52 protein-coding genes, 1 other RNA gene and 1 pseudogene are annotated in these 55,882 nt (G+C 63.7%); 40 read left to right on the top strand and 14 right to left on the bottom strand.

Annotated features, from left to right (window positions below; all coding sequences use genetic code 11):
• The first annotated feature begins 20 nt into the window (after positions 1-20).
• Both tam and FJ428_RS17010 read left to right on the top strand, forming a co-directional pair.
• The gene (tam, locus tag FJ428_RS17005; RefSeq protein WP_224671090.1) at positions 21-803 is read left to right on the top strand and encodes a trans-aconitate 2-methyltransferase; all 783 of its coding nucleotides are present in this window, start codon (positions 21-23) and stop codon (positions 801-803) included.
• A gap of 221 nt (positions 804-1,024) precedes the next feature.
• The gene (locus FJ428_RS17010; RefSeq protein WP_140521227.1) at positions 1,025-2,146 is read left to right on the top strand and encodes a beta-ketoacyl-ACP synthase III; all 1,122 of its coding nucleotides are present in this window, start codon (positions 1,025-1,027) and stop codon (positions 2,144-2,146) included.
• Between the two features lie 15 nt (positions 2,147-2,161).
• On the opposite strand, the gene FJ428_RS17015 is transcribed toward FJ428_RS17010, so the two are convergent.
• A complete protein-coding gene (locus tag FJ428_RS17015; RefSeq protein ID WP_140495156.1) occupies positions 2,162-2,728 on the bottom strand; it encodes an isoprenylcysteine carboxylmethyltransferase family protein in 567 nt (188 codons plus the stop codon).
• Positions 2,729-2,908: 180 nt separating this feature from the next.
• Between FJ428_RS17015 and FJ428_RS17020 the strand changes: the two genes are divergently transcribed.
• Positions 2,909-3,535 (top strand): MOSC domain-containing protein, encoded by a 627-nt coding sequence (locus FJ428_RS17020; RefSeq protein WP_140559511.1) that lies wholly within the window; start codon positions 2,909-2,911, stop codon positions 3,533-3,535.
• 45 nt (positions 3,536-3,580) lie between these two features.
• Here FJ428_RS17020 and FJ428_RS17025 read toward each other — a convergent pair whose 3' ends face one another.
• The 4 genes from FJ428_RS17025 to tsaA all read right to left on the bottom strand — a co-directional run bounded on the left by FJ428_RS17025 (position 3,581) and on the right by tsaA (position 6,479).
• Positions 3,581-4,420 carry an SDR family oxidoreductase gene (locus FJ428_RS17025; protein WP_140879847.1) on the bottom strand — a complete coding sequence of 280 codons (840 nt, stop codon included), beginning with the start codon at positions 4,418-4,420 and terminating at the stop codon, positions 3,581-3,583.
• A 135-nt stretch (positions 4,421-4,555) separates the two neighbouring features.
• Complete coding sequence (locus FJ428_RS17030) at positions 4,556-5,512, bottom strand: aminotransferase class IV (RefSeq protein WP_140879848.1); 957 nt, start codon at positions 5,510-5,512, stop codon at positions 4,556-4,558.
• 131 nt (positions 5,513-5,643) lie between these two features.
• The gene (locus FJ428_RS17035; protein WP_140495859.1) at positions 5,644-5,958 is read right to left on the bottom strand and encodes a DUF2293 domain-containing protein; all 315 of its coding nucleotides are present in this window, start codon (positions 5,956-5,958) and stop codon (positions 5,644-5,646) included.
• Entirely contained in the window at positions 5,958-6,479 is a 522-nt protein-coding gene (gene tsaA, locus FJ428_RS17040) for a tRNA (N6-threonylcarbamoyladenosine(37)-N6)-methyltransferase TrmO (RefSeq protein ID WP_140516630.1), read from the bottom strand. Before tsaA ends, FJ428_RS17035 begins: the two co-directional genes overlap by 1 nt.
• Positions 6,480-6,658: 179 nt before the next feature.
• Here tsaA and FJ428_RS17045 point away from each other — a divergent pair, with 179 nt between their 5' ends.
• Positions 6,659-7,681, top strand: a complete 1,023-nt coding sequence (locus FJ428_RS17045; protein WP_140879849.1) for a metalloregulator ArsR/SmtB family transcription factor — start codon at positions 6,659-6,661, stop codon at positions 7,679-7,681.
• On the top strand, positions 7,681-8,598 hold the full coding sequence (gene metF, locus FJ428_RS17050; protein WP_140495168.1) for a methylenetetrahydrofolate reductase [NAD(P)H]: 918 nt from the start codon (positions 7,681-7,683) through the stop codon (positions 8,596-8,598). The genes FJ428_RS17045 and metF overlap by 1 nt, the downstream gene beginning before the upstream one ends.
• Before the next feature lie 372 nt (positions 8,599-8,970).
• Here the strand turns inward: metF and FJ428_RS17055 are convergent, their stop codons facing one another.
• On the bottom strand, positions 8,971-9,900 hold the full coding sequence (locus FJ428_RS17055) for a DMT family transporter (protein WP_140879850.1): 930 nt from the start codon (positions 9,898-9,900) through the stop codon (positions 8,971-8,973).
• A 207-nt stretch (positions 9,901-10,107) separates the two neighbouring features.
• On the opposite strand from FJ428_RS17055, the gene FJ428_RS17060 reads away from it, so the two are divergent.
• The gene (locus tag FJ428_RS17060; RefSeq protein ID WP_140879851.1) at positions 10,108-11,328 is read left to right on the top strand and encodes an alanine racemase; all 1,221 of its coding nucleotides are present in this window, start codon (positions 10,108-10,110) and stop codon (positions 11,326-11,328) included.
• A gap of 64 nt (positions 11,329-11,392) precedes the next feature.
• Here the strand turns inward: FJ428_RS17060 and FJ428_RS17065 are convergent, their stop codons facing one another.
• A complete protein-coding gene (locus FJ428_RS17065) occupies positions 11,393-12,571 on the bottom strand; it encodes a lytic murein transglycosylase (protein ID WP_140761227.1) in 1,179 nt (392 codons plus the stop codon).
• Positions 12,572-12,756: 185 nt separating this feature from the next.
• A complete protein-coding gene (locus FJ428_RS17070; protein ID WP_140516622.1) occupies positions 12,757-13,551 on the bottom strand; it encodes a GH25 family lysozyme in 795 nt (264 codons plus the stop codon).
• A gap of 316 nt (positions 13,552-13,867) precedes the next feature.
• On the opposite strand from FJ428_RS17070, the gene FJ428_RS17075 reads away from it, so the two are divergent.
• Positions 13,868-15,247 (top strand): serine hydrolase, encoded by a 1,380-nt coding sequence (locus FJ428_RS17075; protein ID WP_140521219.1) that lies wholly within the window; start codon positions 13,868-13,870, stop codon positions 15,245-15,247.
• 16 nt (positions 15,248-15,263) lie between these two features.
• Here FJ428_RS17075 and FJ428_RS17080 read toward each other — a convergent pair.
• Both FJ428_RS17080 and FJ428_RS17085 read right to left on the bottom strand, forming a co-directional pair.
• A pseudogene (locus FJ428_RS17080) lies at positions 15,264-15,917 on the bottom strand (class I SAM-dependent methyltransferase); the annotation flags it as partial.
• Positions 15,914-17,161, bottom strand: coding sequence for a DUF3419 family protein (locus FJ428_RS17085; protein WP_224518994.1), 1,248 nt, complete (start codon positions 17,159-17,161; stop codon positions 15,914-15,916). The gene FJ428_RS17085 and the pseudogene FJ428_RS17080, both read right to left, overlap by 4 nt.
• Before the next feature lie 235 nt (positions 17,162-17,396).
• Between FJ428_RS17085 and FJ428_RS17090 the strand changes: the two genes are divergently transcribed.
• The 7 genes from FJ428_RS17090 to FJ428_RS17120 all read left to right on the top strand — a co-directional run bounded on the left by FJ428_RS17090 (position 17,397) and on the right by FJ428_RS17120 (position 21,381).
• A complete protein-coding gene (locus FJ428_RS17090; protein ID WP_140495184.1) occupies positions 17,397-17,606 on the top strand; it encodes a hypothetical protein in 210 nt (69 codons plus the stop codon).
• A gap of 155 nt (positions 17,607-17,761) precedes the next feature.
• Entirely contained in the window at positions 17,762-18,481 is a 720-nt protein-coding gene (locus FJ428_RS17095; protein ID WP_140495186.1) for a DnaJ family molecular chaperone, read from the top strand.
• The gene (locus FJ428_RS17100; RefSeq protein WP_140516616.1) at positions 18,478-19,233 is read left to right on the top strand and encodes an N-acetylmuramoyl-L-alanine amidase; all 756 of its coding nucleotides are present in this window, start codon (positions 18,478-18,480) and stop codon (positions 19,231-19,233) included. The genes FJ428_RS17095 and FJ428_RS17100 overlap by 4 nt, the downstream gene beginning before the upstream one ends.
• A 210-nt stretch (positions 19,234-19,443) precedes the next feature.
• Positions 19,444-20,160: a transglycosylase SLT domain-containing protein gene (locus tag FJ428_RS17105; protein WP_140516614.1), complete on the top strand. Its 717-nt coding sequence runs from the start codon at positions 19,444-19,446 to the stop codon at positions 20,158-20,160.
• A gap of 65 nt (positions 20,161-20,225) precedes the next feature.
• Positions 20,226-20,635: RNase P RNA component class A (gene rnpB, locus FJ428_RS17110), an RNA gene on the top strand.
• 171 nt (positions 20,636-20,806) lie between these two features.
• Complete coding sequence (locus FJ428_RS17115; protein WP_140516612.1) at positions 20,807-21,082, top strand: type II toxin-antitoxin system ParD family antitoxin; 276 nt, start codon at positions 20,807-20,809, stop codon at positions 21,080-21,082.
• Complete coding sequence (locus tag FJ428_RS17120; protein ID WP_140516610.1) at positions 21,079-21,381, top strand: type II toxin-antitoxin system RelE/ParE family toxin; 303 nt, start codon at positions 21,079-21,081, stop codon at positions 21,379-21,381. Before FJ428_RS17115 ends, FJ428_RS17120 begins: the two co-directional genes overlap by 4 nt.
• An 8-nt stretch (positions 21,382-21,389) precedes the next feature.
• Here the strand turns inward: FJ428_RS17120 and FJ428_RS17125 are convergent, their stop codons facing one another.
• A complete protein-coding gene (locus FJ428_RS17125; protein ID WP_140516714.1) occupies positions 21,390-22,505 on the bottom strand; it encodes a cystathionine gamma-lyase in 1,116 nt (371 codons plus the stop codon).
• A 408-nt stretch (positions 22,506-22,913) separates the two neighbouring features.
• On the opposite strand from FJ428_RS17125, the gene mraZ reads away from it, so the two are divergent.
• From mraZ to FJ428_RS17240, 23 genes are all read left to right on the top strand, one after another.
• The gene (gene mraZ / locus FJ428_RS17130) at positions 22,914-23,372 is read left to right on the top strand and encodes a division/cell wall cluster transcriptional repressor MraZ (protein WP_140495198.1); all 459 of its coding nucleotides are present in this window, start codon (positions 22,914-22,916) and stop codon (positions 23,370-23,372) included.
• Positions 23,369-24,400 (top strand): 16S rRNA (cytosine(1402)-N(4))-methyltransferase RsmH, encoded by a 1,032-nt coding sequence (rsmH, locus tag FJ428_RS17135; RefSeq protein WP_140521216.1) that lies wholly within the window; start codon positions 23,369-23,371, stop codon positions 24,398-24,400. Before mraZ ends, rsmH begins: the two co-directional genes overlap by 4 nt.
• A gap of 4 nt (positions 24,401-24,404) precedes the next feature.
• On the top strand, positions 24,405-24,800 hold the full coding sequence (locus tag FJ428_RS17140) for a hypothetical protein (protein ID WP_140559520.1): 396 nt from the start codon (positions 24,405-24,407) through the stop codon (positions 24,798-24,800).
• Positions 24,797-26,506 (top strand): penicillin-binding protein 2, encoded by a 1,710-nt coding sequence (locus FJ428_RS17145; RefSeq protein WP_140495205.1) that lies wholly within the window; start codon positions 24,797-24,799, stop codon positions 26,504-26,506. Before FJ428_RS17140 ends, FJ428_RS17145 begins: the two co-directional genes overlap by 4 nt.
• A gap of 54 nt (positions 26,507-26,560) precedes the next feature.
• Complete coding sequence (locus tag FJ428_RS17150) at positions 26,561-28,015, top strand: UDP-N-acetylmuramoyl-L-alanyl-D-glutamate--2,6-diaminopimelate ligase (protein WP_140559521.1); 1,455 nt, start codon at positions 26,561-26,563, stop codon at positions 28,013-28,015.
• The gene (locus FJ428_RS17155) at positions 28,012-29,493 is read left to right on the top strand and encodes a UDP-N-acetylmuramoylalanyl-D-glutamyl-2,6-diaminopimelate--D-alanyl-D-alanine ligase (protein WP_140656801.1); all 1,482 of its coding nucleotides are present in this window, start codon (positions 28,012-28,014) and stop codon (positions 29,491-29,493) included. Before FJ428_RS17150 ends, FJ428_RS17155 begins: the two co-directional genes overlap by 4 nt.
• A gap of 24 nt (positions 29,494-29,517) precedes the next feature.
• A complete protein-coding gene (mraY, locus tag FJ428_RS17160; protein ID WP_140495211.1) occupies positions 29,518-30,600 on the top strand; it encodes a phospho-N-acetylmuramoyl-pentapeptide-transferase in 1,083 nt (360 codons plus the stop codon).
• A gap of 9 nt (positions 30,601-30,609) precedes the next feature.
• Positions 30,610-32,010, top strand: coding sequence for a UDP-N-acetylmuramoyl-L-alanine--D-glutamate ligase (murD, locus tag FJ428_RS17165; RefSeq protein ID WP_140879852.1), 1,401 nt, complete (start codon positions 30,610-30,612; stop codon positions 32,008-32,010).
• Positions 32,010-33,161 (top strand): putative lipid II flippase FtsW, encoded by a 1,152-nt coding sequence (gene ftsW / locus FJ428_RS17170; protein WP_140557536.1) that lies wholly within the window; start codon positions 32,010-32,012, stop codon positions 33,159-33,161. The genes murD and ftsW overlap by 1 nt, the downstream gene beginning before the upstream one ends.
• A 1-nt stretch (position 33,162) precedes the next feature.
• On the top strand, positions 33,163-34,290 hold the full coding sequence (gene murG / locus FJ428_RS17175) for an undecaprenyldiphospho-muramoylpentapeptide beta-N-acetylglucosaminyltransferase (RefSeq protein ID WP_140557537.1): 1,128 nt from the start codon (positions 33,163-33,165) through the stop codon (positions 34,288-34,290).
• Positions 34,287-35,687 (top strand): UDP-N-acetylmuramate--L-alanine ligase, encoded by a 1,401-nt coding sequence (murC, locus tag FJ428_RS17180; RefSeq protein WP_140495219.1) that lies wholly within the window; start codon positions 34,287-34,289, stop codon positions 35,685-35,687. Before murG ends, murC begins: the two co-directional genes overlap by 4 nt.
• The gene (murB, locus tag FJ428_RS17185) at positions 35,684-36,649 is read left to right on the top strand and encodes a UDP-N-acetylmuramate dehydrogenase (protein WP_140495221.1); all 966 of its coding nucleotides are present in this window, start codon (positions 35,684-35,686) and stop codon (positions 36,647-36,649) included. Before murC ends, murB begins: the two co-directional genes overlap by 4 nt.
• A gap of 301 nt (positions 36,650-36,950) precedes the next feature.
• Positions 36,951-37,877, top strand: coding sequence for a D-alanine--D-alanine ligase (locus FJ428_RS17190; protein ID WP_140495223.1), 927 nt, complete (start codon positions 36,951-36,953; stop codon positions 37,875-37,877).
• Entirely contained in the window at positions 37,865-38,806 is a 942-nt protein-coding gene (locus FJ428_RS17195) for a cell division protein FtsQ/DivIB (protein WP_140495225.1), read from the top strand. Before FJ428_RS17190 ends, FJ428_RS17195 begins: the two co-directional genes overlap by 13 nt.
• Entirely contained in the window at positions 38,803-40,110 is a 1,308-nt protein-coding gene (gene ftsA, locus FJ428_RS17200; protein WP_140495227.1) for a cell division protein FtsA, read from the top strand. Before FJ428_RS17195 ends, ftsA begins: the two co-directional genes overlap by 4 nt.
• Positions 40,111-40,176: 66 nt before the next feature.
• Positions 40,177-41,859: a cell division protein FtsZ gene (gene ftsZ, locus FJ428_RS17205; RefSeq protein WP_140495229.1), complete on the top strand. Its 1,683-nt coding sequence runs from the start codon at positions 40,177-40,179 to the stop codon at positions 41,857-41,859.
• Between the two features lie 282 nt (positions 41,860-42,141).
• Positions 42,142-43,092, top strand: a complete 951-nt coding sequence (lpxC, locus tag FJ428_RS17210) for a UDP-3-O-acyl-N-acetylglucosamine deacetylase (RefSeq protein ID WP_140495231.1) — start codon at positions 42,142-42,144, stop codon at positions 43,090-43,092.
• 262 nt (positions 43,093-43,354) lie between these two features.
• Complete coding sequence (locus FJ428_RS17215; RefSeq protein ID WP_140495233.1) at positions 43,355-44,224, top strand: outer membrane protein assembly factor BamD; 870 nt, start codon at positions 43,355-43,357, stop codon at positions 44,222-44,224.
• Between the two features lie 13 nt (positions 44,225-44,237).
• Entirely contained in the window at positions 44,238-45,911 is a 1,674-nt protein-coding gene (gene recN / locus FJ428_RS17220; protein WP_140495235.1) for a DNA repair protein RecN, read from the top strand.
• A 211-nt stretch (positions 45,912-46,122) separates the two neighbouring features.
• On the top strand, positions 46,123-48,327 hold the full coding sequence (gene ligA, locus FJ428_RS17225) for an NAD-dependent DNA ligase LigA (protein WP_140495237.1): 2,205 nt from the start codon (positions 46,123-46,125) through the stop codon (positions 48,325-48,327).
• On the top strand, positions 48,327-49,019 hold the full coding sequence (locus FJ428_RS17230) for a TIGR02453 family protein (protein WP_140495860.1): 693 nt from the start codon (positions 48,327-48,329) through the stop codon (positions 49,017-49,019). Before ligA ends, FJ428_RS17230 begins: the two co-directional genes overlap by 1 nt.
• Before the next feature lie 104 nt (positions 49,020-49,123).
• Positions 49,124-49,852 carry an AzlC family ABC transporter permease gene (locus FJ428_RS17235; protein ID WP_140495239.1) on the top strand — a complete coding sequence of 243 codons (729 nt, stop codon included), beginning with the start codon at positions 49,124-49,126 and terminating at the stop codon, positions 49,850-49,852.
• Complete coding sequence (locus FJ428_RS17240; RefSeq protein ID WP_140495242.1) at positions 49,849-50,145, top strand: AzlD family protein; 297 nt, start codon at positions 49,849-49,851, stop codon at positions 50,143-50,145. The genes FJ428_RS17235 and FJ428_RS17240 overlap by 4 nt, the downstream gene beginning before the upstream one ends.
• A gap of 46 nt (positions 50,146-50,191) precedes the next feature.
• Here the strand turns inward: FJ428_RS17240 and FJ428_RS17245 are convergent, their stop codons facing one another.
• The 3 genes from FJ428_RS17245 to FJ428_RS17255 all read right to left on the bottom strand — a co-directional run bounded on the left by FJ428_RS17245 (position 50,192) and on the right by FJ428_RS17255 (position 53,584).
• Positions 50,192-52,036: an aminopeptidase P family protein gene (locus tag FJ428_RS17245; protein WP_140495244.1), complete on the bottom strand. Its 1,845-nt coding sequence runs from the start codon at positions 52,034-52,036 to the stop codon at positions 50,192-50,194.
• Between the two features lie 86 nt (positions 52,037-52,122).
• On the bottom strand, positions 52,123-52,995 hold the full coding sequence (locus FJ428_RS17250; RefSeq protein WP_140557545.1) for a 50S ribosomal protein L11 methyltransferase: 873 nt from the start codon (positions 52,993-52,995) through the stop codon (positions 52,123-52,125).
• Positions 52,996-53,005: 10 nt separating this feature from the next.
• Positions 53,006-53,584, bottom strand: coding sequence for an SCO family protein (locus tag FJ428_RS17255; RefSeq protein WP_140495247.1), 579 nt, complete (start codon positions 53,582-53,584; stop codon positions 53,006-53,008).
• 220 nt (positions 53,585-53,804) lie between these two features.
• Between FJ428_RS17255 and FJ428_RS17260 the strand changes: the two genes are divergently transcribed.
• The 3 genes from FJ428_RS17260 to FJ428_RS17270 all read left to right on the top strand — a co-directional run bounded on the left by FJ428_RS17260 (position 53,805) and on the right by FJ428_RS17270 (position 55,803).
• On the top strand, positions 53,805-54,308 hold the full coding sequence (locus FJ428_RS17260) for a CreA family protein (protein WP_140630936.1): 504 nt from the start codon (positions 53,805-53,807) through the stop codon (positions 54,306-54,308).
• 79 nt (positions 54,309-54,387) lie between these two features.
• Positions 54,388-55,029, top strand: coding sequence for a DapH/DapD/GlmU-related protein (locus FJ428_RS17265; RefSeq protein WP_140559531.1), 642 nt, complete (start codon positions 54,388-54,390; stop codon positions 55,027-55,029).
• A gap of 333 nt (positions 55,030-55,362) precedes the next feature.
• A complete protein-coding gene (locus FJ428_RS17270; protein WP_181165307.1) occupies positions 55,363-55,803 on the top strand; it encodes a low affinity iron permease family protein in 441 nt (146 codons plus the stop codon).
• The last annotated feature ends 79 nt before the right edge of the window (positions 55,804-55,882 follow it).

Consider the following 55,882-nt stretch of genomic DNA (forward strand, 5'->3'; position numbering starts at 1 on the left):
ACCGCCGCGAGGTCTTACCGTTGAACAGCCCAGCAAAGCCCGATTGGTCCGCCGCCCAATATTTGAAGTTCGAGGACGAGCGCACGCGTCCTGCGCGCGACTTGGTGGCGCAGGTGCCGGTCGACTTCCCCCGCAGGGTTGTCGACATAGGCTGCGGGCCGGGCAATTCGACGGAGCTTCTGGTCGCGCGCTGGCCGGATGCACAGGTGAGCGGCTTCGACACGTCTCCCGACATGATCGAGAAGGCTAGGGCACGCCTGCCCAATGTCAGCTTCGACCTTGCCGATGCCTCGACATGGGCGCCGGCTCAACCGGTCGATGTGATCTTCGCCAATGCCGTGTTCCAGTGGCTGCCGGAACATCCTGATGTCTTCCAGCGGCTGATGGGTTTTCTTGCGCCCGGCGGCGCGCTCGCCGTGCAGATGCCAGACAATATGGGCGAGGATTCCCACAGGCTGATGCGCGAGACTGCCGCCGAAATGCCGTTCGCAGCCAAGCTGAAAGGGGCGGCGCGCGCGCCGCTGCCGCCGGTGTCGTTCTATTATGATCTGTTGTCGCCGCTCTCGGACCGGCTCGACATCTGGCACACGGTCTATAACCATCCGCTGGCCGACGCCGGGGCGATCGTGGAATGGGTGAAGTCGACGGGCTTGAAGCCTTTTGTCGACCCGCTCGATGCGGACGAGAAGATGCTGTTCCTCGAAAGCTACACGGCCAAGATCGCCAAGGCCTATAAGAAGACCGCAAATGGCAAGGTGCTGTTGCGTTTCCCGCGCATTTTCATTGTCGCCAAGCGGGCTTGAACGACCAACGTCGATGAGGAGCCGGGGCAGTTCATGTGCAGCCGCGACGACGGCGCATGCTGGAACAACTCACAGACTAACACCAAACTGTGCGCATGGTGAGGGGACGCGGGAACCGGTTTAAGCTGGCATAAACCGGCTCAATGCGACAAGGGTTGCGCCGGGCCTCCCTTACGCCCACATCAAAGCCCCTGAACGCCTGCGGATGGGACGGACTGGACATGCATCGCGTCATCATCAGCGGTATCGGCGTCGAAATCCCCGAGCCTGAGATCAGCAATGAGGAACTGGTCGCCAGTTTCAACAGCTGGGTCGACACGGAAAACGCGCGCCGGTCGGGCACGGACCAGCCGCTGCTGCAGAAATCGGACAGCGACTTCATCGTCCACGCCTCGGGCGTGCGCAGCCGTCATGTGATCGAGCGCGAAGGCATACTCGACCCGACCCGTATGGCACCGCGCATTCCGGCGCGGCCGGACGATGCGCTGTCGCTGGAGGCCGAGTTCGGCATAGCTTCGGCCCGCAAGGCCCTCGATCATGCCGGGCTGAAGCCGTCCGATATCGATTTGGTGATCTGCTCGGCCTCGCACCACCAGCGGCCCTATCCGGCGATCGCCATCGAGATGCAGCAGGCCCTGGGCACCAAGGGGGCGGGCTTCGACATGGGGCTCGGCTGCTCATCCGCCGCGGCGGCACTTCACATGGCGGTCAATCTCGTGCGTGCGGGCGCCCACAAGCGCATCCTGGTGACGACGCCCGAGATCATCACCGGCCATCTCAATTTCCGCGACCGGCAGACGCATTTCATCTTCGGCGACGCCTCGGTGTCGATGGTGGTCGAAGGGCTGGCACTCGGCGAGAAACGGCCGGGACGTTTCGAAGTGCTCGACACGCGCATCTGGACGCAGATGTCGAACAACATCCGCACCAATCTCGGCTACCACACCCGCACCGCACAGGACGATCCCTACAGGATCGATCTGGAGGGCAATCTGATCAAGCAGGTCGGCAACAAGGTGTTCAAGGAAGTCACCGTCGCCGGGCACAAATTCATCGTGGAGTTCCTGGCCGAGCACGGCCTGACGCCGCAGGCGGTGCGACGCTTCTGGCTGCACCAGGCCAATGCGCGCATGAACGCCATGATCCTGAAACTCTCATTCGGCCACGAGGTCGATCATGACCGCGCGCCCATGGTGCTGGAGCGTCTCGGCAACACGGCGGGCGCCGGCGCCATCGTCGCGCTGTCGGAGAACCATGCCGACATGAAGGCGGGCGACTTCGGGCTGATCTGCGCTTTTGGCGCGGGGTATTCGATCGGCGGCGCGCTGCTGCGGATGCTGTAGGACGCGCTTGCCGCTTCAGGCCGGCGAAAAGGGAACGAGCATCGGCACGCGGCGCGCGTAGTCGTCATAGGCGGGCCCAAGCTCGCCGCGCAGGAAACTTTCCTCCAGCCTCGCCTTGATGACGATCCCGACAAGCAGCAGGGCGGCGCCCGCGACGCCCCATACCGTGCCCTTGACGGCCACGGTGGCGAGGATCGAAAGCAGCAGGCCCGTATAGATCGGATGACGGACAAGCGCGTAAGGGCCGGTGTCGATGATGCGATGATCGGCCTTGGCCGTTACCGTGCTGGACCACAGCCGGCCGAGATGCAGGCGGGCCCACCATGCACAGGCGATGCCGATGGCGATCAGGGCGACGCAAATCCAGGCTTGGGTGAGCGTCGGTGTCCAGAGCCGAAGCCGACCCACATAGCCGTGCGCCGGAACGAACAGCAGGACGGTACCGGCGAGCCAGAGAACCCGATATCGCGCCTCCGCCCTGAAATCCGCCCGCTTGCGCACGGGATCGGCCCATGAAGCGGCAAGGATCCACGATACCAGCCAGAACAACCAGAGCGCGGCAACGGCGTGTCCCACCTGCATGACCCGAACCTCCTCCCGATCTGGCGCCATCGTCTATGCCGGCGGCGCGGCGGCAATGCGGCGCGCTGAGGACCGCAACGGCGTTTCCGGTAAGAAAGTCGTGATCGGCATCAAACGGCGTGATCGGATCATCAGCGCTTTCGACTGGACCGCATTGCGCAGGGCCTCTAGACGAGACTGATGCAGGAAACCAACTTCGAGCTTTTTCCGGCGGACCTGACGGTCGACATCGTGCCGGGCCGCAAGCTGGCGGCAAGGGCGGTGGCGCTCTATGCCGCTCCGTTCGACCATTTCGAAACCAAGGCGGTCGAGAAATTGCAGATGGGCTTCGACGGCATAGCCGGCGATTTTCATGCCGGGATAGCGCGACGCTCCGGCGGGCGCGAACCCTGGTATCCGCGCGGCACCGAGATGCGCAACGAGAGGCAGTTGTCGCTGGTGGCGGCGGACGAACTCGCGCTGGTCGCCGAACGCATGGGCCTAGAGGAGATCAAGCCCGAGTGGATCGGCGCCAATTTGCTGATCGAAGGGGTGCCGCATCTTTCGATGTTGCCATCCGGCTCGCTGCTGTTCTTCCAGGGCGGCGTGACGATCAAGATCGATGCCCAGAACAAACCATGCCGCGTCGCCGGGCAATCGATCGCCGAGCATGTCCGGGCGGCGGACCATGACGCCACCGCGCTGCTCTTTCCGAAAGTGGCCAAGCGGCTGCGGGGCCTTGTAGGCTGGGTCGAGAAGCCCGGAATCGTCAGGTCCGGCGAGGAAATCTCCGTGCGGGTGCCCGAGCAGTGGATTTATCGCGCCTGACGAGGTAGCCACGCCGCTCGAAACGGCGTGGCTGAGCGACCCGGACTAGGCCTTGCGGTTCTTGTTGGCGCCTTGCGCCATGACCGAAACATGGTCCCACTTTTCCCAGGTGGCGATGCGGTTGGCGTATTCCTGCTTGATCATCGGCAGCCCGCCGTCGCCGAAGAATACCCTGAGAGGTGGCTCGGCCGCGTCGACGATGGCCAGCATCGCCGGTCCGGTGGCCTCGGGATCGCCGGCCACGGCGCGGCTGCGGCGCTCCGCCATGGCAGCGCGGACGGGCGCATAGGCGTCCAGCGCTTTGGAGACCTTGGCCGACGGACCGGCCCAGTCGGTGGAGAAGCCGCCGGGCTCGACCAGCGTGACATGGATGCCGAACTCCGCGACCTCGAGGCTCAGCGACTGGCTGAAGGCTTCCAGCGCCCATTTCGAGGCGTGGTAGAGGCCAAGCGAGGCGAAGGCATTGACGCCGCCGATCGAAGAGATCTGGATGATGTGGCCGGAGCGCTGCGCCCGCATGATCGGCAAGGCGGCCTGGGTGACCCACAGCGCGCCGAACACATTGGTTTCGATCTGGTCGCGGGCTTCCTGCTCGCTGACCTCCTCGATGGCGCCGAAATGGCCATAGCCGGCATTGTTGATGACGACGTCGAGCCGGCCAAAGCGCTTGTGCGCCCCGGCGATTGCGGCATCGACGGCTTTCTTGTCGGTGACGTCGAGCTTTATCGCCGCGATGTTGTCGCCATACTTCTCGACGAGATCGGCGAGTGTGCCGGCATCGCGGGCGGTTGCCGCGACGCGGTCGCCGCGAGCGAGCGCGGCCTCGGCCCAGACCCGGCCAAAACCTTTCGACGATCCGGTGATGAACCAAACCTTGTTTGTCATGATGAAGTCCTTGCCCATGCAAGCTGGAATTTTTTCAGAGATAAGTGGAGGCCTCTCCGCTTTGTGCCATATACGGTGCGTCCCGCGACTTTCCAGAGGCGGTGGCGGAATTATTTGGACGGGAGCGGCGATCGGTCAGGGGTAGCGTACAGCGCTCGACCAGGCCGGATCCTTATGCTTGTCCCAATAGAGCGCCATCAGCCGGCAGGTAATTGCGCCGGGCCTGCCGTCCGCGACTGGGCTGCCGTCGATCATCGTGACCGGCATGATGCCGCCGGCGGTAGAGGTGATGAAGACCTCGTCGGCCTCGCGCAATGCCGCGACACTGACGTCCGCCGGGGTGGCGAAGAGGCCTTCCAGCGCACAGAGATCGAAGACAGTGCGGCGGGTTATGCCGGGTAGCACGCCGATCGCCGGCGTCGAGAGCTTGTTGTCCTTGACACAGAAGACGTTGAAGCCCGGACCTTCGGCGACATTGCCGTTGAAGTCGAGAATGAGCGCTGTCTCGGCGCCGCGGTCAAAGGCATCGTAAAGGCCGCGCACCAGGTCGAGCCAGTGGTAGTTCTTGATCGCCGGGTCGATCGAGGCCGGCGGAATGCGCACCTTGTCGCTGATGGCGACATTGAGGCCGCGCTGTAACTGCTCGGGATTGGCGACCGAGCCGAACGGCACGGCAAACGCCATGAAGCGGTTGATCGCCTGGCGCGGATCGCGGCTGAAAGTAGGGGAAGCGCCGCGCGTGCACAGCATTTCGACATAGGCGGCGCTGTGTCCCGACAGTGCCACGCAATTGTGCAGGATCTCCGTCACGCCATCGCGGTCGAACGGGATCGTCATGCGCAATTTCTCCAGTCCGCCGAAGAAGCGGTCGAGATGCAGGTCAAGCCGGAAGAAGCAGCCGTTCCAGACATGCACCGTGTCGTAAGTGGCATCGGAATGCAGGAATCCCCAATCCAGCACCGAGATCTTGGCCTGCGACATCGGCAGGTACTGGCCGTCGAGGAAGGCGATGCCGTCGGGATAAGCATGCGGGTCGACGTGGCGGTCGCTCACCACAGGCAGCGGCCGTGTATCCTGTGCGGTCTGGCTCATCGGCACCTCCTTGCATCACAGGCTATCGGTGTCAGGCAGAGGGCATAGAGCCAGTCATCCGGCGTCGTTCGTCCTCGAAGTGAAAAGCTGCCAGCCATGCTACCGAGCGCCGTGCCGGACCGGCAACAGCTTCAATCATCCTCGTCGTCGGCGTCGAGCAGGCGGGTGGCGCGCCAGCGGGTAAGTACGACATTGGTCTGCTCGATGACGAAGAAACGCGCCGAGTCGCGGTCATAACCTTCGGCGAGCAGCTTTTCGTAGTCGGTATGGGCGTGGCGGATATGGGCAACCGTCGCCAGCCACACGGCAATGGTCGGCGGCAAGGTCTTCATGTGGACGGAGCCGGCATCCGCTCGGATCTTCTCCATATCGGCATAGGGCGCCAGCGGCAGAAGCGCGGTCAACGCCTTGGCGACGGCGCGCCGACGGCCGGTCGGCGCCTTCATCATTCGTCGCGCCCTTCGATGGTCGCCTCGGCAAAGGCATCGGTCGATGCGAAATAGGGTTTTATGTCGACCACCGGGGTGCCGTCGAGCACGTCGATGGCGTCGATCTCGATGCGCCCGGTGGCGAGGTCGAGCGCAACCAGTTTCGCCACATGCAGGCCGATCGGGTTCGGTCGGGCAGGGGAGCGCAGGCCGAATACGCCTTTTGCTTCAGCCGCATGGCGCGGTTTCTGCACGATCAGAGTCCGCGGCGCGTGGTGGAGCCACGACAGGATGACGAGATGGCTGGTGCGCTCCAGCCCTTGCAGGCCGGCGCGGTAGGGCGGGTCGATCGTCAGTGCTGCCGGCTGCCCGGTCTCGCGCGCCGCGCGCATGTTCTTGGGGCAGGTTTCGCGCGTCGTCCATGGTGAGGCGATACGGCCGATGAAGACGACGCCGCCATCCGCCGGCATCAGCGCCGGATCGATCTCGAGCCTTTTTTCACCCTCCCGCACCTCAAACATCTCACGCCGCCCGGTCATTTTATCCATCTTTTTGTTGACGCATGTCTTGCCCTGAAACCGCTACACATTTTTAGGCGCGACATGCACCGAGAAATCACGCCTGCGGCATTTTCTTGTCCGGAAGCGACATAGCGCTTGCAAGGCTGTGAAAATCGACATAAACATATCTTTATATCTTTTTCAAAGAGAATACGCTGATGCATGTCGCGCTCGACACCATGGTGGACACATTGAAGGCGGCGGCCGAATCGAGCCGCTTGCGCATACTGGCGCTGCTGTCGCGCGGTGATCTCACCGTGTCCGATCTTACCGAGATTCTCGGCCAGTCGCAGCCGCGCGTGTCGCGGCACCTGAAGCTGCTCCTGGAGGCCGGGCTGATCGGCCGTTACCAGGAGGGGTCGTGGGCTTTCTTCCGGCTGTCGGATACGGATTCCGCGCGCGACTTCGTGCTGCGGCTGGTCGCCGGCATTCGCGGCGCCGATCCGCAGGTCGAGCGCGATCTCGAGCGGCTGGCCTCGGTCAAGCGCAAGCGGCAGGACCGCGCGGCGGAGTATTTTTCGCAGAACGCGGCAAGCTGGGACCATATCCGCTCCCTGCACGTGCCTGACCGTGCGGTCGAGGCAGCCCTCATGAAGCTCGTCGGCAAGCGGCCGTTCCAGTCGATGCTCGATCTCGGCACCGGCACCGGACGCCTCTTGGAGATATTCTCGCCGCTCTACCGGCGCGGCATCGGCATCGACATGTCGCGCGAGATGCTGACCGTCGCGCGCGCCAACCTCGACAAGGCCGGCGTCTCCAATGCTCAGGTGCGGCAGGGCGACGTCTTCTCGCCGCCGGTCGAGCGCGACGCCTTCGATCTCGTCACCATCCATCAGGTGCTGCATTATCTCGATGATCCTGCGCGCGCCATCCATGAGGCGGCGCGGCTGCTGCGCCCTTCCGGACGGCTGGTGATCGTCGATTTCGCGCCGCATACCCTGGAATTCCTGCGCGACGAGCACGCGCATATGCGCCTCGGCTTTTCCGACCGGCAGATCGGCGAGTGGTTCTCCGAAGCGGGCCTTGATCTCGAAGATGCCCAGGAGTTCGAGCCGCGCGGCGGCACCGAGGCCAGGCTCACGGTCAAGCTCTGGCTTGGCCGCGACCGGCGCCTGCTGATCGCCGATCCTGCCAATGACAGCCAGCAGACCAAAGTGAGTTCGATAGGGGAAATCGCCTGATGAACCAGTTCCGCTTTTCCCGCCGCCCCGACATTGGCGACAAGGTCAGGGTTTCCTTCGAATTCTTCCCGCCAAAGTCGGACGAGATGGAAGCGAGGCTGTGGGACACGGTCACCCGACTGGAACCGCTGAAGCCGAAATTCGTCTCGGTGACCTATGGCGCCGGCGGTTCGACTCGGGAGCGCACGGCACGCACCGTAGGCCGCATCCTGAAGGAGACCAGCCTGACGCCGGCAGCGCACATGACCTGCGTCGACGCCCCGCGCCCTCAGGTCGATGCGGTGATCCAGGAATTCGCCGACATGGGTGTGAAGCGGTTCGTCGCCCTGCGCGGTGATCCGGCCGCGGGCGTCGGCACCGCCTATCGTCCGCACCCGGACGGCTATGCCAATGGCGCCGAGCTGGTCGGTGCGCTGAAGAGCGCCGGCGATTTCGACATCTCGGTCTCGGCCTATCCGGAAAAGCATCCGGAAAGCCCCGACTTCGCCACCGACATCGACATGCTGAAGCGCAAGGTCGATAATGGCGCGACGCGGGCGATCACCCAGTTCTTCTTCGACAACGATCTCTACGAGCGCTATGTCGAGCGCGCGCGTCGAGCCGGCATCTACATTCCGATCGTGCCGGGCATCCTGCCGGTGCACAATTTCACCCAGGTCGCCAATTTCTCGGCACGTTGCGGCGCGCTGGTGCCGGCATGGCTGGCCGAACGTTTCGACGGCCTGCAGAATGATCCGCAGACGCATGCGTTGGTCGCGTCGGCGGTGGCGGCCGAGCAGGTGCTGGACCTGGTCGAGCGGGGCGTGGGCGATTTCCACTTCTATACGATGAACCGGGCCGACCTCGTCTTTGCCGTCTGCCACATGATCGGCATCCGCTCGCATGAGGCGGAAGTGGCTGGCTCCGCAGCCGCCTGAACCGGGCTTGAGTTGCAGAAAGGCCGGGTAAAAACCCGGCCTTTCAAACTGGTTGATTATTGGGTGCTGGTCTTCCCCGTTTTTGGCGGGTTCAGGGAAGAACGCCTATAATGAGGGCGCCGATGAATGCAAACGCAGCACAGATCATCAATGCGTTGATTGGCCTCGTAAGTCCCATGACATAGCCTCCTCTTAAAGAGCTATGGCCGGAGTCTAGGGTCATTTGTGCCACAGGCAAGCGGAAAATGTGCTGCATTGCGACGCGATTGTGGAGTTTGCGACCTCGTTTTCGCCGTTAGGCGTTGAAACTTCTAGGCAAAAACCAGATACGAACCTGTGAATAAATTATGGCGGCTTCGTGTCGTTGGCATGTCATGGCAGCGCTACCCTGCGGATGAACAGGCGCCCGTCTATGGTCACCAGGCCGAGACCGATCAGCATCATGCCGCCGATTTCGAACAATTCCAGCCGCTCGCCGAGGAACAGGAAACCGAGCAGCATGGCACTCACCGGCACGATCAGCGTCACCAGGGAGGCGTTGGTGGCGCCGGCCGAGGCGACGAGGTTGAAATAGAGGATATAGGCGAAGGCGGTGGACAGCAGCGCCAGCGCCAGCACCGCCGCCCAGACCGGCGGCGAGGCCGAGAACAGGCCCGCGGGACCGTGCGCAAGCAGCACCACCGGGATCATGATGATGGTCGAGGCGGTCAGCTGCCCGGTGGCAATGACCGGCGAGGGCACGCCCTTGAAGCGACGGGCGACCATCAGTGCGACGCCGTAGGACAACGATGCTCCGATCAGCGCGAATTTGGCCCAGACCGGGCCGCCGAGGCCGGCAACCAGGCCGGGGCCGATCATCACAGCCGTGCCGGCGACGCCAAGCGCAATGCCGGCCAGCTTGTTCCAGGAGAGCTTCTCGTCCGATGTCAGGGCGTTGGCGAGGATCAGCGTCCAGAACGGCGTGGTCGCATTGAGCACCGAGGCGACGCCGGCGCCAAGCCCAGTCTGGCCGGCGAAGATCAGCGAAAAAGGCACGACGTTGTTGGTGAAGGCCAGCAGGAAGAACAGTCCTGCATGAGGAAGGGCAAGGCGGAAGGATGGGCCGCGCAGGAAGAGATAGAGCTGTAAAGCGAGTGCCGCGATGGCGACGCGAAACAATACCAGCACCAGCGGGTGAAGCTCCGCCACGGCAATGCGGGCGAAGAAAAAGGAGCCGCCCCAGATCGCGCCGAGCAGCAGAAGCTGCGCCCAGTCCTTGAGCGCCATCGGTCCGCGCGGTGCTGATGTCGCGGCTATTGCCATGTGATGCGTCCTCCCCGGACGGCCGAATGCAGGCAGCCAGACAGAAGCCATATCGGGTTCGCAGGCAAGAACCACCCGAAACCTGCCCGATGGCCTGTCTCCCCTGACAAGCCTAGCGCCCTGCCGCCAGGCGCAAGAGACACAGAATTGTTTTCATTGGCCGCTAGCTTGGATTAATTGTGCGCAGGCTAGGTCAAGGATTCGTCCATGCAGCGATTCGAGAATGCCCGCGAGGCGGCACTGGCGCTTCGCCCGGACGATCCGGTCTACTGCTTCCGCCCGCAGGTGCTGAAGGCCGATGCCTTGCAGTTCATGGGCATGTTCCCCGGCAAGACGGCCTATGCGGTCAAGACCAATGGCGAGCAGATCGTGCTGAAGACGCTGGTCGAGGCCGGTGTCTCCGCCTTCGACGTGGCCTCGCCCGGCGAGTTCGCCGCCATGCGCGCGGTCTCGGCCGATGCCGAGATGCTCTACATGCATCCCGTCAAGGCGCAGTCGGACATCAAGCTGGCGCTGGAGAAATACGGCATCCGCGTCATTGCGCTCGACCACGAAGACGAGATCACCAAACTGACGCGGGTGGTCAGGGCACTCGACATTGACCCGGGCGCAATCAGCGTGTTCGTTCGAGTGCAGACCAAGGGCCATGCGGCCTACGAGCTGTCGAAGAAGTTCGGCGCCGGCCCGGCCTATGCGGTCGAGCTCGCCGAACGGCTGAACCGCACCGGCTACAAGGTCGGCCTGTGCTTCCATGTCGGCAGCCAGATCGAGGACCCCGACACCTACGAAAGGGCATTGGCTTCCGCCGACTGGGTGCGCAACCGGCTGACCTTCGACCTGGCCGGTCTCGATGTCGGCGGCGGTTTTCCGGCCGAATACGGGCATGATCCCAACCGCAAGCAAGTCGCGATGCCGTCGCTCGGCCAAATCATGTCGCGGCTTTCTGGAGACCTCAAGGAATACCAGTTCGACCAGATGCCGCTGGTGGCCGAGCCCGGCCGGGTGATCGTGGCGCGCTGCCTGTCGCTGATCGTGCGGGTGCTGTTGCGCAAGGGCAAGCGGCTCTACATCAATGACGGCATCTGGGCGTCGCTGTCGGATTCATGGACCGGCAAGATCACGCTGCCGGCACGCTTCATTCCCGATCCGGCGATCCGCACGCGTAATGGCGACGAGAAAACCATCGTGCCGTTCAAGGTCTGCGGCGCGACCTGCGATTCCGTCGACATATTGTCGCGGCCGTTCTGGCTGCCGGAAACTGTCGACACCGGCGACTGGATCGAGATCGGCCACATCGGCGCCTATTCGCTGTCGCTGAGAACCCGTTTCAACGGCTTCTATCCCGACACTTTCGTCGAGGTGGCGACGTCCTTCGACGAGGGCGATGCACCGGTGGGTTTGGCGAGTCTGGAGACGATGGCGGATTAAGTAGTGAGTGGTGAGTAGTGAAATGGGTCCGTCACTATTCCCTACTCACAGCTTCATTCCCTATTCACAGCTTCGCTAAAAGCTCCGGCGTCGGCCAGCCGTCCACGGGCAGTCCCAGCCGCGTCTGCTCCTTGCGGATTGCTTCGCGGGTGTTGGTGCCCAGGATCCCGTCGACCGTGCCAACATCGTAGCCCTTGGCTTCCAGCTTGGTCTGCAAAGCCTTCATCTGCTCGTTGTTGAGGCCTGGTTCAGGATTGCGCGGGTCGATCGGTGGCGCGCCGGCAAGCCGCGCGGCAAGATTGGCCGCGGTCAGCGCGTAGGTGAAGGACTGGTTCCATTCGAGATAGACGTCGAAATTGTCGTAGGTGAGGAAGGCCGGGCCCTTGCGGCCCATGGGCAGCGCCAGCCCGGCCTTCAGGCCCTTGTCGACCAGCGGCGAGCCGTCGGGATTGGTGACGCCCCACTGCGCCCATTGCGTCAGCGGCAATTTGTTGGTGCGGCCCGTCTGGTCCCAAGGCATCTCGTCGGGCACGCGCACTTCCTGGATCCAGGGCTCGTCGCGCTTCCAGCCGCGCGACAGCACCTTGTTGGCCGTGGTCATAATCACGTCCGGCACGCTGCCCCGCAGGTCGATCTTGCCGTCACCGTCGCCATCGACGCCGCGGGCAAGATAATCCGAAGGCAGGATCTGCGTCTGGCCGATCTCGCCAGCCCAGGCGCCGTTGACGTCGGCCGGCAGCACGCCATGGTCGATCAATTCCAGTAACGGCACCAGCTGCTGCCGGAACAGTTGCGGGCGGCGGCAATCATGGGAAAGCGTCACCAGCGCGCTGAGCGTATGGAAATCGCCCTGCACGGCGCCGAAATCGGTCTCCAGCGCCCAGAAAGCGGTGATGACCGGCGCCTGGACGCCGAACTGCTGGTCGGCGCGGGCGAAGATATCGGCATATTTCTTCATGTTCGCCGCGCCCTGCTTCAGCCGGTAGGCCGAGATCATCCGGTTGGAGAACTCGATGAAGGTCTGGGTGAAGACGCCCTGCGCACGGTCGCGCGCCAGGGCCCTCTCGTCGAAGCTGGCATCCTCGAGCGCTTCGAGGCCGACAGGGCCGACACCCGCCGCCTTGGCTTCCGCTGCCACGCCCTGCTTCCAGGTTTCGAAGTCGCCGCCACATTCCTGCGCCATCGCCGGCAAGGCCGTGGCGCACAGGAACAGCACCGCGAGGGCTTGGGGACGCAGTCGCATAGACTTCCTTTCGACATCAGGATTCCCGGGCGGCCTTGCTGTCCATCTGGATGCGCGTCGCCCCGGAATACCGGCGGTTGCACTCTTGGCCGCCGGCCGTGTCGAAAGCAGGCGGCAGGCCCGGTGTCAACGGGTGTTCTGCAGCAACCCTTCCTCCGGGCGGCTTGGCACCCGTTGACACGGTGTCAACGGGTGTTCTGCCTCAACCATTTGTCCCAGGCGGCTTGGCTGCCGTTGAAGACGTTTATATCGGACTTGCCGATCATGCCGGGAACGATGCCGGTTCCCGTATACTGCCAGAAGGTGAAGGGGTGGCTGCCATATTTCTGACGCGGGTGGCCGGCGACGGAGCGTAGCCAGTAGGGATAACCGCGGAAGGTCGACAGCTCGTTGTCTTCAAAGAAGTCTACCGACGTGTAGATGATCGGCTTCTTGCCGTAATGCCGCTCGACGATTTCGAGGAAGGTGGTCATCTCCGCGCGCACGGTGGCCGGGTCGGGGCGCAGCCTGCAGGTCGGCGATTTCGGGTTCCATTCCATGTCCAGCACCGGCGGCATGGCCGAACGGTCGACGGGGACGTTGCGGATGAACCAGCGCGCCTGTACCGCCGCCGGAGTGCAGAAATAGAAGAAATGATAGGCGGCACGAGGAACGCCGGCGGCTTTGGTGCGCGCCCAATGCTCGTTGAAATAATCATCGAAACGGTCGCCGCCCTCCGTCGCCTTGATGAAAGCGAAGGAAATACCGCTGGCCTTGGCGGTCGGCCAGTCGACCGAGGTCTGGTATTTTGAGACGTCGGTGCCGTGAACTGCGTAATTCCAGGGCGCGCCGCTGTCCCATTCATGCGGCTTGGAATCGGCGAAGCGGGGCGCGCGCACCGCAACCGAAGGGGTGCTGGATGGCGACAGTGGCGACAGATCCTCCACGGTCGAGCATGCGCCGAGCAGCGTCAGCATGAAAAGGGCCGCGAGACGGCGCATCACAACTCCCGAGCCGGTTGCAGCCGGTCGCTGATGGGTCTGTGCACTGATGGCCGGCGCTTGGTCTGGCCCCCGCCGGACGATCGCCCCACAGCATCGCCCGGTATATCGCCAAAACGCGCATTGTTTCGGCGCGCTTTGATTTTGTTTCCTGCCGTGATCCCAAAAACGCGGCGCGCTGTTGGGCGACATGCACCTGTGATCGCCGATCATGGTTGATATCTGGTTGACGACGCTCGACAAGGCCCATGATTTTGCGGAAGCAATGGCGGCAAATCGATGACATGGATCGAGCCTGGATTCGGGGGCGGGAAAGATGCGGATCATTGCCAAGATCGTCAAACGGCTGCTCGGCCTGGTGGTGCTGGCGGTCGTGGCGCTGTTTGGGTGGCTTTATTTCGCGCCGCCCGAACTGATCCGGGTCGGCTCGGGCTATTCGGCAAAGATCGTCTGCTCGAACGTTTTCGTCGCCGGGCGCGATGCCAACGAGGTGCTTGCCGTCGATGTGCAGGCGCCCGGTCATCCCTTGCTCAAGCTGATGCGGGTCTCGGTCGACAAGAACCGGGGCACAGTCTCCGCCGGCCTGCTTGGCTTCCTCGGCAAGAGCATCGCGGTTTTCCGCGACGGGCTGGGCTGCGCCTCGGTCCCGGATGGCGATGTCGGCAAGGCGCGGCGCACGGCGATCCATGTCGAACCCTCGGCGACAAGACAGGACGCGCTGTGGCCGGAAGGCGAGCGGGTCGAAGCCTCGCAGAACCCGGAGGTGGTGAAGATCGTCGACGATGCCGCCATGACCGGCGCCGGCATGCGCGCCGTGGTGGTGGTCAAGAACGGCCGCGTCGTGGCGGAACGCTATGGCGAGGGCTTTTCCGCCCGGACGCCGTTGCTCGGCTGGTCAATGACCAAGACGGTCAATGCCGCCATGGTCGGCACGCTGGTCAAGAACGGCAAGATGGCGATGACCAACCAGGGCCTTTTCGCGCCGTGGAAGGCCGATGGCCGCGCCGCGATCAGCCTTGCCGACATGATGGCGATGTCGAGCGGGCTGGAATTCAACGAAGACTATGGCGACGTCGCCGACGTGACGCGCATGCTCTATCTCGAACCCGACATGGCGGGCTTTGCCGAAGCCAAGCCGCTCACGGGCGAGGTGGGCAAGGTGTTCTCCTATTCGAGCGGAACGGCGGTGATGCTGTCGCGGCTCTGGCAGGATGCGGTCGGCGACAAGGCCAAGGCGTTGACGTGGCCGCGCACCGCGCTGTTCGAGCCGCTGGGCATGCACAGCGCCGTGCTCGAGACCGACGAACAGGGCACGTTCGTCGGCTCATCCTATCTCTACGCCACCGCCCATGACTGGGCCCGCTTCGGCCAGTTCCTGCTGCAGGGCGGGGTCTGGAACGGCAACCAGATACTGCCGGCCGGTTTCGTCGACTGGATGCGCGAACCTGCGTCGGCCTCGAAAGTCTACAGCAAGGGGCAATTGTGGATCGAGGCGCCGGGCGACGAGGAAAACCCCGGTGCCGGCGTGGCGGCGGGCCTGCCCAAGGACACCTATTGGATGGAGGGGCATGATGGGCAGACCGTCGCCATCATTCCATCCGAGCAATTAGTGGTGGTGCGGCTCGGCCTGACGCCGGCCAAGCTGGGCTACAGGCCGCAGACCATGGTCGGGGCATTGGTGAAGGCGCTGCGCTAGCCAACCAGCTGCTCGGCCGGACCACCGCCAGCCAGGCGTAGCCGCGATAAAGTGTGCGGAAACGGAAGGTTGCGCCGATTTTTCGCGATTCCGATTCCAGCACCTCGCGCAACATTTCACGGGGCGTGACGTGGAATTTTCTGAGCCAGCCGCGAAGCAGGGTCCGAAACCAGTCCGGCAGGCCTTCCTGCTGGCCGAAGTCGACGATGTGCAGGGAACCGCCCGGAGCGAGCGTTGCCAGCGCGGCGGAGACCGTCTTTTCCCAGCCTGCGATCATCGACAATGAATAGGACACGAAGACACGGTCGAAGCTGTCGCGGCCGAACAGCGCCTTTGCGTCGAACTCCGTGGCGTCGCCCCTTGCCAGCATGACGCGATCGGACAGGCCTTCGCGGGCAATCGCGGTGCCCGCGGTCTCCAGCATCTCTGCCGAAATGTCGAGGCCATAGAAGCGCGCGCCGGGAAAGCTGCGGGCGGCGAGGATGATGTTTCGCCCGGTGCCGCAGCCGAGCTCCAGCACCGTGCCGCCCGGCGGAACGTCCAGCCCTGATATCAGCCGGTCGCGGCCGAGCAGATAATATTTGCGGGTCAGGTCGTAGATGTGACGCTGCCAGCGGTAGACACCGTCCATCAGTTCGGCGTGATTGGCCGGCAGCTCGGTAGTGCTCATGAGGCGCGCTTCACGTACAGATGAAAGCCGCCATAGATTGCCGAGCGGTCGCGGGTGGAGAATTCGCGCGAGGCATCGCTCTCGTAGCTCCACTGGTCGAGCAGGGAAGCGGAGACGCGGCCCGGCAGCAGACTTGGCTCGGCCGCAGTGCGGAAGATGACACGCGCGCCGGCGGAGGCGGTGCGGGTGATTTCCGACCACAGCGCATTGAGCTGGTCGTCGGTCATCCAGTCCTGCGCGTCGAGCAGGATGAAACGGTCGACGGAACCCGCGTCCTTGCCTGCCAGGAATTCGATCAGATTGGCATGATGAATGGCGACGCGGTCTACATTGCCGCGAATGGCCTCATAGTTCTGCCTTTCAAGATAGGCGGGCAGGGCGGCTTCGCCGGGTTGGGGGTAGCGCCTGGCAAAGGCTTGCCAAGCGAAATAGTTGTTTTTCAATGGAAAATCGCAGGCGAGCTTTTCCAGCCGGGCTTTCAGCACACTGGCCATGGTGCCGTCGCCGGACGTGATGAGAGAGTCATATTGCGCCGGCGGGATGCCGAGGCCGAACAGCGAGGCCTTGCGCGAGGTCGCCCATTTCAAAAGCGGCTTTTCGAACACCGGGGCCAGCTCCTGGTGGAAGAAGCGGCGCTGCTCGCCAATGTTCCTGGCCTGCATGATGCCGGCGGGGTCGACGCCGAAGAATTTAGCCGTGCGGTGGCCCATGGCGATGAACAGGCCAAGCAGGCCGGTCTGGTAGAAATTGCGGTCGAAGACGGCGATGCGCCTGATGCCGCGCCAGTTGCGGCGCTCCCAATAGTGGCGGCTGACCGGATCGAGATGCGGCGCGATGAAGCGGTCGTAAGCCTGAGAATTGTGGTCGTTGCCGGCGGCACCGAAGAAGCGAAACAGGTCGCCCTGCGAAGGCAGGTGGCGCACCGCCTCCAGCTTCATGCGGTTCAGGGCTATGTGAGCGGCATTGAGATCGACGGCGTCGATCCTGGCCGGCGACCGGGTGAGATAGGCCAGGATATTGCAACCGCCGGAGGCAATAGTGACGACGCGGTGGCCTTCGCCAAGCTGCATTGCGTCCATGTCGACATCGGGATCTTCCCAGATCTGCGGATAGACCAGGCCCGAAAACAGGAAGGCGAACAGCCGTTCGGAAATTCCTGCCTTCGACAGGGGGCGGTTCTGGTAGACGGCTTTTCCAACTTCCTTGCCACGGCGAAAGATCAGATCTGCGGAAACGTCCGTCATGGCAAGGTGATTCCCCATTTGCTTTGCCGCAAGCGGGTAACGCCCGGCTATGACAGGTGGATGACAGCGATCCGCACAGGGGAGCGCAAAGCTGTTTCACCCCCGGGGAGGCGCAAGGCGAGGATGCGAGCGATGTTACATGCGGAAACGCATCGTTACGAAACCCATGGCTGAGTGATGCATTTCCTTCTCGACCGTTCACTGCAACGTGAGCGTGTGTTGAAGGAGAGATATCATGAAAAAACTCATTCTTGCGTCGGTGTCCGCGCTTGCGCTGCTCGGCGTCGCTGCATGCAGCGACAGCGGCACGGGGACGGATAACACCACCACCCAGAGCACCAATCCGCCGGCCGAGCAGCCAATGAAACCTGCGGCGCCCGCGGATAATTCGACCAAGCCTGCCGAGCCGGCTCCGGCAACGCCCGCTCCTGCGCCCGCGCAGTAGTCCATTAGTACCTGTGTTCTGGCGAAGGGCCGGCGTCTTGCCGGCCCTTCGCCCAGGCGGGTAGTGGTTCCGACACGAGATCGATTGTCGTCGGAGGTATGATGCCGGCCGTTATTGGCTTGATAGCGGGGACCGGTTGGCTCTAAGAAGCGGCCATGTCGATTTGGGACCGCCTCGGCGACTTCATCACGCGGATTTCGTCCTCAGCCTCGTCGGGCGTCGCCGACGTGGTCGAGGCTGTACGCACCGTTTTTTCCGGCGATGCGGATTTGCGCCGTCGCGTCGCTTTCTCGGTGGCGATGATTGCGCTCTCGGCCAAGATGGCCAAGGCCGACGGGGTCGTCACCCAGGATGAGATACGCGCCTTCCAGGAAATATTCGAGGTGCCGCCAAAGGAGACGCGCAACGTGGCGCGGCTCTATGATCTGGCCAAACGTGACGTTGCCGGCTTCGAGACCTATGCCGAGCGCATGGCGCAGCTTTGTGGCTCCGGCCATTCGAACTGCATGATGCTGGAGGATATACTCGATGGCCTGTTCCACATCGCCAAGGCCGACGGGCTGATCCATGAGCGTGAAGGCCAGTTCCTGCACCGCATCGCCGAAATCTTCCGCATAGACGAGGTGCACTACGAGGCGATCCTTGCCAGGCACGTCAATCTTGGTGCGGCCGACCCCTATGTCGTGCTCGGCATCGAGCGCGGCAAGCCGTTCGAGGAGGTCAGGAAACGCTACCGCAAGCTGGTTTCCGACAATCATCCGGACCGGCTGATCGCGCGTGGCCTGCCGCAGGAATTCATCAAGATCGCGACGACGAGGCTCGCGGCGATCAACACCGCCTATGAGATGATCGAGCGGGGCCTGCGGCACGCATGAGCGGCTTCCTGCCCGACGAGCCGAGCGCCGAGGTCAGGGTATCGCCGAATTTCGGGCCACGGCGCGAGACGCTGAAGCCCGACATGATCGTGCTGCACTATACCGGCATGCCGACAGGCGCCGGGGCCGAGGCGTGGCTGTGCGACCCGGCCAGCGAAGTCTCCTCGCACTATCTGGTGCATGAGAACGGCCATATCGTGCAGATGGTCCGGGAAAGCGACCGCGCCTGGCACGCTGGGAAGAGTTCGTGGTTCGGACGCACCGACATCAACTCCTGTTCCGTCGGCATCGAGATCGTCAACCCGGGGCATTCATTGGGTTATCCCGGTTTTCCCAAGCGACAGATCGATGCGGTGATCGGCTTGTGTGCCGGAATTGCCAGCCGGCATGCGATTGCCCCCCAGCGGGTGCTGGCGCACTCCGACGTGGCGCCGGGGCGCAAGATCGATCCGGGCGAGAAGTTTCCCTGGCGGGCCCTGTTCGAGGCCGGCGTCGGCCACTTGGTGGCGGCGGCACCGATCAGGCGCGGCGCCGTGCTGAAGACCGGCGACGCTGGCGCCGATGTCGAGGCGCTGCAATCGATGCTGGCGCTCTACGGCTATGGAGTCGAAATATCGGGTGTTTTCGACCAGCAGACGCGGGTCGTGGTCGAGGCTTTCCAGCGTCATTTCCGGCCACGCCGGATCGATGGAGTGGCGGATGGATCGACGATACGCACGCTTCAACGGCTGCTCGCTTCCCCCGGAACTTGACCTTAGGTCAGGATGCCGTCCAAGTAATGCTTTTCCGACATTAGGTTACAAACTGTCACTTAAAGTGAATTGCCCCGCCTTCATTGCGCGCAATTCGGGCCTCAAAGGGCAATCCGTACAGTTTGTCGGGCGTCTAACCCCCGGATGATCCGACATTAATCAAGCAATGCCGCGCGGAGATCTTCGCGCGTTCAGACAGAACAGGATCACATGCAGAAATTGACCGTTGTAACGGCAGCTCTTGCTGCCGGCGTAATGACTTTTGCCTTCGGGGCGGCGAGCGCCGCGCCGCTGAGCCCACGGGCCGATCAGGGGCTCGTCGCAGCGACCGCCAAGGGCAAGGCCATTTCGGCCAAAAGCAGCAAGGACGTGAAGGCGGCGAAGCGGTCTTCCGCGAAAGTGGAGAAGGCGAGCTGGACCAAGGCCAAGAAGCCGAGCACGAGACAGAAGACCAGACGAGGCCGCAAGGCCGTCGACAAAACGACGACGGCATCGATCGGGATCAAGGACGCAGCAGCCTCGACGGCAGCGGTGGCCAGTGGCGATCAGTATTCGGCCATCGTGGCGCGCTATGCCGCGAGCTATGGCGTGCCGGCGTCGCTCGCTCATGCCGTTATCAAGATCGAGAGCAACTATCGGCCGAACCTCGTCGGCGGCGCCGGCGAAATCGGCTTGATGCAGATCAAGCCGGCGACGGCGCGGATGATGGGCTATAGCGGCTCGGCCAATGGGCTTTTCAATCCGGACACCAACATCAAATACGGCATGAAGTATCTTGCCATGGCGCGGGATCTCGGCGGCGGCACGACGTGCGGCACGATCCTGAAATACAATGCCGGCCACGGCGCCACCCGAATGAACCCGGTTTCGGCCGCCTATTGCAGCAAGGTCAAGGTGCAACTGGCGGCTGTCGGATCGCCGGCGTGACAAGAACCGGTCGTAACCGGCTTTTTTGGTTGCGTTTTGTGGCGTGAACCCCTTTATACGCCTGGCCAGCTGGCCGGGCGGCCGCACCAGCAAAAGCCGAAAGGCCGCGGGTGAGGAAAGTCCGGGCTCCATGGAGACACGGTGCCGGCTAATGGCCGGCGGGGGCGACCCCAGGGAAAGTGCCACAGAAAGCAAACCGCCACGACTTGGCTTTGCCGGGTCGGGGCAAGGGTGAAAGGGTGGAGTAAGAGCCCACCGCGCGACTGGCAACAGGAGCGGCACGGTAAACCCCACCGGGAGCAAGACCGAATAGGGGCGGTGCGAGGGGAAACCCTCGAGGGCTGTTTCCGGCTCACCGTCCGGGTAGGTTGCGTGAGGCGCATGGCAATATGCGCCCAAGATGAATGGCCGCCACGTTCTCGCGCCGCAAGGGGCGAGGGCCATACAGAACCCGGCTTACAGGCCAGCTGGCAGTTTTTCTCCGCGATATCGGCCTTTGCGATCAGCAGGTTGCGCCCTGGGGCGCGCCTGTTGATTCAACGGCTTTTTTGTCGCCTGCCAATCTGCATCCACGGCCGCAGGGGACTTTCTTGAATTCGGTACGATTAAATCGTACCATGCTTCAGCAAGTGGACGAGGAGCGGTCATGGGACAGGTCGATAAACGCAGCATCACCCTCTCGCCGGAACTGGCGGCGGCGGTCGACGATGTGGTCGCCGCTGGTGAATACGCTTCGGCTAGCGAGGTAATCCGCGATGCACTCCGGCAATGGAAGGATCGGCGCGACCTCTTCGGCTATACGGTCGAGGAGTTGCGGAGGCTAGTTCAGGAAGGGATCGACAGCGGGCCGGGACGATTTGAATCGATGGAGGAAATTAAGGCCGAAGCGCGGAGACGCTTGCGATCTGACGGCGCCGCATGAATTTGCTCTCTATCGTCCGGAACGCGCGCGCTGAAGACGATCTGATCACGATTTGGCTGCATATTGCGCGCGACAGCGAGGCTGCAGCCGACCGGCTGCTCGACCGCATCGAGGCACGGTGGCAGCAAGTGACTACCTATCCTTTCTCAGGCGCGCCACGAGACGATATCGCACCGGGTGTTCGCCATCTAATAGTCGGCAATTATCTCACTCTGTATCGAGTTAGGGACGATGTGATCGAAATCCTTCGCGTGCTGCACGGCCATCGCAATGTCGAAGCCAATGACCTCGGTTCGTAATCGTCGGGTCAGTCGCCGATCCTGTCCAGCGACGCCTCGATCGCCGCCCAAAGCTCTTCAACTGGTTCGCAGCCGACCGAGAGGCGAACGAAGCCGGCTGGAACCGCATCGCCGCGCTTCGAACGCCGCTCGGCGGAGGTGTGGACGCCGCCGAAGGATGTCGCGGCCTGCATCAATTCGCAGTTGTTGATGAAATCCTCGGCCTTCTGCTCCGAAGCGAGTTCGAAGGAAACAAGGAAGCCGAAGCGTTCCATCTGGGCACGGGCAAGATTGTGCGAAGGATCGCCTTCCAGGCCGGGATAGCGCAGGCCCGTGATCGCCGGGTGACCTTGCAGGCGCCGCGCGATCACTTCCGCCGAGGAGCACATGCGGTCGAAGCGCACATCGAGCGTTTCGAGGCCACGATGCACAAGCCACGCTTCGAACGGCCCTGGAATGCCGCCGGACGTTTCGCGCCAATCCGTCACCGCGGCGATGATGTCGGCGTTGCGGCTCGCGACATGGCCGAACAGCACGTCGGAGTGGCCGTTGGGCGCCTTAGTGTCCGCGGCGATGACAATATCCGCGCCATGGTCGAGCGGGCGCTGGCCGAAAGGCGTCATGGTCGTATTATCAACGACAAGCAGTGCGCCCGCTTTGTGTGCGGCCGCGGCCACCGCCGCGATATCGCATATGTCCAGCCCCGGATTAGCGGGCGTCTCTACGAAAGCGAGACGATAGCCTTCGAAACCGCCATCGAGGAAGGTCGAGGTTGGCCTCACATCGTAGGCGATGCCGAGTGGTTTCAAGAAGCGTTCGGCCAGTGCCCTTGTCGTGTGATAGCCATCCGAAGGCAGAAGAATGCGGTCGCCGGTCTTGAGGACAGCGAAAAATGCCGCCGAAATCGCCGCCATTCCGGAAGGAAAAGCGACGCAGGGCGCGTCTTCCAGATGCGCCAGCATATGTTCTACCGCATCCCAGGTCGGATTGCTGAAACGGCCATACTGGTTGAAACCGGTGGCGTCGCCAGGCGCGTGAAAGATGGCAGCCATGGTGAGTGGCAGGGGGATGGAATCGCCGACGGCAAGTGCGTTGCGACGGAGGTGGGCAAGAGCCGCGGCGCGCGACCGTGCTGTTTCAGACATCGACATTCCAACCCTCTTGGTGACCCTGGACGTGTGGTGAGACGCTATGCCCGGCAACAGCTCGCGACAAGGCGCGTCCGGTTGGGCCAAGCGGCTCTAAACGCTTCGTTAGGCTTAATGATCCATAAAGACGAGACGTGTTTTCAAAGCCGCTTCCATCGGTCGCGACGGCATGTTGTGAAGCCTGTTCCCGTTGACGCCCATAACACCCCATGATATCCCATATCGATACCAAAGCCTTCGTTCCGCGTCAGAGTGAAGCGTACGCCAATCGGGCAGCCGCGGCGGCTGCGCGTTTGCCGGTTTTCGCCCCTGTCACGGAGGCGGGTTCAGGGCAGGGAACGCGTAGCGGTGGCGCGTGCAACACGACGAAGAGGGGTGCGGCGGCGCAAGCGGCCGTGACGTGTGATGGACCGGTTTCTGTCGAACACGGTGAGCAGGATCGATGCGAAGGGGCGGGTGTCCGTTCCTGCGCATTTTCGCGCCGTCGTTCAGAAACGCGGCTATTCGGATCTCTACGCGCTGCGTTGCCTGGATCTGCCGGCCATGGATGTCGGCGGGCCCGACCTGCTCGACCGCTACGAGCAGCGCATCGCGCTCGAGGATCCGTTCCAGCAGACGGCGGACGACATGTCGTTCTTTTGCCATGGCGACGGAACATTCCTGAAGCTGGACCAGGATGGTCGCATCACGATCAGCGACTTCATCCGCGAACATGCCGGCCTTTCGGCGGAAGTAGCCTTTGTCGGGCGCGGCAATTTCTTTCAGATCTGGGAGCCGGGACGGCTTGCGGCCTACGGAGCGCAGGCGCGGGCCCGGCTTTTGCAGCTTCGGCAGGGGACGAAGCCTGGGGAGCGACCGGAATGACGGTGGGCCACGGCGATGATATCAACGCCGTTGGCGGACCGGCCCGCCACATTCCGGTCCTCCTTGCCGAAGTGTTGCAGGCGCTCTCGCCAGCGGAAGGGGACGTCGTCGTCGACGGCACGTTCGGCGCCGGCGGCTACACCAAGGCCATCTTGGCGGCCGGCGCGTCCGTGGTTGCCATTGATCGCGATCCGGATGCCATAGCGGCTGGTCGCAATCTCGAAGCCCAATCAGGCGGCCGCCTGCGATTGGTGCAGGCGCCATTCTCGATGCTGGACCAGCATGTCGAAAGTGCCGACGGCGTCGTGCTCGACATCGGCGTTTCCTCGATGCAGCTCGACCAGGCGGAGCGCGGGTTTTCGTTCCGCGTCGATGGGCCTCTCGACATGCGCATGGCGCAGGCGGGCCTCAGCGCCGCAGATGTCGTCAACAACTTCAAGCCGGGCGATCTTGCCCGCATCTTCGGCTTCCTCGGGGAGGAGCGCCACGCCGGGCGCATCGCGCGCATGATCGAAGCGCGTCGCGAAAAGCGTCCGTTCGAGCGCACGCTGGAGCTTGCCGACGCCATCGAGACGCATATCGGCCGGGCGCCGAAGGACAAGATCCATCCCGCCACCCGCGTCTTTCAGGCGCTGCGCATCTTCGTCAATGACGAGCTCGGTGAGTTGGCCAAGGCGCTGTTCGCCGCCGAGCGGGCGCTGAAGCCGGGCGGACGACTTGCCGTGGTGACATTCCATTCGCTGGAGGACCGCATCGTCAAGCGCTTCATTGCCGATCGCTCCGACGCCGCGAGCGGCTCGCGCCACATGCCGGAGGCACGGGCACGCAGTGCCACCTTCAGCAAGTCCGGCGGCGGCGTGACGCCGGGTGATGCCGAGACTGCGGCCAACCCGCGCGCCCGCTCGGCAAGGCTGCGCGCCGCCATCCGCACCGATGCGCCGGCGCGTGCCGTCGATTTTTCGATTTTCGGCCTTCCAAAACTTCCCGGCCCAAAACTTCCCGGCATCGAGCGGCCGGGGGAGAGGTAAGCACGTGTTTCGTTCCAGCGACATCGTCCTCATCGCCGTCATGGTCTCGGCGGCGGCCCTGACCTACAAAACCAAGCGCGAGGCCGAGGACCAATTGGCTGCAGTGCAGAAAATCCATGCTGAGATACGCTACGAGGAGGACACGATCGACCTGCTCAAGGCCGACTGGAGCCTGCTCACCCAGCCATCGCGGCTACAGAAGCTCGCCGAGCTCTACAAGTCGCAGCTTGAACTGGAGCCGGTCAGCGCGCACCAGATCGTCGGCCTCGGCGACCTGCCAGCCAAAACCCTCGACATCCAGGACATCCTGAACGGGCACCAAGGCGGCATGGCAGACAATTCCGGCAACACACCCTCGGACGGCAAGGATCCCATCGTGACCGGAGGCATCGCCCAATGATCGGCAAACTGCTGAAACGTCGCCCCAGGGCCAGCGAAGACGGTTCAATCGTGGTCGATGGCGCCCGCAAGGCGACCGGAGGCAAGGGCAAGGCGCGCATCGTCATGACGATGGCGGTGTTCTTCGGTATCTTCTCGATCATTTCCGGGCGGCTTGTCTATCTCGGCTTCCAGACCCCCGACATGTCGGGCGGCCCGCAGAGCCGGGTGACGGCCTCGCGACCCGACATTGTCGACCGCAACGGCGAGGTGCTGGCGACGGACATCAAGACGGCATCGCTGTTTGCAGAGCCGCGCCGCATCGTCGACGCCGACGAGGCGATCGAAAAGCTGTCGACGGTGCTGCCGGAGATCGATTACGAGCAGACCTACCATAAGCTGAAGAGCGGCGCCGGCTTCGTCTGGCTGCAGCGGCAGCTGACGCCCAAGCAGCAGGCCGACATCATGCAGCTCGGCATTCCCGGTTTCGGCTTCCGCACCGAGAAGCGCCGTTTCTACCCCAGTGGTGAAACCTCGTCCTACATTGTCGGCCTGACCAATATCGACAATCAAGGCATCTCCGGCATGGAGAAATATATCGACGAGCAGGGCCTGAGCGATCTGCAGGCGTCGGGCCTGGCGGTGGCGAAGGATCTCAAGCCGGTGAAGCTCTCGATCGATCTGCGCGTCCAGCATGTGGTGCGCGACGAGATTGCCGCCGGCCTGGAGCGCTATCGCGCCATGGGCGCGGGCGCCGTCGTGCTCAACGTCAAGACCGGCGAAGTGGTGGCCATGGCCTCGGTGCCGGATTTTGATCCGAACAATCCCTACAATGCACAAGACAAGGACCGGCTGAACCGGATGTCGGCGGGGCTCTATGAGATGGGCTCGACCTTCAAGAGCTTCACATCAGCCATGGCGCTCGATTCCGGCAAGGCGACGATGGCGAGCCGCTTCGACGCTTCGCATCCAATCCGGGTCGGCCATCAGGCCATTCACGATTTCCACGGCAAGAACCGCGTGCTGTCGTTGCCGGAGGTGTTCCTCTATTCATCCAACATCGGGTCGGCCAGGGAGGCCGAACTGGTCGGCATCGAGGCGCACCGCGAATTCCTGCATCGTCTTGGCATCTTGGACAAGATGCAGACCGAACTGCCGGAAGTCGCCCGTCCGACTGAGCCGAAGGTCTGGAAACAGGTCAACTCGTTCACCATCGCCTTCGGTCATGGCGTGTCGACGACACCGTTGCAGGCGGCTGTCGGCTGCGCGGCGCTGATCAATGGCGGATATCTGATGGAGCCGACATTCCTGGTCCGCAGCCAGCAGGACGCGATGGCGGCGGCCAAGAAAGTGGTAGCCGACAAAACGGTCGAGGGCATGCGCTATCTCTACATGCTCAACGCCGAGAAGGGCTCGGCCAGAAATGCCAGGGTCCCCGGCTACCGCGTTGGCGGCAAGACCGGAACAGCCGAGAAGGTCATCAATGGCCGCTACTCGAAGGAGTTGAATTTCAATACGTTCGTCGCCGCATTCCCGATGGACGATCCGCAATATCTCGTGTTTACGATTGCCGATGCTCCGCACCCGGAAAAGCCGGGCATGACGGACGTCGCGGCCGCGAATGCCGGGGTCATGGCCGGCAATATCATCAGGCGTTCCGCGGCCATGCTTGGCGTGAAGCCAGATTTCAGCCATGAAAATGGTGCAACGCTGGTTTCCTATCAATGATTCTTAGGGCGCGCCGGCAACTGCGCGCTATTTTGTTGCGGTGAACGGAACTCGATGAAGCTCAAAAATCTAACCGGTATCCTGCCAGTCGAAGGAACAGCTTCCGCCGATCTGGAGGTTACCGGCATCTCTTCGGATTCCCGCCAGGTAAAACCCGGCGTCGTCTTTTTCGCGCTCGCTGGAAGCAAGGCGGATGGCGCCGCCTATGCCGCGGACGCCGCCGCACGAGGGGCTGCCGCGATCGTCGCGGGCAAGGACAGCGCCCTTGGCGGACTGCCAGTTCCAGTGTTGGCCGTCGATGACCCGCGCCTGGCGCTGGCCCTGAGCGCGGCCCGTTATTTCGGCAAACAGCCGCAGATGATGGTGGCCGTCACCGGCACCAGCGGCAAGACCTCGGTCGCCGCTTTCGTCAGGCAGATCTGGGAGCAAGCCGGCTTTGCCGCGGCCTCGATCGGCACCACCGGCGTGGTGGCGCCGGGCCGCAACGATTATGGCTCGCTGACGACGCCAGATCCCGTCGCCTTGCATCAGCTGTTGCTTGAACTGGCGGACGCCGGCGTCACCCATGCTTCCATGGAGGCCTCCAGCCATGGTCTCGACCAGCGCCGTCTCGACGGCGTCAGGCTGGCCGCCGGCGGCTTCACCAATCTCGGCCGCGACCACATGGACTACCATCCGACGGTCGAGGACTATCACCGGGCCAAGCTGCGTCTGTTTGATGCGCTGCTGCCGAAGGGCGCGCCGGCCGTGATCTTCGCCGACGATCCGTGGTCGGCGCCAACCATCCAGGCGGCGAAGGCCGCAAGGCTCGACGTGCTGACGGTCGGCCGCCACGGCGATTTCCTGACGCTGAAGCGGGTCGAGCATGAGCGCCACCGCCAGCGTGCCGAGGTCGAGGCCGACGGGATGCTCTACGAGATCGACCTGCCGCTGGCCGGCGATTTCCAGATAGCCAACGCGCTGGTTTCGGCCGGGCTTGCCATCTCCACGGGAACGCCAGTCGCCAAGGCCTTGAAGGCGTTGGAGAAACTCAAGGGCGCACCCGGCCGGCTCGACCTTGTCGGGACGACTGCAAACGGCGCGCCGGTCTATGTCGATTATGCGCATAAGCCGGACGCGCTGGAAAACGTGCTTGCCTCGGTGCGCCCGTTCACCACCGGCCGGGTCATCGTCGTGTTCGGCTGCGGCGGCGACCGCGATCGCGGTAAGCGGCCGATCATGGGCGAGATCGCGACGCGGCTCGCCGACGTCGTCATCGTCACCGACGACAATCCGCGCTCGGAAGTGCCGGAGACGATCCGGGCCGCGATCCTTGCCGCCGCTCCCGGCGCGATCGAGATCGGTGACCGGCGCGCGGCGATCCACGAGGCCGTTGCCATGTTGCATGCCGGGGACACGCTGATCGTGGCCGGCAAGGGTCATGAGGAAGGCCAGACGATCGGCACCGAGACCCTGCATTTCTCCGACCACGAAGAAGTCCGTGCCGCGCTGCTGGAGCGTGCCGCATGAATTTGCTGTGGACATCCGAGACGCTGGTCGCCGCCATGGACGGGCGACCGATCGGGCCGATGCCGGACGGCATATCGGGCATTTCGATCGACAGCCGCAGCCTTCAGCCGGGCGACGCTTTCTTCGCCATCAAGGGCGAGGCGATGGACGGCCATGATTTCGCGACCGCCGCCATCAAGGCCGGAGCCGGGGTGCTGGTCGTGGCCGAAGGCAAGCTGCCGTCGCTTGGCCGGCTGACGGCGCCGATGATCGTCGTCGAGGACGTGCTGGTGGCACTGGAAAAGCTCGGTGTCGCATCGCGCGACCGTTCCCAGGCCAGGATCATCGCGGTGACCGGTTCGGCGGGCAAAACGACCACCAAGGAAGCGCTGCGCCACGTGCTGTCGGCGGTCGGCAAGGTGCATGCCTCGGTGCAGTCGTTCAACAACCATTGGGGCGTGCCGCTCACCTTGGCGCGCATGCCGGCCGATTGCGACTATGCCGTGTTCGAGATCGGCATGAACCATCCCGACGAGATCAGGCCGCTGGTCAAGATGGTAAGGCCGCATGTCGCCATCGTCACCATGATCGCGGCCGCGCATCTCGGCTTCTTCCGAAATCTGGACGAGATCGCCAAGGCGAAGGCCGAGATTTTCGAAGGGCTGGAACCTGGCGGCGCGGCGATCCTCAACCGCGACGACGCGCGTTTCAAGCTTCTCGACAAGATGGCGCACGCCGCCGGCGTCGAGCATGTCTATGGGTTCGGCGAGAACGCGCGCTCAACCTTCAGACTGGTCAAATGCGAAGTCCATGCCGATCATTCCGACATTGCCGCCAGGATCGGCGGTCACGAGGTGACGGCTCGCATCGGCGCGCCCGGCCGCCACATGGTGCAGAACATTCTGGCAGTCCTCGGCGCGGCCCGTCTGGTCGGTGCCGATCTCGACAAGGTTGCCCTAGCGCTGGCCGATCTCTCGGCCGAGCGCGGCCGCGGCAAACGCTATGTGCTGCGTCATCCCGGTGGCTCGACTTCGAGCCATCCCGGTGGCCCGACTTCAAGCCACCCCGGTGGACCGATCACGCTGATCGACGAAAGCTACAACGCCAACCCCGCCTCGATGGCGGCCGCCATGGCGCTGCTCAACGCGACGCCGGTGACGGGCGAAGGCCGCCGCATCGCCGTGCTGGGCGATATGCTGGAGCTAGGCGAGTATTCGGCCAAGCTGCATGCTGCACTTGCCGGTCTCATCGTCGGCACCGGCACACAGACCGTCTTTCTCGGGGGGCCGGAGATGCGGGCGCTGGCGGAAGCGCTGCCGGGCGAGATCAGGACGGAATACCGCGCCGGCGCCGAAGAATTGAAGCCGGTGCTGCTTGCCGCGCTGAGGCCAGGCGACGTGGTGATGATCAAATCGTCGAAGGGCATCGGCTTTGCAAAGCTGGTCGATGCGTTGCTGGGCAAGTTCCCGGCTGAAACGACAATCGGCAAACAGACCTAGGGTCAAGTCGGGGACGAAAAGCGCATGTTCACACTGCTCGTCGATTTCGCGGACAAGATCTCGGTCTTCAATGTCTTCCGCTACATCACCTTCCGTACCGGCGGGGCGCTGATCACCTCGGCGCTGATCGTCTTCATCTTCGGGCCGACCATCATCAATTCGCTCAGGTTGCGCCAGGGCAAGGGCCAACCGATCCGCGCCGACGGGCCACAGACCCATTTCAAGAAGGCCGGCACGCCGACCATGGGCGGACTGATGATCCTGTCCGGCATCATCGGCTCATCGTTGCTGTGGGCGAACCTGTCGAGCATCTATGTCTGGGTGGTGCTGTTGGTGACGCTGGGCTTCGGCTCGATAGGTTTCTACGACGACTATCTGAAGGTGACGAAGCAGTCGCATCTCGGCTTTTCCGGCAAGGCGCGGCTGGCGCTCGAATTCGTCATCGCCGGCATCGCCGCCTGGGCGATCATGCATAATGGCCAGGCGCCGTTCTCCTCGTCGCTGACATTCCCCTTTGCCAAGGAATTCCTGATCAATCTCGGCTGGTTCTTCGTTCCGTTCTCCTGCTTCGTCATCGTGGGAGCGGGCAATGCGGTGAACCTCACCGACGGCCTGGATGGCCTGGCGATCGTGCCGATCATGATCGCGGCGGCGTCCTTCGGCGTCATTGCCTATCTCTCCGGCAATGCTGTGTTCGCCGAGTATCTGCAGATCCATTTCGTGCCCGGCACCGGCGAACTGGCTGTTGTGCTTGGTGCTGTCATCGGCGCCGGCCTCGGCTTTCTCTGGTTCAACGCGCCGCCGGCGGCGATCTTCATGGGCGACACCGGCTCGCTGGCCATGGGCGGGCTGATCGGCACCGTTGCGGTCGCCACCAAGCACGAGATCGTGCTGGTCATCGTCGGCGGTCTGTTCGTGGTCGAGATCCTGTCCGTCATCATCCAGGTCGGCTACTTCAAGATGACCGGCAAGCGTGTGTTCCTGATGGCGCCGATCCATCATCACTTCGAAAAGCTCGGCTGGACCGAAAGCCAGGTGGTGATCCGCTTCTGGATCATCGCCGTCATCCTGGCGCTGGTCGGCCTTTCCACCCTCAAGCTCAGATAGGCGCGCCCCGTGATTCCCGCCGCATCCTTTGCAGGCAAGCGTGTTTCGCTCTTCGGGCTCGGCGGCTCGGGGATCGCGACGGCACGCGCGTTGATCGAGGGCGGTGCAGAGGTGCTCGCCTGGGACGATAATCCAGGCAGTGTCGCCAAGGCGGCCGAAGCGGGTATTGCAACCGCCGACCTGCGTGGCGCCAACTGGGCCGGTTTCTCAGCTTTCGTGCTGTCGCCCGGCGTGCCGCTGACGCATCCCAAGCCGCACTGGACGGTGGAACTGGCGCGCGGTTCGGGTGTCGAGATCATCGGCGACGTCGAGCTTTTCTGCCGCGAGCGGACACTCGGCGCGCCAGCAGCCCCATTCATCGCCATCACCGGCACCAACGGCAAGTCGACGACCACGGCGCTGACGGCGCATATATTGAAGGCTTCCGGCCGCGACACGCAGATGGGCGGCAATATCGGCCGCGCCGTGATGACGCTCGATCCGCCGCAACCCGACCGGCACTATGTCGTCGAATGCTCGTCCTACCAGATCGACCTCGCACCATCGATCAATCCGACGGCCGGCATCCTGCTCAATTTGACGCCGGATCACCTCGACCGTCACGGCACCATGCAGCATTACGCTTCGATCAAGGAGCGGTTGGTTGCCGGCAGCGAGACCGCGATCGTCGGCATCGACGATTCCTGGTGTGCGCAGATTGCCGAACGGCTGGAGCGGGCGGGGCGGCACGTCATCCGCATTTCGAAGCGGCTGCCGCTGACCGACGGCTATTTCGCCGATGGCACCAATTTGATGGAAGCGGTGCATGGCCGCTACAGCCGGGTCGCCTTCCTCGAAGGCATCGGCTCGCTGCGCGGGCAGCACAATGCGCAAAACGCGCTTGCCGCGGTGGCCGCCTGCCTCAAGGTCGGGCTCGACCTCGGCGAGATCCAGTCCGGACTGGAAAGCTTTCCGGGCCTGGCGCATCGCATGGAGCAGGTCAGCCGCAAGGACCACGTGCTGTTCGTCAACGATTCCAAGGCGACCAACGCCGATGCGGCGGCACCCGCGCTGTCGAGCTTTTCACGCATCTACTGGATCGCCGGCGGCCTGCCCAAGGAAGGCGGCATCGAGCCGCTGCGCGGCTTCTTCCCGCGTATCGCCAAGGCCTATCTGATCGGCGAGGCGGCGCCGGCCTTTTCGGCGACGCTGGGCGAGGCGGTGCCGTATGAGATATCGGGCACGCTTGCAGCCGCGGTCGAGCATGCCGCGCATGATGCGGCCAAGGACGATGGCGGCGAGGCGGTGGTGCTGTTGTCGCCGGCCTGCGCCAGTTTCGACCAGTTCAAGAATTTCGAGGTCCGCGGCGAAGCCTTCAGGCAAGCTGCGAATGCTATCGAGGGCGTCAAACCCATCGGAGGGGCACGATAATGCAGAGCCGTCTCGACAAAAGCCCGGTTGCGACCTGGTGGTGGACCATCGATCGCTGGTTCCTGGCGGCGTTCCTATCGCTGATGGGGCTGGGCATAGTCTTGTCCTTCGCCGCAAGTCCCGCGGTCGCCGAACGCATCGGCCTCGACAGTTTTCACTTCGCGACCAGGCAGATCATCTTCACCGTGCCGGCGCTCGGCGTGATGCTGGCGGTGTCCTTCCTCGATTCCAGAGAGATCCGGCGCATGGCGCTGATCATGCTGTGCCTGATGCTGGTGCTGATGGTGGCGGTGCTCTACATCGGCGTTGAGGTGAAAGGCGCGCGGCGCTGGGTGTCGCTTGCCGGCCTGTCGATCCAGCCCTCGGAGTTTTTGAAACCCGCCTTTGTCATCATGTGCGCCTGGCTGTTCGCCGAACACAAGCGCCAGCCCGACATTCCGGGCAATCTCTTCGCCATGTTGCTCTTGGTGCTGGTCGTGTCGCTGCTGGTGGCGCAGCCGGACCTCGGCCAGACCATGCTGACGACCGGCACCTGGGGCATCATGTTCTTCATGGCGGGGCTGCCATGGCTGTGGATTGTCGTGCTCGGAGCGGCCGGCGTCGGTGGCGTCTTTGCCGCCTATACAGTGTTTCCGCACGTCGCCCTGCGTATCGACAAGTTCCTCACTGGCGAAGGCGACACGTTCCAGGTCGATATGGGCCGCGACGCATTGATCAATGGCGGCTGGTTCGGCGTCGGACCGGGCGAGGGCACCGTCAAGCGGGTCATCCCCGACAGCCATGCCGACTTCGTCTTTTCGGTCGCGGGCGAGGAATTCGGACTGATTATGTGTTTCTTCATCATGTCCATCTTCGCCTTCATCGTGCTGCGCGGCCTCAACACGGCGCTGAAGGAGCATGACGATTTCACCCGCTATGCGGTCGGCGGCCTCGTCACCGTGTTTGGCCTGCAGGCAGTCATCAACATGTGCGTCAACCTGCAACTGGTGCCTGCCAAGGGCATGACGCTGCCGTTCATCTCCTATGGCGGCTCTTCGCAGATTGCCATCGCCATCTCGATGGGAATGGTGCTGGCGCTGACGCGCAAGCGGCCGGAAAAGCGCAAGCAGGTGGGCTTTGCCTTGCCGCAGCGCGCCATGCCGGCGGGGTGACATGGCCAGAGGCGTTATCCTTCTCTCGGCGGGCGGAACCGGCGGACATCTGTTTCCGGCCGAGGCGCTGGCGCATGAGTTGAACGCGCGTGGCTGGACGGTGCATCTGGCGACCGACGACCGTGCTGAGCGCTTTGCCGGCCACTTCCCGGCCGCCGCCATCCACCCGATCCAGTCCGCGACGCTGGGCTCGAAAAATCCTGTTGCCCTGCTTGGCGCTTTCTGGAAAATCTGGCGCGGCGTGCGCCAGGCGTCCGCCATCATCGGCAGGATCAAGCCCGATACCGTGGTCGGCTTTGGCGGATATCCGACCTTGCCGCCGCTCTACGCCGCGACGCGGCGCAAGGTACCGACGCTGATCCACGAGCAGAACGCTGTGATGGGACGCGCCAACCGGGCGCTGGCCAGCCGCGTCGATGCGATTGCCGGTGGCTTCCTGCCGCAAGACGAAAGCGCCGTCGGCGCCAAGACGGTGACGACAGGCAATCCGGTCCGCCCACAGGTGCTCGAAGCCGCAAAGACCGCCTACGCCGCCTCGGCCGGGAACGATCCCTTCCGCCTGCTGGTGTTCGGCGGCAGCCAAGGCGCGCAGTTCTTCTCCGATGCGGTGCCGGCGGCCGTCGCCTTGCTCCCCGACGCCCTGCGCAAGCGGCTGGTGATCACGCAGCAGGCTCGGGCCGATGATGTCGGGCGGGTGAAGGCGGCCTATGCAGCGCTTGGCGTTGGTGTCGAGGTCTCGCCCTTCTTCAGCGATATGGCGGCGCGCATAGCGGCCGCGCAACTGGTGATGTCGCGCTCCGGCGCCTCGACCGTCTCGGAAATCGCCGTCATCGGCCGACCGGCGCTGCTGGTGCCGTACCCCTATGCGCTCGATCACGACCAGGCCGCGAACGCAGCCGCCCTTGCGGCCGCCGGCGGTGGCGAGGTGGAGCCGCAATCCTCACTTTCGCCCGAGCGCATCGCGGCGTTGATCGGCGCCCTGATGGCCGAGCCCGAACGGCTCACGGCAATGGCTGCCGCGGCGAAGTCGGTCGGCAAACCGGATGCCGCACGGTTGCTCGCCGATCTCACAGAGGCTATTGCGTCCCGCAAAACCGTTTCGGATTTTAAGAAGGGAACGCACGCATGAAGATGCCGCAGACCATAGGCCTCGTGCATTTCATCGGCATTGGCGGCATCGGCATGAGCGGCATCGCCGAAGTGCTGCACAATCTCGGCTACAAGGTGCAGGGGTCCGACCAGGCCGACAGCGCCAATGTGCAGCGGCTGCGCGACAAGGGGATCGAATGCTTTGTCGGCCACAGGGAAGAAAACCTCGGCGATGCCGAAGTGGTGGTTGTCTCGACGGCTATCAAGAAATCCAACCCCGAACTGAAGGCGGCACGGGAGAAATTGTTGCCGATCGTGCGCCGCGCCGAAATGCTGGCCGAACTGATGCGCTTCCGCCAGGCAGTGGCGATCGGCGGCACGCACGGCAAGACGACGACGACCTCGATGGTAGCGACGCTGCTCGAAGCCGGCGGGCTCGACCCGACCGTCATCAATGGCGGCATCATCAACGCCTATGGCACCAATGCGCGCATGGGGGACGGCGAGTGGATGGTGGTCGAAGCCGACGAGAGCGACGGGACCTTCCTCAAGCTGCCGGCCGATATCGCCGTCGTCACCAATATCGATCCCGAACATCTCGATCACTACGGCAGTTTCGAGAAGGTGCGCGAAGCCTTCCGCCAGTTCGTCGAGAACGTGCCGTTCTACGGCTTCGGCGTCATGTGCACCGACCACCCGGAGGTGCAGGCGCTGGTCGGCCGAATCGAGGATCGCCGCGTCATCACCTATGGCGAGAACGCGCAGGCCGACGTGCGCTTCACCAACCATCGCATGGCCGGCGCGACCTCGGAATTCGACGTGGTGATCCGCGACCGCAAGGGACGCGGCCAGACGACGATATCGGATCTGCGCCTGCCGATGCCCGGCCGCCACAACGTTTCCAATGCGACGGCGGCGATCGCGGTGGCGCATGAGCTCGGCCTGTCGGCCGAGGCGATCAAGAAAGGCCTGTCGTCCTTCGCCGGCGTCAAGCGTCGCTTCACCCAAACCGGCTCCTGGAATGGCGTCGAAGTGTTCGACGATTACGGCCACCATCCGGTCGAGATCGCTGCGGTGCTGAAAGCCGCGCGCAGCGCCACCAAGGGCCGCGTCATCGCCATTGCCCAGCCGCACCGTTTTACCCGGCTGCATGATCTGTTCAATGAGTTCTCCGCCTGCTTCAACGACGCCGACACGGTGATGGTGGCGCCGGTCTACGCCGCCGGCGAGGAGCCGATCGAAGGCGTGACCTCGGATGCGCTGGTGTCGCGCATCCGCGCCGGGGGCCATCGCGACGCGCGCTACATCGAGGGTCCGGAAGCAATAGCGCCTGTTGTCCGTGATCTGGCCAGGCCCGGCGACTTCGTCGTCTTCCTCGGCGCCGGCAACATCACGCAATGGGCCTATGCGCTGCCCAAGGAGCTGGCCGTCTCATGATGCAGGGCCAGGCGCTGATCGACAGACTTGGCGGGCGGCTTGCCGGCCTGCGCGGCCGCATCACGCCGAATGCCGAGATGGACAAGATCACCTGGTTCCGCGCCGGAGGACTGGCCGAGGCGCTCTTTCAGCCAGCGGACGAGGCGGATCTCGCTGCTTTCCTGAAAGCGGTTCCCGAAGAGATACCGCTGACCATAGTCGGCGTCGGCTCGAACTTGCTTGTGCGCGATGGGGGTATTCCGGGTTTCGTCATAAGGCTGTCGGCCAAGGGGTTCGGTGAAACCGAAATTGTTTCGCCGACATCGATCAAGGCTGGCGCGGCCACGCCCGACAAGCGCATCGCCGCGGTGGCGCTGGAAGCCGGCATCGGCGGCTTCCATTTCTACCACGGCATACCGGGCGCCATCGGCGGGGCGCTGAGGATGAACGCCGGCGCCAATGGCGTCGAGACGCGCGAGCGCGTCGTCGAGGTGCGTGCGCTCGACCGCAAAGGCAACGTCCAGACGCTGAGCAATGCCGATATGGGCTATGCCTACCGGCACTCGTCGGCACCGTCCGGGCTGATCTTCACCTCGGCGATTTTCGAGGGCTTTGCTGAGGACAAGGCAGTGATCAAGGCGGCGATGGACGCGGTGCAGAACCATCGCGAGACGGTGCAGCCGATCCGCGAGAAGACCGGTGGCTCGACCTTCAAGAATCCTGAAGGCACCTCAGCCTGGAAAGAGATCGACAAGGCCGGGTGCCGCGGCCTGCTGATCGGCGGCGCGCAGATGTCGCCCATGCACTGCAATTTCATGATCAACACCGGGACAGCGACCGGCTACGAACTCGAATATCTCGGCGAAACGGTGCGCACGCGGGTGCTCGAACATTCCGGCATCCGGCTGCACTGGGAGATCAAGCGCATCGGGGACTTCCGCCCCGGACACGCCGTCCAGGAGTTTCTTGGACAGCTGCTCTAGCCGCGGTTGAAGTTCATGTGACGCATGAACTTCAACCGGTCCGGAACGACCGCGCGACCGTTGCTCCAAAGACTCAACAGCACGGTTTTCGCATCCATTTTCTCAGAAAGTGAATCTCTCGGAATCATAAGCACTTGCCAGTGAATCAACTCTCTGATTCTCTGCTCCAAAGCGTTTCCTGATTTGAGTCGTTCGACGCGTTTCCCGCGTTTTCCGTCTGGGGGGCAACCTGCCGGGAGACTCGGACTCAATGTTGCGGAAATCTTGGTTTTTGATCCGCCGTGAGAGGGGATGACGGGGAATGAAAAACAAGCATGTGGCCGTCCTGCTGGGTGGTTTCTCGTCCGAGCGGCCCGTGTCCCTGTCTTCGGGGAAGGCCTGTGCCGATGTGCTTGAGACGGAAGGCTATCAAGTCACGCGCGTCGATGTCGGGCGCGACGTCGGCTCCGTGCTTGCCGATCTCAGGCCCGATGTCGCCTTCAATGCGCTGCATGGTCCTTTTGGCGAGGACGGCACCATTCAGGGCATTCTCGAATATCTCGGCATTCCCTACACCCATTCCGGCGTGCTCGCCTCGGCGCTTGCGATGAACAAGGAGCAGTCGAAGAAAGTCGTGAAATTGGCCGGTGTCCCCGTCGCCGAATCGAAGGTCGCCAATCGCTTCGCCATTCAGAACAACCATCCGATGAAGCCGCCTTATGTGGTGAAGCCGGTCAATGAGGGGTCGAGCTTCGGCGTCGTGATCGTGCATGAGGGGCAGTCGCATCCGCCGCAGGTCATCGGCTCGTCCGAGTGGAAATATGGCGATACCGTCATGGTCGAGCGTTACATCCATGGGCGCGAGCTGACCTGTGCCGTCATGGGCGACGTGGCGCTTGGCGTCTGCGAGATCATCCCGACGGGCCATTCGTTCTATGACTACGATTCAAAATATGTCGCGGGCGGATCAAAACACGAATGCCCCGCAAAAGTTTCACCGAATATTTACCAAAAAATACAGACACTGGCGCTCAAGGCTCACCAAGCTGTCGGCTGTCGGGGCGTTTCCCGGTCGGACTTCCGTTATGACGATCGTCACTCCGAAAATGGCGAGGTTGTATGGCTCGAGGTCAATACCCAGCCGGGCATGACGCCGACGTCTCTGGTGCCTGAAATCGCCGCCCAGGCAGGGCATTCGTTCGGCGATCTGTTGAGTTGGATGGTGGAGGACGCTTCGTGTCTGCGTTGAAATGGGGGCAGGGCAAGGGGAAGGGCGTGGCCGGGCCGGCGCTGTTCAGCCTGCCATTGTCGTTCGACCATTTCGTGCTGCCGCGCGTGCTTCGCCGCCCGGTGCGTATCCTGGCGCGCCTGGGCGAGGGCGAATTCCAGGCGCCGCGCTTCTCCGCCGCGATCATGTCGGCAGTGCTCATTGCCTCGAGCGGCGCCTATGGCGCCTATCTCGGCGGTCATGCCGACGGCATCGTCCAGAGCATCACTGCCCGGACCGGCTTTGCCGTCGACCAGGTCAAGGTGGTCGGCAATCGCCAGACGTCCGAGATCGATATTCTCGACAGGCTCGAGCTCGATGGCTGGACGTCGCTGATCGGCTTCGATGCCGAGGCGGCGCGGGAACGCATCGCCACCTTGCCCTGGATCGAGGTCGCCGCGGTGCGCAAGGTCTATCCGCACACGTTGGAGGTGCGCGTCGAGGAGCGTCAGGCGTTCGCACTTTGGCAGCAGGGCAGCGATCTCTCCGTCATCGAAAAAGACGGTGCCGTTATCGCACCGTTCTCGGGTGGCAAGCAGGTGCTGCTGCCATTGCTGATCGGAGCCGGCGCGCCGGCCAAGGCGCCGGAATTCCTGGCGAAGATCGAAAAATACCCGGATCTCGCGACCCGCATCAGGGGCTATGTCCGTGTCGGCGATCGGCGCTGGGACCTGAAGCTCGACAACGGCATCACTGTCAAGCTTCCCGAGGATGGCGAGGATCAGGCACTCGCCGAACTCGTCGGCATGGACCATGACAAGGGGCTGTTGTCGCGCGACATCGCCGCCGTCGACATGCGGCTGTCCGACCGGCTGGTCGTGCAACTGACGCCGGAGGCGGCGACCCAGCGCGAAGCCGCGCTCAACGAGAAGCCGAAAATGCTGAAGCGCAAGCCGGAGACGAAGATATGAGCTGGCTTGGCGGTTCAAGCGATGCCTCGTCGCGCCGCTCCGGCACCTTGACGGTGCTGGATGTCGGTTCGAACAAGGTCTGCTGCATGGTGGCGAAGCTGAAGCCATGCGATGACGGCAAGCTGCTGCGCGGACGCTCGCACCGCATCCAGGTGATCGGCATCGGACACCAGAAGTCGCAGGGCGTCAAATCGGGCGTCGTCATCGATCTCGATCGTGCCGAACATGCCATTCGTCTCTCCGTCGACGCCGCCGAGCGCATGGCCGGGCTGACGGTCGATTCGCTGATCGTGAACATGACCGCCGGCCGGCTGAAGAGCGAAGCTTTCTCGGCAACCATCAATCTCGGCGGCCATGAGGCCGACGAGGCCGACATCAAGCGGGTGCTCGGTGCCGGCGCCAAGCAGGCGCTGAAGACGGAGCGCGAGGTGGTCCATTCGCTCCCCGTCGGCTTCTCGCTCGACGCTGAGCGCGGCGTGCGCGATCCGCGCGGCATGGTCGGCGACACGCTTGGCGTCGACATGCATGTGCTGACCGGCGACGCCGCTCCGATGCGCAACCTGGAGCTCTCCATCAACCGCTCGCATCTTTCGGTCGAGCGCATGGTGGCGACGCCCTATGCCAGCGGGCTGGCGGCATTGGTCGACGACGAACTGGAACTGGGCGCCGCCTGCATCGATATGGGCGGCGGCACGACGACGATCTCGGTGTTTTCGGAAGGCAAGTTCGTCCATGGCGACGCCATCGCCATCGGCGGCAACCACGTCACGCTGGACATGGCCAAGGGACTGTCCACCTCGCTCGATGCCGCCGAACGGCTGAAGGTGATGCACGGTTCGGCGTTGCCCGGCAGCGCCGATGACCGCGACCTGGTCTCGATCCAGCCGATCGGCGACGAGGGCGAAGTGCCGCTCCAGATTCCGCGCTCCGTCATGACGCGCATCGTGCGTGCCCGCATCGACGAGACGCTCGAGCTTTTGCGCGACCGGCTGAACAAGTCCGGCTACGGCAATGCGGTGGGCAAGCGCGTGGTGCTGACCGGCGGCGCCAGCCAGCTTGCCGGCCTGCCGGAAGCGGCGCGCCGCATCCTGGGGCGCAATGTGCGCATCGGCCGCCCGCTCGGCGTGGCGGGCCTGCCCGAAGCGGCGAAGGGGCCGGCCTTCTCGGCGGCCGTCGGCTTGTTGATCTATCCGCAGATGGCGAGCTTCGAGAGCCATCCGGCGAAAGGAATTTCCGGTCTCAGGATGACCGGAACGGGCGGAAAACTGCATCGCATGAGTCAGTGGTTGAGAGACAGTTTCTAATTGACGGGGACAGCCCCATAAGTGGCCGCGGCGGCGAAGCGGCAGGAAAGGCAAAGGACGGAGACAATGACCATCAATCTGCAAAAGCCGGACATCACCGAGCTTAAGCCACGCATCACCGTGTTCGGCGTCGGCGGCGGCGGCGGCAACGCCGTCAACAACATGATCACCGCCGGTCTGCGCGGCGTCGAGTTCGTTGTCGCCAACACCGACGCGCAGGCGCTGACCATGTCGAAAGCCGACCGGCTGATCCAGCTCGGCGCGCATGTCACCGAGGGGCTGGGCGCCGGATCCCAGCCTGAAGTGGGCCGCGCGGCAGCGGAAGAATGCATCGACGAGATCATCGATCACCTGTCCAACACCCATATGTGCTTCGTCACCGCGGGCATGGGCGGCGGCACGGGCACGGGAGCGGCGCCGGTCGTGGCGCGCGCCGCCCGCGAGAAGGGCATCCTCACTGTCGGCGTCGTCACCAAGCCGTTCCATTTCGAAGGCCAGCGCCGCATGAAGACGGCGGATTTCGGCATCGAGGAGCTGCAGAAATGCGTCGACACGCTGATCGTCATCCCTAACCAGAACCTGTTCCGGCTGGCCAATGACAAGACCACCTTCGCCGACGCGTTCGCCATGGCTGACCAGGTTCTCTATTCGGGTGTAGCCTGCATCACCGACCTGATGGTCAAGGAAGGCCTGATCAATCTCGACTTCGCCGACGTTCGTTCGGTGATGCGCGAGATGGGCAAGGCGATGATGGGCACCGGCGAGGCATCGGGCGAGGGCCGCGCGATGGCGGCCGCGGAAGCCGCGATCGCCAACCCGCTGCTCGACGAGACCTCGATGAAGGGCGCCAAGGGCCTGCTGATCTCGATCACCGGCGGCCGCGACCTGACGCTGTTCGAAGTCGACGAAGCGGCGACCCGCATCCGCGAGGAGGTCGACCAGGACGCCAACATCATCCTGGGCGCCACTTTCGACGAGGAGCTCGAAGGCGTCATCCGCGTCTCGGTTGTCGCCACCGGCATCGACAAGTCGGCGGCCGAAATCGCCGCCGCGCCGATCTCGATCCGCACCGCGCCGCAGAAGCCGGCCGCCCGCCCGGCCGTTGCCGCGGCGGAAAGCCGCCCCGCGCCGGTCCAGCAGGCTGCGTTCGAGCCGCGCGCCGCCGATCCGGTCGCGGAAGCGATCCAACTGGCCGAAGCAAACGCCGCGGCGATGGCACAAGCCCGTCCGGCGCCAATTGCCCATGCGGATGATTTCCGTCCGCAGAGCAAGATCTTCCAGGCTCCGCCGGCGCAGCCGCAACCGATGGTGCAGCCCGTGGTCCAGCAGATGCAGCCGGCGCCTCAGCCGCGCGAGATCCTGCGCGAAGTCCAGCAGCCGGTCGCGATGGCTCCCCAGCGCATGCCGCGCGTCGAGGACTTTCCGCCTGTCGTGAAGGCCGAGGTCGACGCCAAGAGCCGCCCGGCCGACCATGAGAACAGCGGACCGATGGGGCTCTTGAAGCGTCTGACCAACGGCCTGACGCGCCGCGAGGAAGAGCCTGCACGCCTGCAGCCGGCGCAGCCGCGCGAGCCCAAGCTGCGTCAGGCCGCACCGGAAGTGCGCCGTCTGGCAAGCCAGGACGCGCAGCTCTACGCGCCTCGTCGCGGCCAGCTCGACGACCAAGGCCGCCTGACGCCGCAGGCCAGGGCGACTCAGGAGGACGACCAGCTGGAAATTCCGGCGTTCCTGCGTCGCCAGGCCAACTGAGCGGTTAACGGGCTGTAACAATTGTTAACAGGCAAGCAAGGAATTGCTTGCCTGTTAACGTTTAAAAGAATGGAAATTCAAGCACTTAAGAGGCTATCCATACGTCGGTTGCGGTTACAAAGAGTAAGAAACCGTGATTTGGACTATCCCTGACGGGACATTATCTTCATTGCCTACCGTCGTCGGTTTGCCGGGATTTCGGGGGAAGTGACCTGGCCTGCCGATTTTTACAAGAGAGCCGCGCCCTCGGGCTGGAGAAGCGGACCTAGGCATTTCGGGCTTATGGGGATTGTCTTGCACGACTATCAGACGACAGTGAAGACGCGCGCGTCGCTTACGGGCACCGGCGTTCACAGCGGCAAGGAAGTTTCCATCAGCTTTCTCCCGGCAGATGCCGACACCGGCATCGTTTTCCAGCTTTTTAGTGAGAACGGGCAAGGTCGCGAGTTCCGCGCCCTGTTTTCCGAGATCGGCGCAACCGATCTGTGCACCATGCTCGGTGACCCCTCTGGCGAGCACATCGCCACGGTCGAGCACATCATGGCGGCGCTGTTCGGGCTCGGCATCGACAATGTCATCATCGAGATCGACGGCCATGAGGTCCCTATCCTCGACGGCAGCGCCATGGCGTTCGTCGAGGCCATAGACCAGGCCGGCATCGAAACGCTGTCGGTCAAGCGGCGCTACATCCGGATCGTCAAGCCGGTCCGCATCGAGAACGGCGCCTCCTGGGCTGAGTTCAGGCCCTATGACGGCACCCGCTTCGAGGTCGAGATCGATTTCGAAAGCCCGGCGATCGGCCGGCAGCTGTTCGCGTCCGACATCAATGCGGACATTTTCCGCCGCGACATCGCGCGCGCCCGCACCTTCGGCTTCATGAAGGACGTCGAGCGGCTGTGGGCCGCCGGCTATGCGCTGGGATCCTCGCTTGAGAATTCGCTGGTCATCGGTGACGACAACCGCGTCATCAACATGGGCGGCTTGCGCTACCCCAACGAGTTCGTACGCCATAAGACGCTGGACGCCATGGGCGACCTGGCACTGGCCGGGGCCCGCTTCATCGGCTGCTTCCGCTCCTATCGTGGCGGCCATAGGCTGAATGCGGCCGCCTTGCGGCGCGTGCTGTCGGACCGTACCGCGTTCGAGATCGTCGAAACGACCCGCCGCGAGCGCGGCCGTGCGGCCGAGATGAGCGCCGTCAACGCGCCTCTCTATGCGCCCTGGATGATCTGAGTCGCCGCCACTTTCCGGATACCATCGCAGCTCGCTGGTGTTGCATGAATGCATCATTTGCCGGCGAAATCGCAGGGATGCTCCGGCGCGGCCCGGCCGCCACAAAAATGTTCGATTGCCTAGACATAGCGTTGCCGGGCAAGGCGGTTATGGTTTATGGCTGCTGCCGTCGATAGTGCATGTCGCCTGGAAGTGGGGACCAGTTTTGGGGAAACGATATGCAACAGGCACTGAAATAACGCCGAAAGGGCGCAATCCAATCATGTTCTTCAAGCGAGTCGGTCAATTGAAAGCGCCGCAGCGGTCCGTTTTCCTGGCGCTTTCGGTGGTTGTTCCATCGCTCTTCCTGTCTGCTTGCATGTCGTCGGAAAAAGATATCGACCTGTCGACCTATGTCGATCAGACCGAGCCGGCCGACGTTCTCTACAACCAAGGGCTCGCCAATCTGAATGCCGGACGCCTCGACGAGGCGAGCAAGAAGTTCGACGCGGTCGACCGCCAGCATCCTTATTCGGAGTGGGCCCGCAAATCGATGGTGATGGGCGCGTTCGCCGACTATCGCAAGGGCAGCTACGACGAAGCGATCTCGTCGGCCAAGCGTTATCTGACGCTGTATCCGTCAACGGATGACGCGGCTTATGCGCAGTACATCATCGGCCTTAGCTACTACCGCCAGATCAAGGACGTGACGCAGGATCAGAAGGAAGCGCGCCAGACCGTGCAGACCATGCAGGATCTCGTGACGCGCTGGCCTAATTCAGAATATGTCGATGACGCCAAGGAAAAGATCCGCTTCGCCAACGACCAACTCGCCGGCAAGGAGATGCAGATCGGCCGCTATTATCTCGAACGCCGCGAATACATCGCCGCGGTCAAGCGCTTTCGCAATGTGGTCGAGAATTATTCCAACACCCGGCATGTCGAGGAGGCGCTGGCGCGCCTGACCGAGAGCTATTATGCGATGGGCCTGACTTCGGAGGCGCAGACCGCTGCCGCCGTTCTCGGCACCAATTATCCCGACAGCCCATGGTACAAGGATTCCTACAAGCTCCTGCAGAGCAACGGGCTTGCGCCGCGCGAGAATGCCGGCTCGTGGATATCCAAGGCCGGGAAACTGATCACCGGCGCCTGATGCAGGCGTAACGATGCTTTCCAGGCTGTCGATCCGCGATATCGTCCTGATCGAGAAGCTGGATATCGACTTCCAGCCCGGTCTCTCGGTGCTGACGGGCGAGACCGGCGCCGGAAAATCCATCCTGCTCGACGCTCTGTCCTTGGCGCTTGGGGCTCGCGGTGACGCTTCCCTGGTGCGCCACGGCGCGGCACAGGGCCAGGTGATTGCCGTGTTCGACGTGCCGCGCAACCATCCGGTGCGCGCGTTGCTTGCCGAGAATGCCATCGAGGACGACGGCGACATCATCCTGCGCCGCTTGCAGACTGTGGACGGCCGCACCCGCGTCTTCGTCAACGATCAGCCGTCCAGCGTGACGCTGATGCGCGACGTCGGCCGCGCGCTGGTCGAGATCCACGGCCAGCATGACGAACGCGCCCTTGTCGATCCCGGCGCGCATCGCGACGTGCTCGACGCCTTCGGCGGCCATCTCGGCGCCGTCCGGTCGGCGGCCGAGGCCTGGCGGCACTGGCGCGCCTGCGAGCAGGAGCTCTCGCGCCATCGTGCCAAGGTGGCGGCGGCGGCGCGCGAAGCGGACTACCTGCGCGCAGCGGTCACGGAGCTGACCAAGCTCGATCCGCAGCCGGGTGAGGAGACTGAGCTTGCCGACTTGCGCGCCCACATGATGCGGGCCGAGAAGATCGCCTCCGAAATCCACGACGCGCAGGACGTGCTTTCGGGTCCATCCTCGCCCTTGCCGCAACTGGCCAGCCTGCTCAGGCGGTTGCAGCGCAAGGCCGGCGAGGCCCCCGGGCTGCTCGACGAAGTGGTCAAGTCGCTGGATGAGGCGATGCTGTCGCTCGACGCGGCGCAGTCGGGTGTCGAGGCGGCTTTGCGCGCCACCGAATATGATCCACAGCGGCTGGAAAAGGCGGAAGAGCGATTGTTTTCGCTGCGCGCGGCATCGCGCAAGCACAGCGTTGCCGTCGATGATTTGGCGCAATTGCGCGACACGATGGTTGCCGATCTTGCCGATCTCGATGCCGGCGAGGAGCGCCTTCATGGGCTGGAAAAGCAGGCGGCCGCAGCGCGCGAAGCCTATGATATCGCCGCCGCGCAGTTGTCCTCGCTTCGCCATGCCGCGGCGGTCGGGCTGACCAAGGCGGTGATGGCCGAACTGCCGGCGCTTAAGCTCGAACGCGCCGCCTTCATCGTCGAGATGAAGAGCGAGGCCGAGAGCCGCATGGAAGAGGGCATCGACCAGATCGAGTTCTGGGTGCGCACCAATCCCGGCACGCGACCCGGGCCGATGATGAAGGTTGCTTCCGGCGGCGAGCTTTCGCGCTTCCTACTGGCGCTGAAGGTGGCGCTGGCCGACCGGGGCTCGGCGCCAACGCTGGTCTTCGATGAAATCGACACAGGGGTGGGCGGCGCCGTCGCGGATGCCATCGGCCAGCGGCTGGCAAGATTGTCCAGGCGCGTGCAGGTGCTCTCGGTCACCCATGCGCCGCAGGTGGCGGCCCGCGCGGCGACGCACTTCCTGATCTCCAAGTCCGGCAGCACCGACAAGGTCGCGACCGGCATCGCCGAAATGGACCGGGCGGCGCGCCAGGAAGAGATCGCGCGCATGCTGGCCGGCGCCACCATCACCGACGAAGCGCGCGCGGCCGCCGAGAGATTGCTGCGGGAGAATACGGCGGCTGCCTGAAAGCTCGTTTCCCGTGAAGGCGAGTCAGGATATGGCTGCATCCTGCTGTTCAGGAATGATTTTTTCGCAGGCCGGCTCCCTCCTGCCAAATCCTGATTTATAGTGGCGCCCAACCAAAGTGCGCTGCGCCTTGGTTATTGTTTTGTGCATGTCGTTGCCCCAAAATCGCACCATATTTTGGGCGGCGTGCATTGGTCAGGGAAGCCGTGCGATGTCTGAAAGACCAGTCGATTCACTCAGTGAGAGCGAAGCCGAAGCGGAGCTGAAGCGCCTGGCGCAGGAGATCGCGGAGCACGACCGCCGCTACCATACCGAGGACGCGCCTGTTATCACCGACGCCGCCTATGATGCGCTGACCCGGCGCAACTTCGCCATCGAGCAGCGCTTTCCCGCCCTGGTGCGCGAGGATTCGCCATCGCGCAGGGTCGGTGCCGCGCCGGCGGAAGGCTTTGCCAAGGTGCGCCATGCCGTGCCCATGCTCAGCCTCGCCAAGGCCTATACCGACGAGGACGTCGCAGATTTCATCGAACGCGGCCGGCGCTTCTTCGACCGCGACAAGGATCTCGACATCGCCTTCACGGCCGAACCGAAGATCGACGGCCTGTCGGCCTCGCTGCGTTACGAGAACGGCGTGTTCGTGCAGGGCGCAACGCGCGGCGATGGCGCTGTCGGCGAAGACATCACCGCCAATCTGAGGACCATCGCCGATATTCCCGGCAGGCTGAAAGGCTCGGGCTGGCCCGAAATCATCGAGATACGCGGCGAGGTCTACATGACCTATGCGGAATTCGAGGCGCTGAAGCAACGCTCGGCGGCCGCCGGCGGCCAGGACTATGTCAATCCGCGCAATACGGCGGCTGGGTCGCTGCGCCAGAAGGATCCATCGGTCACCGCCAGCCGGAACCTCAAATTCCTTGCCTATGCCTGGGGCTACACGACAGCCGACCCCGCTCCGACACAATACGATTCGGTGCAGAAATTCGCGGAATGGGGCTTCAAAGTCAGCCCGCTGATGGTGCGGGCGAGGTCGGTCGGCGAGCTGATCGCGCATTATCACCGCATCGAGGAACAGCGTTCTTCCTTGGGCTACGACATCGACGGCGTCGTCTACAAGGTCGACCAACTGGAGTTGCAGCGCCGGTGGGGCTTCGTCACCGGCGAACCGCGCTGGGCCATCGCGCACAAATTTCCGGCCGAACAGGCGATGACGACCGTGCAGAAGATCGATATCCAGGTCGGGCGCACCGGCACGCTGGCGCCGGTAGCGAGGCTTGCGCCCGTGACAGTCGGGGGCGTCGTGGTCGAGAACGTCACGCTGCACAACGAAGACTATATCAAGGGTTTCGACAGCAACGGCCAGCCGATCCGCGACGGCATCGACGTGCGCATCGGCGACACCGTGGTGATCCAGCGGGCAGGGGATGTCATCCCGCAGATCGTCAGTGTCGTCGTCGACAAGCGTCCGCCGGATGCCGTGCCTTACGAATTCCCACATACTTGCCCGATCTGCGGCTCGCCGGCGACGCGCGAAATCAACGAGAAGACCGGCAAGGAGGATTCCCGCAGGCGTTGCACGGGCGAACTGATCTGCCCCGCGCAAGCCGTGGAAGGGCTGCGCCACTTCGTGTCGCGCGGGGCCATGGATATCGAGGGACTAGGCGCGGAAAACATCGACCTGTTCTTCAATGCGGGCCTGGTCAAGACGGCCGCCGACATCTTCACGCTCAGGGATCGGCGTCCCGCCGTCACCAAGGCGCTGGCCGAGCGGCGCGAGGAGCAGGCGAGGCAGCGCGAGGCGGCGTCGGGCAAGACGCGCAAGAACGTGCGCAGCGTCGAGGACCGCAACTATGAAGGGTTGGACAAGCTCTTTGCGGCGATCGATTCGCGCCGCGAACCCGAGCTCGACCGCTTCATCTTTGCGCTTGGGATCCGCCATATCGGCGAAACGACGGCGGCCGTGCTTGCCCGGACGTTTTCGACAATCGAGGAACTGATCCGCGTCGGCAAGGAGACCGCGGCGGCTGACGATCCGCATAGTGTCTTCCCGTCGATCAACGGCATCGGCGATACGGTGATCAACGCGCTGGCCGATTTCTTCGGCAATGAGCGCAATGACGACGTGCTTGAGGCGTTGCTTAAACAGGTCAGGCCGAAGCCGTATGTCGTCACCGTCTCGGCCGACAGCGTGGTCGCGGGCAAGACCGTCGTGTTCACGGGCTCGCTGGAAAAGATGACGCGTTCCGAAGCCAAGGCGATGGCCGAACGGCTGGGCGCGAAGGTGGCGGGCTCGGTTTCGGCCAAGACCGATCTGGTGGTGGCGGGGCCCGGCGCCGGCTCGAAACTCAAGCTTGCCAGTGAACTCGGCATCGAGGTCATAGACGAGGACGCGTGGCTGCAGCGGATCGGCAAGGCATGATGTCAGGCGAATTCAAGGGGTTCGGCCAGAAGGCTATTCCGTTCCTGAAGGCACTTGATTTCCACCAGAGTCGCGAGTGGTTCGTAGAGAATCGCGACCTGTTCGAACAGGAATTGCGCGATCCGCTGGGCGATCTGGTGGAGACGCTCACACGCCGTTTCGGCGAGGCCGGGCTCGGCCTCAAGGGCGACCGCAAGAAATCACTGTTCCGGATCAACCGGGACGTGCGCTTCGCCAAGGACAAGCGGCCTTACAACCGGCATCTGTCGGCGATCCTGTCGCCCGACGGCACCAAGATGGAGCAGGGCGTGTTCTATGTCCACGTCGGGCTGGAACGCTGCTTCGCCGACATTGCCTGGTGGCAGCCCGCCCCGGAACTGTTGCTCGCCATGCGCAAGGCCATCGCGGCAAGGCCCGACAGGTTCCGCGCCCTGGTGGCCGCCTTGAAGAAGAATGGTCTTGAGTTCGAGACGGAGGGCCGCATGAAGCGCACGCCGCGGGGCTTCGAGCATGTCGGTGATTCCGATCTGGCCGAGGCCATCCGCAACCGTCATTTCTACGTCCAGCATGTCATCGATCCGGCGGGGATCCACACGGCGGCGCTGGTCGACGAGCTGGTCGATTTCACCATGCGCGCCAAGCCGCTGCTCGATTGGGGGAGGGCGATCGAGGGCAAGGTGGCGCAGGGCTAGGATTGGTCCTGGCAATCATTTCCGCTGATTGTTGGGCTCAACCGAATTCGTGTGACAAGGCGGGCCACGCTACCTAGATCAGGCCATTCTCCTGGGAGTTATCCATGGTGTCGGATGCAATTTCCGAGAACGGCGCAAAGAGCGATTTCTGGCAAGGCGTGCGGCTTTCCATGCCGGTCGTTGTGGCGTCGGCGCCGTTCGGGGTGCTGTTCGGGGCGCTGGCCGTCGACAATGGCTTCTCGGTGTTCGAAGCCTTCCTGATGAGTGCGATGATTTTCGGCGGCGCCAGCCAGATGGTCGGCATCGAGCTGTTCGGCCAGCATGTCGCGCCGTGGCTGATCGTGCTGTCAATCTTCGCCGTCAATTTTCGCCACGTGCTCTATTCGGCCGGTATCGGCCGGCGCATAGCGCACTGGCCTGTGGTCAGCCAAGCGCTCGGCTTCTTCATCCTCACCGATCCGCAATTCGCCGTCGCCGAGGCGAGGGCGCAATCCGGCGAGACGGTCGGCTTCGCCTGGTATCTCGGGCTCGGCCTGCCGGTCTATGTATTCTGGGTGATCGAAAGCGCGCTCGGCGCGGTGTTCGGCAAGCTCATCCCCGACACGCATGCGCTGGGCATCGATTTCCTGCTGCCGATCTATTTCCTTGGCCTGGTGATGGGCTTCCGCAAGCGGCCGTTGTGGCTGCCGGTGGTCGTCGCCAGTGCTTGCGCCTCGATCGTCGCCTACAAGACGGTAGGTTCGCCCTGGCACGTCTCGATCGGCGCCATCGCCGGCATGCTGCTGGCCGTCATCCTGCCGCCCCACCACTCAGGCGTGAAGGCACGGCCATGAGCACGACGTTCTGGATCATCATCGCCGGCGCGATCGCCACTTATCTTACGCGCATCGGCGGACATCTGGTCATCTCGCGCTTCGACAATATCCATCCGCGCGTCGAGGCCGGCCTCAACGCGGTGCCGGCGGCGGTGCTGACGACATTGGTGGCGCCGGAACTGTTGAATGCCGGACCGGCGGAATGGGCGGCGTTGGTTGTCACCGCTGTGGTTTCGCTGCGCGGCGGGCTGATGGCGATGTTTTTGGCTGGTGCGGCGATGCTGATCCTGGCGCGGCAGTTCGTGGGGTAGAGTTCCGGGCGCGATCGTTCGAACGCTGGCGCCGCCTTAGACGTACTCAAATCTTAGCGCCATGCGGTAACGGCGCCGTTGCCTTTTCCAGCCAGGCCAGCGTCTCGCCGTCGAGCATCGGCCCGATCTCGGCCAGCACGCGGGCGTGGTAGGTGTCGAGCCAATGCAGCTCGTCGCGGGTCAACAAATCCGAGCGCACCAGCCTGACGTCGATCGGCGCCAGGGTCAGCGTCTCGAAACCGTGCATGGCGATGTCGCCGCCGTCGATCTGCTCGGCCGGCGTCACCAGGATGAGGTTCTCGATGCGGATGCCGTAAGAACCTTCCTTGTAATAGCCCGGCTCGTTGGACAGCATCATGCCTTCGAGCAGCTTTTCGGTGCCCGTGCGGGCGATGCGTTGCGGGCCTTCGTGCACCGCCAGATAAGAGCCGACGCCATGGCCGGTGCCGTGGGCGAAGTCGCAGCCGTGCTTCCACAGCGCCATGCGGGCGACGGCGTCGATTTCCGAGCCGCGCGTGCCGGCGGGGAAACGCAGCGTGGAAATGCCGATCATGCCTTTCAGCACGAGCGTGAAGCGTTCGCGCATTTCCTCGGTCGGCTGGCCGATCGGCACGGTGCGGGTGATGTCGGTGGTGCCGTCCTGATATTGGGCGCCGGAATCGAGCAGGAACAGCTCGCCGGCCTGGAGCTTGCGGCTGGTGGCGCGTGAGACGCGGTAGTGCATGATGGCGCCATTCGGGCCGGCGCCCGAAATGGTGTCGAAGGAGACGTCGCGCAGCGGCATTTGCGTTTCCTCGCCGGTCTGCCGGCGCGTCTCTTCCAGCCGGGTGACGACCGCGATCTCGTCGAGCGAGCCGGGCTTCTGGCGGTCGAGCCAGCACAAAAGCTTCGCCACCGCCGCGCCATCGCGCCGATGCGCGGCGCGCGAGCCGTTGATCTCGGCCTGGTTCTTGGTGGCGCGCGGGATGCGGGCCGGGTCGGGAGCGGCAATCACCTCGCCGCCATTGTCCTCGACCAGCATGCGCAGCCTGTCGGCGGCCAAAACGGGGTCTAGCGCGATTTTCGCGCCGCTCTTGGCCAGCGCCACGACCGCTGCCTCGAATTCACCGGGCTCATGGGGCTCGGCAAGCTGGGTGAGATACGCCGCAACCTGGCGCGAGAATTTTCGGCTGTCCATGAATAGCCGGTGCCGTCCGTCGGCAGCGAGGACAGCAAAGCCGAGCGCCAGCGGCGTGTGCGGTACGTCGCCGCCACGGATGTTGAAGGCCCAGGCGATCGAGGAGGGATCCGTCAGCACCGCATGGGTGGCGCCCTCCTGGCCGATCGCCGCCGCCAGCCGCGCCAGCTTGTCCTTGGCGAGCTCGCCGGCAAAACCGATGGGATGGAGTTCGACAGGAGCGACCGGTGCATCCGGCTGATCCTTCCAGATTATGTCGATCGGGTTCGCCTCGAGCGGCACCAGCACGGCGCCGGTCTTTTCGGCCGAGGCCCGCAGCGCCTTGACCTCGCCGATCGTGTGCAGCCAGGGGTCGAAGCCGAGCCGCGCGCCCTTGCCGAGGTTATCCTTGAGCCAATTTGCAGGCGGATTGTCGACCAGGCTCTCGATCGAGAAGATACCGAGATCAACCTCGCCGCGCACCTGCAGCGTGTAGCGTCCGTCGACGAAGATGAAGGCGCGGTCGCGCAGGATGATGGCAACGCCGGCGGAGCCGCTGAAGCCGGTCAGCCATTTTAGCCGCGCCGAGCGGTCGGCGACATATTCGCCCTGATGCTCGTCGGCGCGGGGAACGACAAATCCATCCAGGCCGTTTTCCGCCAGCCATTGGCGCAGCAGCGCCACGCGCGGTCTGCCGACGGCCGGATTGCCAGCGGAATCAAAGGTCTGGAACATGGTGGCGTCTCCCTCGGATAGTGCCCGACCGTAGCGCATGGAGCTGGAAACCGGAATCGATTTCAGCAGGGCCAGACGGGGCTGCGTCACCGTTTGAGATGGATCGTCACCCAGCCTTCGCGGTGCAGCGTTCTGACATGGCGAAAGCTCTGGCCGACATAGGCGGAGATCACCGCATCGCGCTGCCGGTCGAGGATGCCTGACAGCACCAGCGAGCCGCCGAGGCTGATGTGTCGCGCCATTTCCGGAGCAAGCCGCATCAGCGGCCGCGCCAATATGTTGGCGATGATCAGGTCGAAAGGCGCACGCCTGGCAAAGATCGGATGGTGGAATCCGGGTGCGGTCACTGTTTCCACCAGCGCCTTGACGTGGTTGAGCCGCGCATTGGCGGCGGCAACGCTTACCGCCACCGGATCGATGTCGGTCGCCAGCACGGGAATATGGAAGAGCTTGGCCACAGCGATGGCCAGCACCGCGCTGCCGGTGCCGAGATCGAGCGCGTTGCGCGGCCGCTCGCGCCGCGTCACCTTTTCCAGCATTTCCAGGCATCCGGCGGTGGTGCCGTGGTGGCCGGTGCCGAAGGCCAGCCCCGCTTCGATCTCGATGGCAAGCTCGCCACTGTGGCGTTTGCGGCGATCATGCGCGCCATGCACGAAGAAACGGCCGGCACGCACCGGTTTCAGCCCTTCCAGCGAGCGCGCCACCCAGTCGATATCGGGCAAGGTCTCGCGCTCGACCGGCCTGGACAGGGCTAGCCCTGCCAGAATGTCCTTCACCCGCGCCTCGACCGCATCCACATCGCCGTCGGCATAGAGAGAGACTTCATGAATGTCCGCGTCCTCATCGACCTCCAGCACGGCTATCGGCAAGCCTTCGTCCTCAAAGGCGGCATCGAGGGCGGCGAAAATTCTGGTGGATTCGATCTTGCCGGCGGTGAAATGGAGCCGCGTCTGGGTCATGGATTTCGCATCAGCCCTTGGCCGCGAGGCGTTTGAGCTTTTCCACCGCGGTGTCGGCGCTTTCGCCATAGGCGATCGTGCCGGCGAAATCGCCCTTGCCGTTGAGCAGCAGCACCGAGGCGGTATGGTCCATCGTGTAGTCGCCGTCGCCGGTGTCGACTTTCTTCCAGTAGATGCCGAAGGACTTCGCCATGGCGTGGACCTTGTCCGGGTCGCCCGATATGCCGGTGATGCGGTCAGAGAAATTGCTGACATAGGCGTTCATGACCGCGGGGGTGTCGCGCTCCGGATCGACCGAGACGAAGTAGGCATGCAGGTTCTTGCCATCGTCACCAAGCGTCTTCAGCCAGCCGGACAGTTCGAACAGCGTGGTCGGGCAGACCTCTGGGCAATGGGTGAAGCCGAAGAAGACGACGCTGGGGTGGCCCCGGAAGGCGGCTTCGGTGATCGGCGCGCCTTTCTGGTCGACCAGCGTAAAGGCGGCACCGAAAGGCTCGCCGCCATAGTGGCCGCGATACCAGTCGAAGGTCAGCCAGCCTATGCCGGCCGCCATCAGGACGAGAATGCCGACCAGTATTGAGCGCATCATCCGCAGGATTCCGTCTTGTAATTTCATCGGCATGCCGGTCATGGCCAGGCAGCCCTCGGTTCGGCGAACAGTCTTAGCGGTTCGACCGGGTACACGCAAAGGTGCCGCGTTGACGCAACCGGCCGTGACCTATGCCGGCGTTTTGATCGGGGCCGCCGGCTTGCAATGCAACGTCCTTCGCCCCACCTGAGACCGGCAAACTTGAACCTCGGAGGCTATCTTGCAACGACTGATTGGGCGAAATCTGATCGGCGGCGCCCTGGCCGCGTGCCTTGTCCTTGGCGCCGGTGCCGCAGTCGCCGATGAAGTCGGCAAGGTCGGCGTCGACTGGCTCGGCAACGACATCATCGTCGAAGCGATCAAGGACCCGAAGGTGGACGGCGTCACCTGCCACGTGTCCTATTTCGACCGCGGCATCATCGACCGCCTGCACAAGGGCAACTGGTTCGAGGATCCTTCCGATTCCTCGATTTCGTGCCGCCAGACCGGTCCGATCACCATCGGCGACATCGACATGAGCGAAGGCGGCGAGGAGGTGTTCAAGCAAGGCATCAGCCTGATCTGGAAGAAGCAGGTGGTGAACCGCATCTACGACAAGGCCAACGAGACGCTGATCTACCTCTCGCATTCGCGCCAGGTGCAGAACGGCTCGGCCAAGATGTCGGTCACCACCGTGCCGCTCTACGGCCAGAACGTGGTGTGGACGAAGGGCAAGCCGAAATAGATGTTCTTTCGTGCAATTGACCTGACCGACAATTGCTCCCGGCTTGCGGGAGCTATTGCCCTGACGTAAAGCCGCCCGCATGGACCGTTCCGAAAATCTCGTGCTGAAAGATCCTGAGCCGCGTATCCATCCGACGGCGGAGCTGAAAGCATGCAAGCTCGGTCGCTACGCCTCGATCGGCGAGCGGGTGGTGCTGCGCGAAGTGAGCGTCGGCGATTTTTCCTATTTCGAGCGGCACGCCGAGGCGATCTACACGAACATCGGCAAATTCTGCTCGATTGCCGCCAACAGCCGCATCAATGCGCTGGATCATCCGATCGAGCGACTGACCCAGCACAAGGTCAGCTACCGGCCCAACGAATATTTCCGCTGGCTGGGCGTCGATGCCGTCTTCCGCGAACGGCGCCAGGCGAAGGCGGTGAGCATCGGCCATGACGTGTGGATCGGCCACGGGGCCGTGATCATGCCCGGCCTCACCATCGGCAATGGCGCCGTCGTCGGCGCCAATGCCGTCGTCACGCATGACGTGCCGCCCTATACGATCGTCGCCGGGGTGCCGGCCAAGCCGCTTCGGCCGCGTTTCGCAGCCGATATCGCGGCGCGGATCGAGGCTCTCGCCTGGTGGGACTGGCCGGTCGAAAAGCTCGCCAGCGCCGTTCCCGACATGCAGGCCATGCCCATCGAGACCTTCCTGGATCGCTGGGAAAATCACGCCGCGTGAGTTCGCGCCGGCGCGGCTGAAGAGCACGCGCATTTGCGCCAAAGGCGCGCTTCAGGGAACCATTGTGCGAGCGCTCCGGACTGAACCCCTTCCGTCATGCGGGGGTGGCGCAACGGAAGGGCTGGAGGTAAACCGCTGTGAAGCGGAAGGAACAGGCCTGTTTTGCCTGCACCGTTACTGTGACACCAAACCGATAAAGTGTGTTGTCCTTCCGATTCCCTTGATGCGTGCATTCGATTGCGGCGGTTGTATTTCTTTCCGATGGGAACCCGATATGGCCGCCGGTTGTTCCTTCCGGCGTACCGCACGGCGCGGCGCTGTTTGAGGGACCCTATGATCGAGAAGCTCTTCACCAAAATCGCCAACCGGGTAGCCCACCTTGCGGGGCTGTCGCCGACATTCGCACTCTGCTGCCTGATCGTCATCATCTGGGCAGTAAGCGGCCCACTCTTCGCCTTCTCGGACACTTGGCAACTGGTGATCAACACCGGGACGACGATCATCACCTTCCTGATGGTGTTTCTCATCCAAAACACCCAGAATCGAGACGGCGCGGCAATCCAGGCCAAACTGGACGAGTTGATCCGGGTCAGCGAAGCCAAGAACACCTTCATCGGTATCGAGCATCTGACCGAAGCCGAGGTCCAGGAGATCCGTGCCAAATGCGAGCGGGCAGCGAAGCGGCATGACGAGAAAATCGCGGCCGTAGCTGCCAAGAAAGCCGTGGCGTCAAAGAGCAAACCGAAAAAGCAGGTGGCTCGAAGCACCGGCTGAAACCGGTTAACCCCCAAGGGTTCCGTCGTTGCTCGAATGCGACCCGATCCGAACACCGGCTCTCATTTTTCGGACATGC

The organism is Mesorhizobium sp. B2-8-1, from assembly GCF_006440955.1.
Classification (GTDB): Bacteria; Pseudomonadota; Alphaproteobacteria; order Rhizobiales; family Rhizobiaceae; genus Mesorhizobium.

Bases quoted from the DNA above. Each gene is read 5' to 3' on its own strand.
- FJ428_RS17010 (WP_140521227.1), top strand. From the start codon at position 1,025: ATGCATCGCGTCATCATCAGCGGTATCGGCGTCGAAATCCCCGAGCCT.
- FJ428_RS17015 (WP_140495156.1), bottom strand. From the start codon at position 2,728: ATGCAGGTGGGACACGCCGTTGCCGCGCTCTGGTTGTTCTGGCTGGTA.
- FJ428_RS17020 (WP_140559511.1), top strand. From the start codon at position 2,909: ATGCAGGAAACCAACTTCGAGCTTTTTCCGGCGGACCTGACGGTCGAC.
- FJ428_RS17025 (WP_140879847.1), bottom strand. From the start codon at position 4,420: ATGACAAACAAGGTTTGGTTCATCACCGGATCGTCGAAAGGTTTTGGC.
- FJ428_RS17030 (WP_140879848.1), bottom strand. From the start codon at position 5,512: ATGAGCCAGACCGCACAGGATACACGGCCGCTGCCTGTGGTGAGCGAC.
- FJ428_RS17035 (WP_140495859.1), bottom strand. From the start codon at position 5,958: ATGAAGGCGCCGACCGGCCGTCGGCGCGCCGTCGCCAAGGCGTTGACC.
- tsaA (WP_140516630.1), bottom strand. From the start codon at position 6,479: ATGACCGGGCGGCGTGAGATGTTTGAGGTGCGGGAGGGTGAAAAAAGG.
- FJ428_RS17045 (WP_140879849.1), top strand. From the start codon at position 6,659: ATGCATGTCGCGCTCGACACCATGGTGGACACATTGAAGGCGGCGGCC.
- metF (WP_140495168.1), top strand. From the start codon at position 7,681: ATGAACCAGTTCCGCTTTTCCCGCCGCCCCGACATTGGCGACAAGGTC.
- FJ428_RS17055 (WP_140879850.1), bottom strand. From the start codon at position 9,900: ATGGCAATAGCCGCGACATCAGCACCGCGCGGACCGATGGCGCTCAAG.
- FJ428_RS17060 (WP_140879851.1), top strand. From the start codon at position 10,108: ATGCAGCGATTCGAGAATGCCCGCGAGGCGGCACTGGCGCTTCGCCCG.
- FJ428_RS17065 (WP_140761227.1), bottom strand. From the start codon at position 12,571: ATGCGACTGCGTCCCCAAGCCCTCGCGGTGCTGTTCCTGTGCGCCACG.
- FJ428_RS17070 (WP_140516622.1), bottom strand. From the start codon at position 13,551: ATGCGCCGTCTCGCGGCCCTTTTCATGCTGACGCTGCTCGGCGCATGC.
- FJ428_RS17075 (WP_140521219.1), top strand. From the start codon at position 13,868: ATGCGGATCATTGCCAAGATCGTCAAACGGCTGCTCGGCCTGGTGGTG.
- FJ428_RS17085 (WP_224518994.1), bottom strand. From the start codon at position 17,161: ATGACGGACGTTTCCGCAGATCTGATCTTTCGCCGTGGCAAGGAAGTT.
- FJ428_RS17090 (WP_140495184.1), top strand. From the start codon at position 17,397: ATGAAAAAACTCATTCTTGCGTCGGTGTCCGCGCTTGCGCTGCTCGGC.
- FJ428_RS17095 (WP_140495186.1), top strand. From the start codon at position 17,762: ATGTCGATTTGGGACCGCCTCGGCGACTTCATCACGCGGATTTCGTCC.
- FJ428_RS17100 (WP_140516616.1), top strand. From the start codon at position 18,478: ATGAGCGGCTTCCTGCCCGACGAGCCGAGCGCCGAGGTCAGGGTATCG.
- FJ428_RS17105 (WP_140516614.1), top strand. From the start codon at position 19,444: ATGCAGAAATTGACCGTTGTAACGGCAGCTCTTGCTGCCGGCGTAATG.
- FJ428_RS17115 (WP_140516612.1), top strand. From the start codon at position 20,807: ATGGGACAGGTCGATAAACGCAGCATCACCCTCTCGCCGGAACTGGCG.
- FJ428_RS17120 (WP_140516610.1), top strand. From the start codon at position 21,079: ATGAATTTGCTCTCTATCGTCCGGAACGCGCGCGCTGAAGACGATCTG.
- FJ428_RS17125 (WP_140516714.1), bottom strand. From the start codon at position 22,505: ATGTCTGAAACAGCACGGTCGCGCGCCGCGGCTCTTGCCCACCTCCGT.
- mraZ (WP_140495198.1), top strand. From the start codon at position 22,914: ATGGACCGGTTTCTGTCGAACACGGTGAGCAGGATCGATGCGAAGGGG.
- rsmH (WP_140521216.1), top strand. From the start codon at position 23,369: ATGACGGTGGGCCACGGCGATGATATCAACGCCGTTGGCGGACCGGCC.
- FJ428_RS17145 (WP_140495205.1), top strand. From the start codon at position 24,797: ATGATCGGCAAACTGCTGAAACGTCGCCCCAGGGCCAGCGAAGACGGT.
- FJ428_RS17150 (WP_140559521.1), top strand. From the start codon at position 26,561: ATGAAGCTCAAAAATCTAACCGGTATCCTGCCAGTCGAAGGAACAGCT.
- FJ428_RS17155 (WP_140656801.1), top strand. From the start codon at position 28,012: ATGAATTTGCTGTGGACATCCGAGACGCTGGTCGCCGCCATGGACGGG.
- mraY (WP_140495211.1), top strand. From the start codon at position 29,518: ATGTTCACACTGCTCGTCGATTTCGCGGACAAGATCTCGGTCTTCAAT.
- ftsW (WP_140557536.1), top strand. From the start codon at position 32,010: ATGCAGAGCCGTCTCGACAAAAGCCCGGTTGCGACCTGGTGGTGGACC.
- murG (WP_140557537.1), top strand. From the start codon at position 33,163: ATGGCCAGAGGCGTTATCCTTCTCTCGGCGGGCGGAACCGGCGGACAT.
- murC (WP_140495219.1), top strand. From the start codon at position 34,287: ATGAAGATGCCGCAGACCATAGGCCTCGTGCATTTCATCGGCATTGGC.
- murB (WP_140495221.1), top strand. From the start codon at position 35,684: ATGATGCAGGGCCAGGCGCTGATCGACAGACTTGGCGGGCGGCTTGCC.
- FJ428_RS17190 (WP_140495223.1), top strand. From the start codon at position 36,951: ATGAAAAACAAGCATGTGGCCGTCCTGCTGGGTGGTTTCTCGTCCGAG.
- ftsA (WP_140495227.1), top strand. From the start codon at position 38,803: ATGAGCTGGCTTGGCGGTTCAAGCGATGCCTCGTCGCGCCGCTCCGGC.
- ftsZ (WP_140495229.1), top strand. From the start codon at position 40,177: ATGACCATCAATCTGCAAAAGCCGGACATCACCGAGCTTAAGCCACGC.
- lpxC (WP_140495231.1), top strand. From the start codon at position 42,142: ATGGGGATTGTCTTGCACGACTATCAGACGACAGTGAAGACGCGCGCG.
- FJ428_RS17215 (WP_140495233.1), top strand. From the start codon at position 43,355: ATGTTCTTCAAGCGAGTCGGTCAATTGAAAGCGCCGCAGCGGTCCGTT.
- recN (WP_140495235.1), top strand. From the start codon at position 44,238: ATGCTTTCCAGGCTGTCGATCCGCGATATCGTCCTGATCGAGAAGCTG.
- ligA (WP_140495237.1), top strand. From the start codon at position 46,123: ATGTCTGAAAGACCAGTCGATTCACTCAGTGAGAGCGAAGCCGAAGCG.
- FJ428_RS17230 (WP_140495860.1), top strand. From the start codon at position 48,327: ATGTCAGGCGAATTCAAGGGGTTCGGCCAGAAGGCTATTCCGTTCCTG.
- FJ428_RS17235 (WP_140495239.1), top strand. From the start codon at position 49,124: ATGGTGTCGGATGCAATTTCCGAGAACGGCGCAAAGAGCGATTTCTGG.
- FJ428_RS17240 (WP_140495242.1), top strand. From the start codon at position 49,849: ATGAGCACGACGTTCTGGATCATCATCGCCGGCGCGATCGCCACTTAT.
- FJ428_RS17245 (WP_140495244.1), bottom strand. From the start codon at position 52,036: ATGTTCCAGACCTTTGATTCCGCTGGCAATCCGGCCGTCGGCAGACCG.
- FJ428_RS17250 (WP_140557545.1), bottom strand. From the start codon at position 52,995: ATGACCCAGACGCGGCTCCATTTCACCGCCGGCAAGATCGAATCCACC.
- FJ428_RS17255 (WP_140495247.1), bottom strand. From the start codon at position 53,584: ATGATGCGCTCAATACTGGTCGGCATTCTCGTCCTGATGGCGGCCGGC.
- FJ428_RS17265 (WP_140559531.1), top strand. From the start codon at position 54,388: ATGGACCGTTCCGAAAATCTCGTGCTGAAAGATCCTGAGCCGCGTATC.
- FJ428_RS17270 (WP_181165307.1), top strand. From the start codon at position 55,363: ATGATCGAGAAGCTCTTCACCAAAATCGCCAACCGGGTAGCCCACCTT.